The organism is Pedomonas sp. (assembly GCF_036515995.1).
GTDB lineage: Bacteria > Pseudomonadota > Alphaproteobacteria > Sphingomonadales > Sphingomonadaceae > Pedomonas.
The window spans coordinates 1-44,380 of sequence record NZ_DATBUP010000137.1; the positions used below are offsets into that span (position 1 = coordinate 1).

Annotated in this window: 38 protein-coding genes, 1 pseudogene and 2 riboswitches; of the genes and pseudogenes, 23 read left to right on the plus strand and 16 right to left on the minus strand. The window is 65.3% G+C overall.

The window, feature by feature from the left end:
- The 5 genes from VIG90_RS10435 to VIG90_RS10455 form a co-directional block, all read left to right on the plus strand.
- The coding region (locus tag VIG90_RS10435) for an SDR family oxidoreductase (RefSeq protein ID WP_331593450.1) at window positions 1-268 on the plus strand (268 nt) is incomplete at its 5' end.
- Between the two features lie 112 nt (window positions 269-380).
- Window positions 381-1,280, plus strand: a complete 900-nt coding sequence (locus VIG90_RS10440; RefSeq protein ID WP_331593451.1) for an SMP-30/gluconolactonase/LRE family protein — start codon at window positions 381-383, stop codon at window positions 1,278-1,280.
- Window positions 1,281-2,239: 959 nt separating this feature from the next.
- Window positions 2,240-2,743, plus strand: coding sequence for a hypothetical protein (locus VIG90_RS10445; RefSeq protein ID WP_331593452.1), 504 nt, complete (start codon window positions 2,240-2,242; stop codon window positions 2,741-2,743).
- A 240-nt stretch (window positions 2,744-2,983) separates the two neighbouring features.
- A complete protein-coding gene (locus VIG90_RS10450) occupies window positions 2,984-3,169 on the plus strand; it encodes a type II toxin-antitoxin system RelE/ParE family toxin (RefSeq protein WP_331593454.1) in 186 nt (61 codons plus the stop codon).
- A 107-nt stretch (window positions 3,170-3,276) separates the two neighbouring features.
- Window positions 3,277-3,570, plus strand: a complete 294-nt coding sequence (locus tag VIG90_RS10455; RefSeq protein ID WP_331593489.1) for an addiction module antidote protein — start codon at window positions 3,277-3,279, stop codon at window positions 3,568-3,570.
- A 9-nt stretch (window positions 3,571-3,579) separates the two neighbouring features.
- On the opposite strand, the pseudogene VIG90_RS10460 reads toward VIG90_RS10455, so the two are convergent.
- A pseudogene (locus tag VIG90_RS10460) lies at window positions 3,580-3,762 on the minus strand (transposase); the annotation flags it as partial.
- A 352-nt stretch (window positions 3,763-4,114) separates the two neighbouring features.
- On the opposite strand from VIG90_RS10460, the gene VIG90_RS10465 reads away from it, so the two are divergent.
- The 4 genes from VIG90_RS10465 to VIG90_RS10480 all read left to right on the plus strand — a co-directional run bounded on the left by VIG90_RS10465 (window position 4,115) and on the right by VIG90_RS10480 (window position 10,765).
- Window positions 4,115-5,521: an MFS transporter gene (locus VIG90_RS10465; RefSeq protein ID WP_331593455.1), complete on the plus strand. Its 1,407-nt coding sequence runs from the start codon at window positions 4,115-4,117 to the stop codon at window positions 5,519-5,521.
- 287 nt (window positions 5,522-5,808) lie between these two features.
- A riboswitch (cobalamin riboswitch) is annotated at window positions 5,809-6,053 on the plus strand.
- Window positions 6,054-6,219: 166 nt separating this feature from the next.
- A complete protein-coding gene (locus tag VIG90_RS10470; protein ID WP_331593456.1) occupies window positions 6,220-8,202 on the plus strand; it encodes a TonB-dependent receptor in 1,983 nt (660 codons plus the stop codon).
- Between the two features lie 14 nt (window positions 8,203-8,216).
- Window positions 8,217-9,713: a PepSY domain-containing protein gene (locus tag VIG90_RS10475; RefSeq protein ID WP_331593457.1), complete on the plus strand. Its 1,497-nt coding sequence runs from the start codon at window positions 8,217-8,219 to the stop codon at window positions 9,711-9,713.
- On the plus strand, window positions 9,710-10,765 hold the full coding sequence (locus VIG90_RS10480) for a HoxN/HupN/NixA family nickel/cobalt transporter (RefSeq protein ID WP_331593458.1): 1,056 nt from the start codon (window positions 9,710-9,712) through the stop codon (window positions 10,763-10,765). Before VIG90_RS10475 ends, VIG90_RS10480 begins: the two co-directional genes overlap by 4 nt.
- 33 nt (window positions 10,766-10,798) lie before the next feature.
- Here the strand turns inward: VIG90_RS10480 and bluB are convergent, their stop codons facing one another.
- The 8 genes from bluB to cbiE are packed head-to-tail and all read right to left on the minus strand — an operon-like array spanning window position 10,799 to window position 17,235.
- Window positions 10,799-11,446: a 5,6-dimethylbenzimidazole synthase gene (gene bluB / locus VIG90_RS10485; RefSeq protein WP_331593459.1), complete on the minus strand. Its 648-nt coding sequence runs from the start codon at window positions 11,444-11,446 to the stop codon at window positions 10,799-10,801.
- Window positions 11,447-11,478: 32 nt separating this feature from the next.
- The gene (gene cobO / locus VIG90_RS10490) at window positions 11,479-12,099 is read right to left on the minus strand and encodes a cob(I)yrinic acid a,c-diamide adenosyltransferase (RefSeq protein WP_331593460.1); all 621 of its coding nucleotides are present in this window, start codon (window positions 12,097-12,099) and stop codon (window positions 11,479-11,481) included.
- Window positions 12,099-12,854: a precorrin-6A synthase (deacetylating) gene (gene cobF / locus VIG90_RS10495; protein WP_331593461.1), complete on the minus strand. Its 756-nt coding sequence runs from the start codon at window positions 12,852-12,854 to the stop codon at window positions 12,099-12,101. Before cobF ends, cobO begins: the two co-directional genes overlap by 1 nt.
- Window positions 12,851-13,573, minus strand: coding sequence for a uroporphyrinogen-III C-methyltransferase (gene cobA / locus VIG90_RS10500; RefSeq protein ID WP_331593462.1), 723 nt, complete (start codon window positions 13,571-13,573; stop codon window positions 12,851-12,853). The genes cobF and cobA overlap by 4 nt, the downstream gene beginning before the upstream one ends.
- The gene (locus tag VIG90_RS10505; protein WP_331593463.1) at window positions 13,570-14,886 is read right to left on the minus strand and encodes a cobyrinate a,c-diamide synthase; all 1,317 of its coding nucleotides are present in this window, start codon (window positions 14,884-14,886) and stop codon (window positions 13,570-13,572) included. Before VIG90_RS10505 ends, cobA begins: the two co-directional genes overlap by 4 nt.
- Window positions 14,883-15,668, minus strand: a complete 786-nt coding sequence (gene cobM / locus VIG90_RS10510; protein WP_331593464.1) for a precorrin-4 C(11)-methyltransferase — start codon at window positions 15,666-15,668, stop codon at window positions 14,883-14,885. The genes VIG90_RS10505 and cobM overlap by 4 nt, the downstream gene beginning before the upstream one ends.
- On the minus strand, window positions 15,665-16,030 hold the full coding sequence (locus VIG90_RS10515; protein WP_331593466.1) for a cobalamin biosynthesis protein: 366 nt from the start codon (window positions 16,028-16,030) through the stop codon (window positions 15,665-15,667). The genes cobM and VIG90_RS10515 overlap by 4 nt, the downstream gene beginning before the upstream one ends.
- Window positions 16,027-17,235, minus strand: coding sequence for a precorrin-6y C5,15-methyltransferase (decarboxylating) subunit CbiE (cbiE, locus tag VIG90_RS10520; RefSeq protein ID WP_331593467.1), 1,209 nt, complete (start codon window positions 17,233-17,235; stop codon window positions 16,027-16,029). Before cbiE ends, VIG90_RS10515 begins: the two co-directional genes overlap by 4 nt.
- Between cbiE and VIG90_RS10525 the strand changes: the two genes are divergently transcribed.
- A complete protein-coding gene (locus tag VIG90_RS10525) occupies window positions 17,234-17,995 on the plus strand; it encodes a cobalt-precorrin-6A reductase (RefSeq protein WP_331593468.1) in 762 nt (253 codons plus the stop codon). The genes cbiE and VIG90_RS10525 overlap by 2 nt on opposite strands.
- Here the strand turns inward: VIG90_RS10525 and cobJ are convergent.
- Genes cobJ through cobW form a run of 6 tightly spaced genes read right to left on the minus strand, consistent with a single transcriptional unit; the run spans window position 17,959 to window position 25,529 of the window.
- Window positions 17,959-18,735: a precorrin-3B C(17)-methyltransferase gene (gene cobJ / locus VIG90_RS10530; protein WP_331593469.1), complete on the minus strand. Its 777-nt coding sequence runs from the start codon at window positions 18,733-18,735 to the stop codon at window positions 17,959-17,961. The two genes, VIG90_RS10525 and cobJ, sit on opposite strands and share 37 nt — an antisense overlap.
- Complete coding sequence (gene cobI / locus VIG90_RS10535) at window positions 18,732-19,469, minus strand: precorrin-2 C(20)-methyltransferase (protein WP_331593470.1); 738 nt, start codon at window positions 19,467-19,469, stop codon at window positions 18,732-18,734. The genes cobJ and cobI overlap by 4 nt, the downstream gene beginning before the upstream one ends.
- Complete coding sequence (locus tag VIG90_RS10540; RefSeq protein ID WP_331593471.1) at window positions 19,466-20,095, minus strand: precorrin-8X methylmutase; 630 nt, start codon at window positions 20,093-20,095, stop codon at window positions 19,466-19,468. The genes cobI and VIG90_RS10540 overlap by 4 nt, the downstream gene beginning before the upstream one ends.
- On the minus strand, window positions 20,095-21,207 hold the full coding sequence (locus tag VIG90_RS10545; protein WP_331593472.1) for a cobalamin biosynthesis protein CobG: 1,113 nt from the start codon (window positions 21,205-21,207) through the stop codon (window positions 20,095-20,097). The genes VIG90_RS10540 and VIG90_RS10545 overlap by 1 nt, the downstream gene beginning before the upstream one ends.
- Window positions 21,204-24,485: a cobaltochelatase subunit CobN gene (gene cobN / locus VIG90_RS10550; RefSeq protein WP_331593473.1), complete on the minus strand. Its 3,282-nt coding sequence runs from the start codon at window positions 24,483-24,485 to the stop codon at window positions 21,204-21,206. Before cobN ends, VIG90_RS10545 begins: the two co-directional genes overlap by 4 nt.
- Before the next feature lie 6 nt (window positions 24,486-24,491).
- Complete coding sequence (cobW, locus tag VIG90_RS10555; RefSeq protein ID WP_331593474.1) at window positions 24,492-25,529, minus strand: cobalamin biosynthesis protein CobW; 1,038 nt, start codon at window positions 25,527-25,529, stop codon at window positions 24,492-24,494.
- 180 nt (window positions 25,530-25,709) lie between these two features.
- Window positions 25,710-25,936, minus strand: a riboswitch (cobalamin riboswitch).
- A gap of 245 nt (window positions 25,937-26,181) precedes the next feature.
- Between cobW and VIG90_RS10560 the strand changes: the two genes are divergently transcribed.
- The 9 genes from VIG90_RS10560 to VIG90_RS10600 all read left to right on the plus strand — a co-directional run bounded on the left by VIG90_RS10560 (window position 26,182) and on the right by VIG90_RS10600 (window position 33,998).
- A complete protein-coding gene (locus VIG90_RS10560) occupies window positions 26,182-26,556 on the plus strand; it encodes a winged helix-turn-helix domain-containing protein (protein ID WP_414695490.1) in 375 nt (124 codons plus the stop codon).
- 118 nt (window positions 26,557-26,674) lie between these two features.
- Window positions 26,675-27,442: a molybdate ABC transporter substrate-binding protein gene (modA, locus tag VIG90_RS10565; RefSeq protein ID WP_331593476.1), complete on the plus strand. Its 768-nt coding sequence runs from the start codon at window positions 26,675-26,677 to the stop codon at window positions 27,440-27,442.
- A 5-nt stretch (window positions 27,443-27,447) separates the two neighbouring features.
- Entirely contained in the window at window positions 27,448-28,146 is a 699-nt protein-coding gene (gene modB, locus VIG90_RS10570; RefSeq protein WP_331593477.1) for a molybdate ABC transporter permease subunit, read from the plus strand.
- Window positions 28,136-28,771 (plus strand): molybdenum ABC transporter ATP-binding protein, encoded by a 636-nt coding sequence (locus tag VIG90_RS10575; RefSeq protein WP_331593478.1) that lies wholly within the window; start codon window positions 28,136-28,138, stop codon window positions 28,769-28,771. The genes modB and VIG90_RS10575 overlap by 11 nt, the downstream gene beginning before the upstream one ends.
- Window positions 28,772-28,965: 194 nt before the next feature.
- On the plus strand, window positions 28,966-29,439 hold the full coding sequence (locus VIG90_RS10580; protein WP_331593479.1) for a MarR family transcriptional regulator: 474 nt from the start codon (window positions 28,966-28,968) through the stop codon (window positions 29,437-29,439).
- Window positions 29,436-31,460 carry an FUSC family protein gene (locus tag VIG90_RS10585; RefSeq protein WP_331593480.1) on the plus strand — a complete coding sequence of 675 codons (2,025 nt, stop codon included), beginning with the start codon at window positions 29,436-29,438 and terminating at the stop codon, window positions 31,458-31,460. Before VIG90_RS10580 ends, VIG90_RS10585 begins: the two co-directional genes overlap by 4 nt.
- A complete protein-coding gene (locus VIG90_RS10590) occupies window positions 31,457-31,678 on the plus strand; it encodes a DUF1656 domain-containing protein (RefSeq protein WP_331593481.1) in 222 nt (73 codons plus the stop codon). The genes VIG90_RS10585 and VIG90_RS10590 overlap by 4 nt, the downstream gene beginning before the upstream one ends.
- A complete protein-coding gene (locus tag VIG90_RS10595; protein WP_331593482.1) occupies window positions 31,675-32,586 on the plus strand; it encodes an HlyD family secretion protein in 912 nt (303 codons plus the stop codon). Before VIG90_RS10590 ends, VIG90_RS10595 begins: the two co-directional genes overlap by 4 nt.
- Complete coding sequence (locus VIG90_RS10600) at window positions 32,583-33,998, plus strand: TolC family protein (RefSeq protein WP_331593483.1); 1,416 nt, start codon at window positions 32,583-32,585, stop codon at window positions 33,996-33,998. The genes VIG90_RS10595 and VIG90_RS10600 overlap by 4 nt, the downstream gene beginning before the upstream one ends.
- A gap of 404 nt (window positions 33,999-34,402) precedes the next feature.
- Here VIG90_RS10600 and VIG90_RS10605 read toward each other — a convergent pair whose 3' ends face one another.
- The gene (locus VIG90_RS10605; protein WP_331593484.1) at window positions 34,403-35,464 is read right to left on the minus strand and encodes an SDR family oxidoreductase; all 1,062 of its coding nucleotides are present in this window, start codon (window positions 35,462-35,464) and stop codon (window positions 34,403-34,405) included.
- 156 nt (window positions 35,465-35,620) lie between these two features.
- Here VIG90_RS10605 and VIG90_RS10610 point away from each other — a divergent pair, with 156 nt between their 5' ends.
- The 4 genes from VIG90_RS10610 to VIG90_RS10625 all read left to right on the plus strand — a co-directional run.
- Window positions 35,621-36,499 carry a TetR/AcrR family transcriptional regulator gene (locus VIG90_RS10610; protein ID WP_331593485.1) on the plus strand — a complete coding sequence of 293 codons (879 nt, stop codon included), beginning with the start codon at window positions 35,621-35,623 and terminating at the stop codon, window positions 36,497-36,499.
- The gene (locus VIG90_RS10615; RefSeq protein ID WP_331593486.1) at window positions 36,492-37,586 is read left to right on the plus strand and encodes a Gfo/Idh/MocA family oxidoreductase; all 1,095 of its coding nucleotides are present in this window, start codon (window positions 36,492-36,494) and stop codon (window positions 37,584-37,586) included. The genes VIG90_RS10610 and VIG90_RS10615 overlap by 8 nt, the downstream gene beginning before the upstream one ends.
- On the plus strand, window positions 37,583-38,566 hold the full coding sequence (locus VIG90_RS10620; RefSeq protein WP_331593487.1) for an LLM class flavin-dependent oxidoreductase: 984 nt from the start codon (window positions 37,583-37,585) through the stop codon (window positions 38,564-38,566). Before VIG90_RS10615 ends, VIG90_RS10620 begins: the two co-directional genes overlap by 4 nt.
- 898 nt (window positions 38,567-39,464) lie before the next feature.
- Window positions 39,465-44,380: beta strand repeat-containing protein (locus VIG90_RS10625; RefSeq protein WP_331593488.1), on the plus strand; the 4,916-nt coding region annotated here is incomplete at its 3' end.

The following is a 44,380-nucleotide window of genomic DNA, read 5'->3' on the forward strand; positions in this document are numbered from 1 at the left end:
CGGACCAAAGCGCATCCGCGTGAACTCCGTGCATCCGGGGCTGACCATTACCCCCCTGCTGCGCGAGGCGTTCGAAGATTATGCGGACAAGGGCCTGTGGGCCTCTCCGGAGGCAGCCGAGGATGCAATCGTGGCCATGGCTCCCCTTGGGATCAAGAGCTACCCGGAAGACACGGCACATGCCTTTGTCTACCTGGCCTCTGATGAATCACGCTTCGTCACCGGCGCGTCGCTTTATCACGATGGCGGCATCGGTCAGCGCTTCTGATGATCTGAGCCTCACGTCCGGCATCAGGCGCTGGACAGCGGACCAGGGTGCAGTCGCGTCACAGCCAAGTGTCCGGCTGCACTCGCAGAGCACAGCTTCAAAGGATTAATCAATGCTCATTCTGCCGCAACCCGAGGTCGTCGTTAAGGGCCTAACCCTGCCAGAGTGTCCGCGCTGGCATGATGGCAACCTTTATTTTTCGGATATTGCGGCCGGACGTATTTACCGTCTGAAAGCGGGTGATGATACAGAGTTGCTGTACGAAAGCCCGGACGATTTCATCGGCGGGCTCGGCTTTCTGGACAACGGCGATCTCATCGCTGTGTCATCAAAGCAGCGCAAGTTGCTTCGTATCGACCGAAACGGGGCTGAGGTGCATGCGGACCTGAGTGCGCTCTGCAACTTCGTACTCAACGATATGGTCGTTGTGGCAGACCATGCCTTTGTCAGCCAGCCTGGATTTGATATCTGGTCAGGATCGGCGCCGGAAATGCCCTCCCCCACGGATGTAGTCCTTGTGCCTGTTGCAGGGCCTGCTAACGTCGCAGCCTCCGAGATGATGTCGCCGAACGGCATGGCGGTCAGTCCGGATGGCCGCACGCTCTACGTCGCCGAATGCATGGGGATGCGCATTACCTGCTTCACCATCGATCCGGAGACAGGTGCCCTATCAGACCGGCGCGTATTCGGTGTATTGCCCGACGGCGGCATTCCTGATGGAATTTGCCTTGATCACACAGGCGCCGTGTGGGCGGCTGTTCCTGTTGCCGTCGACGGCACCTCGTTTGGCGCCGGACCAGGCGTCGTACGCATGGTCGAAGGCGGTGAGGTCACTCACATTGTTCCAGTCGACAAGGGACGCCGTGCATTGGCCTGTGCTTTCGGCGGCACTGACCGCTCCACGCTCTATATCTGCACTGTTCCTGACTTCGATGGCACCGCTGCCCATACAGCGGATCAGGGCCGACTTGAACGTGTGCCATTGAATTTTAAAGGCGCGGGCATACCATGACTGAGGCTGTCCAGACGCGGGCCCACATGCGGATCATCGGCTCAATCCTAACGGCCACGGGCAGAGATAACGGAGCAGGCCAGCGCTGACGACACCGATGAATACCGTCGGCAGAAACGACAAACGGGTGGCGACCAATTCGGTCAGGCCAACCGCCGCGAGATTGACGGGCTGCCCGGACATGAAATACGACCCGATCACCGAGATGAGAATGTAGTCCGGGGCGTCAGCGCCTGTTTGCCTATAAAAAATTAGCCTCAAACACGGGTGCGGTAGCTGATGACCACTACCGGAACGATGGCTGGCGACCTCGCGATCTCGAAGCGCTGCCGCGTATCGGCGAGACCCATCGGCGAGCTTTAGCATGTAGCGTAATCCGGCTGACGAAGATGAATAAGGGTGAGCGCGACGGCGGCGCGCCGGGTACGGTGACTGCGAAGTTCCGGTAATGCCCCCTTGCCGCTGCTTCTTAAGCAGCCCTCGCCGGTTTATATAATGAATGGCGGCTAATCGGCTTGGCAACCGAGAAGCTGCCGGCCCGCTGCCGGCCCGTACCCGGCCAATTGACGCCGCAGATAGCCCTACTCTTCAATCCGGACCTTCGCCGCTACGCCGCAGCGGCTGACAGTTTGGGATCGATCCGATCAGGCAACAGTGCCGCAGCAGCGGCGACAACCGAATCGCCGCCTGCAGCCAATGCTAGATCCGGAATTCGATCGGATAGCGTTGTCATTGATTGCTGTTCGTGTCGAAGCGCGCGTGTTGTCCCGCATTGGCGAATGCCGCCATGGCCGCGCCGTCAACGGCCCGGTCAAGGCCCGCGTCGGCAAACTGGACGTTGGTCATATCGGGGAGCCTCTACAGGCTTTCGATAAATATTGGTGAAACCCTTCTGGCTGCGTTGAAAATCTGTAAGCTTCCTGCTGCAAATTGTCGAGATATGAAGCGCGAAGGTTACAATGCCCGCACTTCATACCTCCCCCGCCGTCGTACGGCGCGTCCTGCGCAAGCTCGGCGCGGATATCTATGATGCGCATCGACGCCATCGACTGCTGATGGCGGTCGTTGCGGAGCGCGCATTTACCTCCCGGTCGACCCTGCAGAAGGTCGATGCAGGGGACACGGGCATCGGCATCGGCATCGGCATCTATGCAAGCGTCCTGCATGCTCTAGGCCTGCTCGACGGCCTTGCCCAGGTCGCCGACAACGCCAGCGGTAGCATCGGACAGGCATTGGCCAACGTCAGTCTGCCAAAGTACATCCAACTAGAGCGACCGAGCGGATCGTTCCGCGATGGCCGACTTCGAAGTACATATCGATCAGGAAGGTCGCACACCTGGTCGGCCTGGCGCGAGGCAACCGTGTCCGGGGCACAGAAACTTTTTTTCACGTACAATGATGCGTGGCTAAAAGATCCGGACCGCTCCTCTCTCGAGCCGGCTCTCACACGGACACGCGCCTGACCGACTGTCAGTCTTCGGATCAATCGGCGCTTCGGCTCCAGACACATGGGGCTAGCGCCTGATGCAGCGCGGAGAGCGCCGCCTCGCCGAGCGTGAGGCACGCTGGCCGAGAGCAACTATCTCTTCAGGGTCGCCGACGAGACAAGGCTTGGGGCGCTTCGCGCGGAGCTGAATTCAGAATGTCACCCCCGGGCGGACTAGCCGATTGAATTTTATTGTATCCTATGGGATACATTCAACATGATCGAAGTCCGCCAAACCAGGGTCTTTTACGATTGGCACCGCAGCCTGAGGGATCCAGTTGCACAGAAGAGGATCGCAGCCCGCATCGATCAGCTGGTCTATGGCCTACTCAGCGACGCGAAACCGATCGGCGAAGGCGTCAGCGAGCTTCGGTTGCATTTCGGCGCTGGTTACCGGCTCTAATGCGTGCAACGGCGCAAGCAATTGGTTGTTCTGCTCTGCGGAGGCGACAAGTCTTCCCAGAGCCGCGATATTGCAACGGCGCGTGCCATGGCAAAGGAGTTGAAGTAATGCCTCTCGAAACGGTTCCGTTTGATGTCTCGGAGCACCTCGACAGTGAGGAGGCCATTGCCATCTATCTGTCAGAGGCACTCGCGGCAGGTGATGCCGCCTACTTCGCCCACGCCCTTGGTCAAGTTGCTAAGGCTCGTGGCATGTCCCAGATCGCCAGGGAAGCCGGCCTCGGCCGAGAAAGCCTGTACAAGGCTCTCAGCGAGAATGGGAACCCTCGTCTCGACACAATCTTCAAGGTTCTCCACGCTATTGGCGTCAAGCTGGAGGTTCGGCCGGAGCTTGCGCACTGACCCCAGCGCACAGGTTGGGTGCGGACCATAACGCTCAGGCACATCCGCCCAGGGACTGCCCATGCGGAAGCGCCAGAGGATGCTATTGATCACGCGTTGATCGTCCACCCGCGGCACGCCCCGGCTCTTGTTGGGTAACAGCGGCTCTATCACAGACCACTCGAAATCCGTCAAATCAAAGCGGCGACGCATGGCAAGGCTCCCTCGACAACCGGGAGTCCTGAATCAAAACCCAAGCGAAAGCTCAACAATTAATGGGTTTATGGCCTAGGTACCAAGAACGGCACCGGCGGCGGAGGGACAACCCAAATCAGCATCGGCGCCATCAATATCACCGACAAAGCCCCCCCAATCACGCAGCTCAATCTGGGCTTTGATCCGATTGCGCACGACCCACGCGGCCGGGCAATCACAGTTGGCTTGAAACATCCGTTCGGATCGCGGCGCCGCCGGAGAAATGCGAGCTCTCCGGCGGCATTCCGACAGAGGCGCAAACTTCCCCGAGGCGCGGTCCGCCTGTGGTACAGAAAAAAGGCTGATTCCTATGGCCGACAAACAGTCCGGCACGACTCTGACCTCCAGGCCGGTGTCTCAACCGACATCCGGTCCAACCTCCAGCCCAACGTCCGTCCCAGCCTCAGGGGTCACCCCCGCACAGGCGAACTACGCCCTGGTCATCTTCCTCCTGGCCTATATTCTCTCCTTCGTCGACCGGCAGATCCTCAGCCTCATGGTCGACCCCATCCGCCGCGATCTGGATATCAGCGACCTGCAGATGGGATTGCTGCAGGGCATGGCCTTCGCGCTCCTCTATGCGGTGGCGGGCGTTCCCATCGGGCTTCTCGCCGATCGACTGCAACGCAAGCGCATCATCGCCGCCGGCGTCCTGTTCTGGAGCGCAGCGACCGCCCTTTGCGGCCTGGCCGGTAACTATGCGCTGCTGTTTGCCGCGCGCATGGGCGTCGGGCTCGGCGAAGCGGCCCTTTCCCCCGCCGCGCATTCTTACTTGAGCGATGCCTACCCGCGTCCGAAACTGGCGCGGGCGATGGCGGTCTATGCGCTCGGTATCACCATTGGCGCAGGGGCGGCGCTGATGATCGGCGGCAAAGTCGTCGACCTGATCGCCTTCAGCGGCGATGTCACCCTGCCGCTTCTGGGCACGCTGAGGCCCTGGCAGGCCACCTTCCTGCTGGTTGCCAGCCCTGGCATCGTGGTGGCACTGCTGGTCGCCATGATCCGCGAACCGCGCCGCGCCAGCCTGAACAGCACAGGCAGCGCGCCGGAGGCATCCGGCATCTTGCCACTGCTTGCCCACCTGCGCCGCCACGCGCGCGTGTTTATCAGCATTTACCTGAGTTCCTGCGCTCTTGGGATCATGGGCTATGGCATGAGCGCCTGGTATCCAACGCTGCTGATCCGCAGCTTTGGACTGACGCCGGGCGAGGCCGGCTGGCATCTTGGCCTGGTGTTCCTGGTCCTCGGCAGCGCAGGCTCGATCGGCGGGGGCCTGCTCGCCGAGCGCATGGCTCTGCGGGGCCGCTTTGACGCCAATCTACGGGTTGTGGCGCTGACGACGCTGGCGGTTGCAGTGCCGGCCATCTGCGCGCCATTGATGCCCAGCGCTCTTCTGGTCGTACTGATGTTCGCCCCGGCGTGCTTCTTCTTTCACGCCTATTTCGGCTGTTCGGTGGCAGCGCTTCAGCTTGCCACGCCCAACCGGATGCGGGCGACCAACGCCGCACTCTTTCTTCTGGCCAACAGCCTTGTCGGACTGTCGATCGGCACGGCTGTCGTGCCGCTGATCAACGCTGTCCTGTTTGACGGCATGAGCGACCTTGGTCCCTCGCTTGCCGTCGTTGCGGCCTTTTCAACGGTCACGGGCGCCATGTTCGCCTTCAGCGGCCTCAAGGCATACGGCAAGCTGGTTTTGGATAACGCTGAAGCGGCCTGACCTCCTGTCGCGCGGCAGAGGGCGAGCAGCGGGCTTGCTTTCTCTGAGCGCCTGCCGCTCGCTGCGCCAAGGGCACAGCGGCGCTCGCGCGTGTCCGGCCGGTTTGTTTTGCTTTTGCGCGATCTGACGCAAACGCGGGCCAACTCCTTCAGGCCGATTTTAAATTCAGCGTTTAATCTCAGCAAGGACGCGCGACGTCCGCGTTCTTTACAGGACGACGCCGAGTATGAAAGTGGCTTGGATTGTTCGTTGCGATTGCGTATACCCGCTGTCGAAGCGGCTTTTGGCTGCTTCGTGATCGCGCCGGTGCCCTGAGAAGGGCTTAATAGGGAATACGGTGCGGGTGATGCGATCACCCAAATCCGTGGCTGTCCCTGCAACTGTAAGCGGCGAGCGCGATGCATATCGCTGGCGACCCAAGAAGGGCGCCGGCAGCCACTGGGCCGGACGCTAAATCATGCGAGGCCTGGGAAGGCTTTGCATCAAGCTATGACCCGTGAGCCAGGAGACCTGCCTGCGTCTGGTCGCTCTTGCCTTGGCCCAGGGGATGGCCGCGGCACGGAACTCCGTCTGAGCGACGCACGTGCGGTGGAGCCGCACTGACAAGGGCTTCCGGGCGCTGCAGGCGTCCGCCTGGAGGCGTGCGTCAGCCGTTCGCGCGGAGGCTCCCCGTCAGGTCTCGCTGACGCCGACGGGGTATGAGTGACATGCACTCCCGCGATCTTTTTCAAGCGGCGTTTGCCGCAACCCTTCTCTTTGCCTTTAAGGCCGCTCGAGCAGACAACAGCCCGGATATTATCGTCACGGGCGTCGGCGTCGAGGAAACGCTCCCGCAGGAGCTGGCCCGCTACGGACACGACCTCGAGACGATCAGCGAGGAGGCTCTCCAGAGGAGCGGTGCGGTCGATGTTGCCGCCGCCCTCCAGTCGGTGCCCGGCCTTTACGTGAAGCCGGGAAGCGGTCCGTTCAGCTATGTGGACCTGTCCCTTCAGGGGTCACGGACACAGGACGTGCTGTGGACGGTTGATGGCGTGCGCATCAACAACCGGCTTTATGGCAGCACGTCGCCCAATGACACGCTCCCGGCCAGCATGGTCGAGCGTATCGAAGTGCTGAAAGGCGGCGAGAGCCTGTTCTATGGCACGCAGGCTGCCGCCGGTGTCATCAACGTCGTCACCCGCTCGTTCAGCGATACATTCGGCGGACAGGTGAACGGCACTCTCGACAGCCGTGCGGGCACCGGTGTGGACGGCTTTGTCCGTGGCGGCATGAACGGCCACCGCTTCGTCGCCTGGGCCTCGCGCAACCAGTCGGATGGATATCGCCCCTACAGCGTGATGGAACCAAGTGCGACCGACCGCAAACGCGGCTATGAGCTTTGGTCGGTCGGCGGGAAGTATCGGTATGATTTCGGGTCGGATGTATTGCTGAGCCTGCAGTATCAGCACACCGAGGCAAAACTCGATAACCTCTCACCGACACGCGTGCGCGAGAGCCGGAACGACCGCAACGAGGAAATCGCGAGCCTTCGCCTGGATTATGTGGGCAGCGATACCGTCCAGTTTTACCTGAAGGCCTATTATCACGACTGGAACACCGCCTACGTCCAGATCCGCAACGATGTGGCAACCGGCGCACCCGTCGTCCTCTATCCGGCGGGTACCTACTGGGGCTTCAAGGACTATGGCGGCAGCGCGCTCGCCCGGCTGCGGCTACACCCCGGCTTCGAGTATCTGATCGGCTACGATAACCAGAGTTTCAAGGGACGTGACGACGTCCTGCTTACGGCCACGACCAAGGAGGAGGTCCATGCCGGCATTTTCCAGATCCGCACCACCGACGACCTCATTGAGCGCGCCCGCCTTGCCGCCGGTCTGCGTTACAACGACGGCAGCGGCGCTAAAAAAACGGTCTGGAACGCCTCGGGCCGCTTTGATGTGAGCAAATATCTTTATCTCGAGGCGAGCGGCGGCTCGTCGTTCCTCCTGCCCTCTGCCTCGCAGCTCTATCAGATCGACCCCTGCTGCGAGAAGGGCAACCCGAACCTTGCCCCCGAGGAGAGCCTCGGCGTTAACTTGAGTGCGGGCGGCGTGATCGCGCAGACGGCCCTCAACTGGCAGGCAACGCTGTTCGCGCGCCGGATCGATAACCTGATCGACATCAGCTACACCGACCCCGCATTTCCGGACGGCATCTACGTCAATGTCGACAAGCGCGTGAACGTGCGGGGGGCAGAGTTGCAGCTGACCGCACGCCTTAATGGCGGCTGGCAGCTGGCTGCGAGCTACACCTACACCCGGTCGCGCAACTCCGGGTCCGACCTGCAGCGTGACCGCACGCCAAGGCACCTGGCGCGCGGCAGTATCGCCTACACCCCGGTTGACATTCCCTTCGGGGCCAATCTTTCCCTTAACTGGGTGGGCGATGCCTGGAGTACCGTCTCTGGCTTTGGCCGGCGCAACTACGGCAATTATGTCGTCGTCGACGCCGGTTTTCAGCTCTACCCGGACGGCGCTGCGCGGCGTCATCGCGTCGGCGTCAACGTCGAGAACGTCTTTAATAAGGATTATGCCACGCGCGGCTACGGCTCGGCGCTGCGCGACGACGGCAGCGGCCGCTTCCTCTATTTCACGCGCGGCGTGCCGCGCACGCTTCGGGTCAGCTATGGCGCAAGCATCTGAGGAGAAGCGCCCAGATGCTGCACCCTCTCCTCTTTTTACACCGCTGGCTCGGCATTCTTGTCGGGCTCGTCATGACGATCTGGTGCCTTTCAGGCTTCGTCATGATGTATTCGCCCTATCCCCGGCTCGAGCCTCAAGAACAGTTGCGGGGGCTCGCGCCCCTGCAGCTTTCACTCGACATCAGCTGGGACCAAACAGAGCTTGCCGACGACATGTTGCTCTCCTCGGTTAGGGTCGAGCAGATGGGCACTAGGGCGGTGCTGCGGGCAACGCCGGCCGCCGAGCCAGGTCCTGCCTCCCCGCAGATGCGCGCAAAGCCGATCACGATCGATCTTGCAACGGGCCGCATCCTTGAAAATCTTGCAGCTCAAGATGCGCTCGAGTTGGGGCGCGGCTTTGGCGAGCGGTTCGGCATCAAAGGCGACGCGCTTCGCGCCGCCAGAATTCAAATCGACCAGTGGACCGTCCAGACCGCGCGCCGCCACCAGCCGCTCTACCGCGTCGACTATGCGGACGGTGCAAGCGTCTATATCGCAGGATCGGGCGAGGTCGTGCAACAGACGACCCGGTCCGAGCGCTTCTGGGGCTGGCTCGGCGCGGTGCCGCACTGGCTCTACCCGACCCTGCTGCGTCAGGACGCTGCGCTCTGGTCGCAGGTCGTCATCTGGACTTCGCTTCTCGGCTGTTTCCTGAGCGCAACCGGCCTCTGGCTCGGCATCGCGCGGCTGCGCCGCCACAAGAAGGGCAGGCTCGGCTCGCCCTATCGCGGCCTGTGGTGGTGGCACCACATGACGGGATTGCTCTTCGGGGTGCTGACCCTGACCTGGGTTGCAAGCGGTCTTCTCTCGATGAACCCCTGGGGTCTCTTCGAGAGCAATGACAAACCTGCCGAGCGCGTGCGGCTCGCCGGGCCGCAGCGTTGGGGCGATCTGCGCACAGCGCTTGGCACTATCGATGCGCTGCCCGCCGGAACCGTACGGCTCGAGACGGCGCCGCTTGGCGACACTCTATTTCTGGCGGCGGTCAACGCCAGTGGCACGCGCATCCGTATCAATGCGGATGGAGCGCCGTCTCCCCTCACGCAGGATGAATTGTCCGCAGCACTTGCCAACGGCCCCGGCATCACGGCGCTCGATCTGCTGCACGGGCATGACGCCTACTACTATGCCCACAGGGACCCTGCGCCGCTGCCGGTGTGGCGTGCGGTGCTCGCCGATGCGCAGCAAACGCGGCTTTATATCGACCCGCAGACCGGACGGGTCCTCCGCGCCTTTGATGGTAAGGCCCGCGCCTATCGCTGGCTGATGAACGGGCTTCACAGCCTCGACTTCCCTGGCCTGCACGCACGCCCGGCCTGGGATCTGGTCGTCCTGCCCTTGCTTGCCATGGTCACGCTCGTGTGCGCGACAGGCACCTGGATGGGCATCAGTGGGGCCCGCCGTGATCTGAGGCGCCTCAACACCCGTCGCCGGCATTTGCCACAGGCTCGCCTTCAAGGAGTAAAACCATGACCCTTGCCTTTGCACAATCGCCGCTCAGGCGGCGCATTATCACGCTGCTTGCAGCCCTGATCGCCGTCAACATCGCCGCCTGGATCTGGGCGTTCAGCGTCTTTGCCGATAATCCCGTGATGCTCGGCACCGCACTGCTCGCCTGGAGCCTTGGCCTGCGTCACGCAGTCGATGCGGACCACATCGCGGCCATCGACAATGTCACCCGCAAGCTGATGCAGGACGGGCAGCGCCCGATTGCAGTCGGCCTCTGGTTTGCGCTCGGCCACTCGGCAATCGTGCTGATTGCCGCCACCGTCATTGCCATCGCTGCAAGCACGCTCGCCGATTTCGAGGCTCTGGGCGAGACCGGCGGCGTCATCGCCACGATCATCTCGGCGAGCTTCCTCTTTGCCATCGCGATCATGAATCTCGTGATCCTGAAGGGCGTCTGGGAGCGCTTCCAGCATGTGCGCCGGGGCGGCCAATATGTCGAGGAAGACCTGGACATGCTCCTTGCCGGGCGCGGAGTGCTGGCCAGGCTCTTCCGCCCGCTGTTCAAACTGGTGCGCAAGAGCTGGCACATGGCGCCGCTCGGGTTTCTGTTCGGGCTCGGCTTTGATACTGCAACCGAGGTTGCGATCCTGGGGCTATCCGGCGCGCACGCCGCCGACGGCGTCTCGCTCGGCGCTGTTCTGGTCTTCCCGGTGCTGTTCGCCGCCGGCATGGCGCTGATTGACACCGCCGATGGCATCCTCATGCTCGGCGCCTATGAGTGGGCGTTCGTCAAGCCGATCCGCAAGCTCTACTACAACATCACGATCACGCTGGTCTCGGCGCTGGTGGCGCTTGTGATCGGCGGCATCCAGACCATTGCACTCCTCTCCGAAAAATTCGGCCTGACGGGCTGGCCCTGGGCGGACGTCATGATGCTTTCCGAGCATTTCAATGCGCTCGGATTTTTTATCATTGGAATATTCGTCCTCTGCTGGGGCCTGAGCTACGCCATTTATCGCCTCAAGGGCTTTGATGCGATCAACGCCGTGCCCGCACCCGGCAGGATCGAAGGATAAGCCAGGCCGCTGCCGTCGTTGCCGACCGGGGCTTCAGCGCTCGAACACCCGGTCGGCCCACGGCTCGCGCGCCTGCCAGCCGCGCCGTTCCAGCTCAGGCACGGCGGTCTCCTCCAGAGGATAGCCGAGGCACAGAAGCGCGATCAAAGACCAGTGGGCGGGCACGTCCAGCATGGCATGAATAGCCTCAGGATCAACGATCGACACCCACCCGAGACCGATGCCACGCAGGCGCGCTGCCAGCCACAGGGTGTGGATCGCCATGACGCAGGAGTAGCGCAGCATCTCGGGCATGGTCGCAATGCCCAGGCCATGCCCTGCCTTCGGCTGCTCATCGCAGAAGACCGCCAGCAACTCCGGCGCCTCAGCAAGGCCGTGGAGCTTGAGCGAGAGATAGTGCTCACGGCGCGCTTGTCCCGCATACCTCCCGGCCGCCTCAGCGTTCTGTTCGTTGACATGTTCGATGAGCGCCTGCCGCAGCGCAGGCGAGCGCAGGCACACGAAACGCCAGGGCTGGGCGTTTCCAACCGACGGCGCGAGCGCGGCACAGGCGAGCAGCTCGCGCATGTCCGCCTCGGCGATGGGGCGGCGGTCGAAATGCCGGACATCGCGGCGCCAGCGCAGCAATTCGGCAAAACGCGCGGCAAAGTCCGCATCGAACGAGGGAGAAATCCCGCTCACACCTGCCACCCGGCCAGGAATATTCGCCGCATTTAAAACTCGATGCCCGCCTGCGCCTTCACTCCGCTGCGGAACGGGTGTTTGACCATGGTCATCTCGGTCACGAGGTCAGCTGCCTCGATGAGCGCCTCGGGCGCGTTGCGCCCCGTGATGATGACGTGCTTCATTTCGGCGCGGGCGGTGACGACTTCGAGCACTTCGGCAAGCGGCAGATAGTCATAGCGCAGGGCGATGTTGAGCTCGTCGGCCAGCACCATGTGATAGGCCGGGTCCTCGATCATGCGCCGGGTCTCCTCCCAGGCGGCGCGCGCTGCGGCAATGTCGCGCGCGCGATCCTGCGTGTCCCAGGTGAAGCCCTCGCCCATCGGCCTGAACTCCACATTTTCGGAGAAAGCGTCGAACACCTTTCTCTCGCCGGTCGACATCGCGCCTTTGACGAACTGGACCACACCCACTTTCATGCCGTGGCCGATGGCGCGCACCACCATGCCCAGCGCCGCGCTGGTCTTGCCCTTGCCCTTGCCGGTGTGGACGATGAGCAAACCCTTCTCATGGGTCTTGCTCGCCATGATCTTGTCGCGCGCCGCCTTTTTCTTGCGCATCTTCTCGGCGTGGCGGGCATCGATGTTTTCATGGGTTATTTCATGTTCCATCAACCCTCTCCTTGTCTCATCAGATAGACGTCCATGATCCAGCCATGGCGCGCACGCAGCGCCGCGCGCTGCCGGGCGATCCTGGGGCCCGCCTCGCACAGCTGCCCCGCTTCCAGCGCTTCGTGCGGCATGCCAAGATAGGCGCCCCACCAGATGGTAATCCCTGTCGGCTCCAGCACCTCGAAGGCAAGGCCCTGGTCGAGCATGACAACTAGCGTGTCGGCGCCCTCGGGCCAGCCGTGCGCGCGCAGCATCCTCCCGGTCGTGATCGTGACCGGACCCGCCAGTCGGTTGAGCGGAATAGTGTGGGCGGCGGTCAGCGCCTGAATGCTGGTGATGCCGGGGACGACGTAGGTGTTGATTGCCATGCCCGCCGCCTGGAGGTGCCCTGCGATCCGCAGCGAGCTGTCGTAAAGCGCCGGGTCGCCCCAGACGAGAAGCGCCAGCCGGCCGCCGTTCGGCAGGTGCGCCATGATCTGCGCGCGCCAGGCGCCAGCAATGGCCTCGTGCCAGTTGCTGACCGCGCGGGCGTAATCGGCGCTTGCCTCGCGCACAGGCATGTCGAATTCAACGATCCGAACCGGGCGCTCCAGCACCTGCGCGCAGATGCTGCGGCGCAGGTCGATGAGATCGGATTTGGCGCTGCCCTTGCGCGGCAGGAGGATGAGATCGGCCTCCTGCATCGCCCGCACCGCCTGCAGGGTCAGGTGATCCGGATTGCCCGTGCCGATGCCGATCAGATGAAGCTCGATCATGGGGCCTCCAGGAGCGGGCCATAAAGGATGAGGGCGGGCGTGCTTGAGGTGCCGCCCGCCAGCATCTCCGCAATCTTTGCCATCGTCCCTCGCGTCAGACACTGGTCCTCATGGCTGACGTTCTCGGCCAGAAGCGCCGGCGTTTCGGCGGGCAGCCCCTCGGTCATGAGCCGGGTGGCAAGCGCGGGAAAGGTTTTCTTTGGCATGTAAACCACCGTCGTTGCACCAGGGTCGGCCAGCGCTGCCATGTTCAGATTGTCCGGCAGCTCTCCTGTCACGTCATGACCGGTGATGAACTGGACCCGCCGGGCGCGCAGGCGCCGGGTCAGGGGAATGCGGGCCGCAGCGGCTGCAGCGCTTGCCGCGCTGACGCCGGGGATGATCTCGAAGTCTGCGCCTGCGGCGACCAGGGCTTCGATCTCCTCCTCGAGCCGCCCGAAAATACCAGCGTCGCCCGACTTCAGCCGCACGATGCGCCTGCCGGAGGCAGCATGCTCCACCAGCAGCCGGTTGATTTCCGCCTGGCTCGGAGACGGGCGCCCCGCCCGCTTGCCAACCGCCACCCGCTCCGCACCCTTGCGGACACAATCCAGAATGGGGCCCGAGGCCAGATCGTCGAACAGCACAACGTCCGCCGCCTGGAGGCGCGAGACGGCCTTCAGCGTCAGCAAGTCCGGGTCGCCCGGCCCGGCCCCGACGAAGGAGACAAAGCCGGTCATGGCACCATCCCGATCATATGAAAGAAGGTGCCGGTCACATGGCCGCGATGGGATCCGGTCTCGGGCACTGGCGCGCCGTCGGCGTCTGTCACCCGCGCCAGCGGCGCGTCGGTCTGCTCGAGAATGGTCGAATAATGGAATTCGTGGCCGCGCAGCCGTGTCCCGGCAGCAAGGCGAGCGAGCGGCACCTGCAGTTCCGCATGCCGGTAGCCCAGGTGCATCCGGCGCTGGGCAAAGCTCGTCACAAGCCCGAGGAGGCCGGCCATTAAATGCCGCTCCCCGCTTTTGTCGACCAGCGCCTCGCCCAGCACCATATAGCCGCCACACTCCCCGTGCACGGGGCGCGTCTCGGCATGACGGCGCAGGCCGGCAAGAAACGTCGCAGCAGCGGCGATGACCCCGGCGTAGAGCTCAGGATAGCCGCCCGGCAGCCAGACCAGATCGGCCTCTTTGGCAGGCGCCTCATTCGCCAAGGGCGAGAACGGCAGGATCTCGGCGCCGGCGCGCCGCCAGCCTTCCAGCAGATGGGGGTAGAGAAATGAAAAAACCGCATCCCGGGCAACGGCAATGCGCTGGGCCGGGGGCGCGGGCAGCATTGGTCTTGAGCCATGCCTCGCCACGCTACTTGCTCCTGCAGCAGCGCGGATGGCGTCAAGATCGGCATGGGCGCGCAGGAACGCGGCACACTCGGCGATCCTTTGCTCCAGGTCAGGGTGTTCCTCTGCCTGCACCAGCCCCAAGTGACGCTCGGGCAGGGTCAGATCGTCCCGCCGCGGCAGCGCGCCTAAGACCGGAATGCCGGCCGCGTCCAGTCCTTTGCGCACCAGCCGCTCATGGCGCGGGCTGGCCACACGGTTGAGGATGACCCCTGCGAAGGGCAATTGCGGATTGAACTGCCGGAACCCCAGCGCGCCGGCCGCCGCCGACTGGGCCTGCCCGGAGACGTCCAGCACCAGGACGACAGGCCAGCCGAAGCGACAGGCAATGTCGGCGCTGGCGCCATTGCCTGCGGCACCAAAACTTGCAACCCCGTCGTAGAGTCCCATCGAGCCTTCGGCGAGCACCAGGTCCGCGCCCCTTGCTTCTACCGCCAGGACATCAAGCAAGCCGCCCGCCATTGCCCAGCTGTCCAGGTTGAACGAGGCACGACCGCAGGCGGCGCGATGAAAGGCCGGATCGATATAATCCGGTCCGTTCTTGAAGGGCTGCACTGAGAGCCCATCCTCATGAAAGGCCCGAAGGAGGCCCAGCATCACCGTAGTCTTGCCTGTTCCCGAGGCCGGAGCGGCAATCATCAGACCCGGCACGCTCATTCAGCCCCTCCGGCGAAACGCGAGGTGGCGTCTTGCGGGCGGAAACGGCGATCATAGCCGGGGGCATAAAGGCGGCTTTCGGCAAAGTCTTGTCGACCCAGCACCCGGCCAACAAGGATCAGGGCCGTGCGCTCCATCGTGCCGATAACAGCATCCTCGATGGTTGCAAGCGTCGCGCGAACGATCCGCTGATCGGGCCAGCTTGCCCGCCATACGACCGCAACGGGGCAGTCCGCGCCATAGAGGGGCGCAAGGTCCGCCACCACCTGCGCCAGGTTGTGGATCGACAGGTGAATGGCAAGCGTTGCCCCGGTTGCTGCAAAATTGGTGAGGCTCTCGGCAGGCGGCATGGCGCTTGCCCGGCCCGGCGTGCGGGTCAGCACCAGCGACTGCGCCACCTCGGGCAGGGTCAGCTCCGCCTCAAGCGCGGCGCTCGCTGCGGCAAAGGCCGGAACGCCAGGCGTGATGGTGAAGGGAATATCCATCTGTTGCAGTCGGCGCAGCTGCTCTCCCATCGCCGACCAGATCGACAGGTCACCCGAATGCAGCCGCGCCACATCCTGGCCCGCGGCATGGGCGGCCGCGATCTCGGCCATGATCTCGTCCAGCGCTAAGGGCGCCGTGTTGATGATCCGCGCGCCCGGGGGGCAGTGGTCGAGAACGGCTGTCGGGACCAGCGATCCGGCATAAAGGCAGACCGGGCAGGCCGCGATCAGGTCGCGCCCGCGTAAGGTAAGGAGATCCGGCGCGCCGGGGCCGGCGCCGATGAAGTGAACGGTCATGGCAAGGCTCCTTGAGCAATGGCGCAGGTCGCCATGCGGTCGGCAGAAATGCAGCGCTGACGCAGCAGCCGTGCACCCGCACCGGCGCCGGCCAGCGCGGATGCCTCCGCAACGCTGCCGGTGCCACGGGCGTGTACGCTGGCGCGAGAGCGGGTGGGTGTCGTCACCAACGCCAGTGCTTCGGTCGCGATGCCGATCACGGGCAGCTCCAGAATTTCTGCCAACGGGGCAAGGGCCGCGGCCTTATCGGCGGCAGTGGCAAGATGGGTGATGGCAGGCACGCCTTCCTGCGCCTGCGCCAGCGCTGCGCGCAGCGAGTCCGGGCTTGCTGCGGACCTAAAACCAAATCCTGCAACGATCATAGCGCGACGCTCCACTGCACGACCGGATACCGGGCGCGCCAGCCGCGCCGGCTCCCGAGCGCGACCGCATCGGCGAGCTCGATGCGAAGCAAGCTGCCGCCCTTCAGCGCCTGCCAGCGGGCCAGCAGCGCCTCGGATTCCAAGGTCACGGCGTTGGCGATGAGGCGCGTGGCCGCCGGCAGGCGGGCCCAGAGCGCTTCCAGAAGATTGTCCGAAAGCCCGCCGCCGACAAAGACGGCATCCGGCAATGGTCCCGCCGGCAGCATAGCCGGGGCGGCGCCGACGACGACCTTCAGCCGGTCGACCCCGAGAGCCGCGGCATTGGCGCATGCCCGCTCGGCCCGAACGGGATCGGCTTCAAAGGCAACGGCCTGGTTTTCCGGATGGGCCAGCAGCCATTCGATCCCGATCGACCCAGACCCCGCACCGATGTCCCAGAGCAGCTCGCCCGGGCGCGGCGCCAGCGCCGAGAGGGTCAGGGCCCGCACCGGCCGCTTGGTGATTTGTCCGTCGGAGGCAAAGAGGTCATCGGGCAGGCCGCACGTCAACGGCAGGGAGGCACCCTCGCCTTTGACCTCGATCCCGACCGACACCGGATGATGGATGTCGTCAAAGGCCAGAGCCTCAGCGCTCGTGCGGCGGATCCGCTCGCGCGGGCCGCCGAGTGCTTCCATCACATGCAGCAGCGAGGCCCCGAAGCGGTGTTCGATCAGGTAATTCGCCAAGGTCGCTACTGCCGCGCCATCGCGCACGAGCACAAGGATATTCCGGTTTGGCGCCAGGTGCGGCCGCAGCCGGGCCAGTGGCGCTGCGTGCAGGCCAAGACAGAGCGTCTCCTGGAGCGGCCATCCCAGCCGCGCCGCGGCAAGAGAGAAGGTCGAGGGTGCCGGATGGGCGACCCACTCATCCGGATCCAAATAGCGCGTCACGCTTGCGCCGGCGCCGAACCAGAAAGGATCGCCGGACGCCAGCATCACGACGCGCCGTCCGCGATGAGCGAGCAGGGGCTCAAGTCCGTCCGCAAAGGGAACTGGCCATTTCATCACCGGGCAGTTAAGGACGGGCAACAGCGCCAGGTGCCGCGCCGAGCCCATGACCACCTCGGCCTGCCTGAGCGCCGCTTGGCTCGCGATGGAGAGACCCTCCAGGCCGTCCTCGCCGATGCCAACGATCGTCAACCATGGATTGGGGGTGCTGTCAGCCATGCCGAATGTTCTCCTCCTGGGCGGCACGACGGAGGCAAGCGCGCTGGCGCGCCTGCTCGCAGAAAAAGGCGTTCAAGCCACGCTCAGCTATGCCGGCAGAACGGAGGCGCCGAAGGCCCAGCCGATCAAGACCCGTGTCGGTGGCTTCGGCGGGGTTCGAGGCTTGGTCGATTACCTGCGGGACCACAACGTCACGCACCTCGTGGATGCGACCCACCCCTTTGCCGCCCAGATGAGTGCCCATGCGATCAAAGCCGCCTGGATTGCAGGCATTCCTCATATCGTGCTGACCCGGCCCGCCTGGGTGCCTGTTGCCGGCGATCGCTGGCTTTGCGCCCGCGACATTGACGCGGCAGTCGATATGCTTGCTGGCCCAGCCCGGCGCATCATGCTGGCGCTGGGGCGGATGCATGTGGAGGCCTTCGCCGCGCAGCCGCAGCACCATTACCTCCTGCGGTTCGTCGATGCGCCGGCTGAGCCGCCGGCCCTGCCGCATCACAGCCTGGTGGTCGACCGCGGCCCCTTCACCATCGAGGGAGATTGCCGCCTGATGCAGGACCACGCCGTTGATCTCATCGTATGCAAGAATGCGGGCGGCGCGGGCGCTGCAGCCAAGCTGACGGCAGCCCGCCAGCTCGGCCTGCCGGTGCTGATGATCGAGCGCCCCGCCATGCCTGACCGGATGGAAGTCTACCTTCCTGAAGATGTGATGGCCTGGCTCGGTCATGACGATGCGCCCAATGCCGAGCGCGGCGTATAAAGGATCGGCTGGCCGGTTCGCTCAATCACCCGGGTCCGGCTCGACCCGACAATGACGAGGGTGCGCATGTCGGCCATGTCCGCCCGCGCCTCGCTGAGACGCACGATCCGCAGCTCCTCGTTCGGACACGAGACCGCGCGAGCAAACAGCACCAGGCGATCAGGGCCGCACGCCTCCTGTAATATTTCAAGGATACGAGCAAAGCCGGCAGGCCTCGCCTTTGAGCGCGGATTATAAAAGGCGATGGCAAAATCCGCCTCCGCCGCCAGCCGCACCCGTTTTTCAATGACCGGCCACGGCTTTAAATTGTCAGACAGGTTGATCGCGCAAAAATCATGCCCCAATGGCGCGCCGGCCCGCGCGCTGGCGGCCAGCATGGCGGTAATGCCCGGCAGCACACGGATGTCTAAAGTGCGCCAATGATCGGGTCCTGACTCCAGCGCCTCGAAGACGGCCGCTGCCATGGCAAAGACGCCCGGATCGCCCGACGAGACAACGACGACCTTTCGCCCTTGCGCCGCCAGCCCCAGCGCCAGCATTGCGCGCTCCAGCTCCACCCGATTGTCGGAGGCATGCACGGTGAGGCCCTCGCGCGGCGCAACGCGGGCCGCGTAAGGGAAATAGCCGACCACATCTGTCGCCTCGGCCAGCGCGGCCGTGACTTCGGGCGTGACGAGGGCCTCGTCCCCCGGGCCCAGCCCGGCGATTGCGATCGAACCAAGGTCTTGCACAAAGCTCATGGTCGGCGTCCCTGACCGTGGATCAGCAAGATCGAAAAATAGGGCGTCACGCTCTCTGCCTCGGCAAGGCGGGTGACGCGCTGGCCGGGCATGGCGGCATATTCGACCAGCCAGGCCGCGTCCTCACGCCCCGCGGCGACGACCGCCCGGCGGAGCTTGGGCAGGTTGCGCCCGATCTTCATGACGACCAGCGCGTCGGTATCGCGAATGCGCCTCGCCAGCTCTTCCTCGGGCAGGGTCGCCATCGCCACCGTCAGCACGTCATCGCCCCAGGTGATGGGCATGCTGGTTGCGTTCCAAGCCCCGGCCATGCCGGTAATGCCGGGCACGACCTCGACCGGCACGACGCCCGACAGCCGGGCATGAAGGTGCATGAAGGAGCCGTAGAAGAAGGGGTCCCCCTCGCACAGGACGACCACATCCTCCCCTGCCCTTGCAAGCGTCGCCAATTTCTGCGTGCAGTCCGCATAGAAGGCGGAAAGGCAGGCATTGTAGCGCGGGTCGGACACGGGAATTTCCGTCGTCACCGGATATTCCATCGGAATTTCGATGACGTCGGGGCGGAGCATGTCCTCAACGATGCGCCGTGCCTGGCCGGGTCTTCCCGCCTTGCGAAAATAGGCGACATACAGCGCGCCGCGCACCAGGCGGTCCGCACGCACGCTCAGCAGATCGGGCGCGCCGGGGCCAAGCCCGACGCCGCGGATGATGCCACAAGGTACAGGCGCGCTCATTCGGCAGCACTCGCAAGCGCGTTGATGGCAGCAACCGTGATGGCGCTGCCCCCCAGACGCCCCTCGACAATGCAGCACGGCACAGGCTGCGCCGCCCAGAGCGCTGCCTTGGACTCAACCGCGCCGACAAAACCGACCGGGCAGCCGATGATGGCGGCAGGGCGCGGACAGTCTGGGTCCTCCAGCATGTTGAGCAGATGAAACAGCGCCGTTGGCGCGTTGCCGATGGCAACCAGCGCGCCTGCCAGATGGGGCCGCCACAATTCCAGCGCCGCGGCAGACCGGGTGTTTTCCATCGCCTGGGCCAGAGCGGGGACCTGCGGGGCGTTTAAGGTGCAAATAATCTGATTCTGAGCAGGAAGGCGTGCCCGTGTAATCCCCTCCGACACCATTCGGGCGTCGCACAAAATCGGGGCGCCGCTTTTGAGCGCCGTGCGCGCGGCCGCCGCAAAGCCTGCTGAGAAGTGGATATGCCCGGCCAGTTCGACCAGCCCGGCGGCATGGATCATGCGCACCGCAACCGGCTCCTCATCGGACGCAAAGCGCTCGAGGGACGCCTCGGCGCGGATTGTGGCGAACGACTGGCGATAGATCGCCGCGCCATCGGTTTCGTAAAGGTAGGGCATCAGGCAGCTCCGAAGGAGGCAAGAATTTCCAGCCGGCTGAGGGCCGGGCGCGTGCAGCCGTCACGCAGCAGATCATACCGGCCATCGCGGCCGGTGATGGTGCAGGCGGCGGGCCGGGTGGCGGCACAGTGTTTGGCGCAGCCCGAGACATGGAGCCGCCCGCGCGCATGCGGGGCCAAGCGTCTGGCAAGCTCGCGGACCTCGACCGTCGCCTGCGGACAATAGGGCGCGCCGGGGCAGGCATCGACGCCGAGCAGCGGGTCGCTAGGCTCGCTGAGCAGGTCCGGGATACTCTCAACCGGCGCGCCTTCGGCCAGAAGCACGCGCCAGGGCGTGAGCCGCACGGCGCTGACCGCCCCGTCTTCGACCAGCCGGGTGAGCGTCTCCGCCTCGACCCGCCCGAACGCAAGTCCGAAGGCCGCGCCAAGCCAGTGGGGCCCCGGCGCGATGGCAGCGACAGGCGGCATTGGCGCAAGCTTGCCCACCGCCCAATCCGGCAGGCAGGCCTTGTGACGGGCCATGCGGCCCGCAGCCAGGCCGCCGCTCTCTGCGAACCAGCGTGCAAGGGCGATCAGCGCATCCACCTCCCGGCCCACGTCGACCGGAGCGCCGAGAGGACGGCCATCGGCCCGCAGGATCAGGCCGCCCTTGCCCCGCTCGATGCGAAAATCGCCGGCAACGCCGAGCAAAGCTGGTGCCGGTCCGGCGTCAATCGCAAACCCGACCTTGCCCGGCAGATTGGGCAGTTCCTCAAGGCGCCCCAAAAGCTCGGCTGCAATGCGGTGCGTGTCATCGCCTGCCCGCCAGTCTGGTGGGACGAGAACATTGCAGCGCGTCTCGGCCGTGGCATTGCCATCGACCAGTCCCAATTCGACCAGCCGATCAACGAGTGCCGGCCAGCTATTCTGGCTGACGCCGCGCAGCTGGAGATTGGCGCGGCGGGTCATGTCCATAAGGCCATTGCCGAAAGCGCGGGCGGCATCGCACAGGCCGAGCAGCTGCGTGCGCGTCAGGCGCCCGAGCCTTGGCTTGACCCGCAGCAGGAGCCCGTCGCCTGCCGCCATCGGGCGCCACGCATCGGGGCACCAGCCCTTGACGAGAAATTCGCTCATGCCTCGTCCCTCAAGGCGCCGGCAACCGGCAGGCTGGCAAGGATGGAATTGCGCCGCGTTTGCCAGAGGCCAGCAGCATGAAGCGCCGCAAAACGCGCCTCCATCGCCGCAAGCGCACCGGGATTTTCCCGCTCGAGAAATTCCCGCACCTCGGGCTCGCCAAGCGTAGCGTCAAAATAAAGATCAAAGAGGTGCGAGGGTACGCTGGCTGCAAGGTGCGCGAACGCTCCTAAGTGGTCGAGCGTTGCAGCCAGCTCCGCGCCCCCGCGAAAGCCGTGACGCATCATGCCTGCGATCCAGCCCGGATGTGCGGCGCGCGCGCGCACGACGCGCGCGATCTCCTCGCGCAGCGTGCGCGCGGCCGGGCGGGCAGGATCGCGAGTGTCGAGATGATAGAGCGCTGCAGCGCCGCCGGTCACGGCCTTGGCAGCCGCAAAGCCCGCCTCGTGCGCGGCATAGTCTGCCGCCAGCAGGAGATCGGTCTCGGGCAGGTCCTGGAGGTGGACAAAGGCATCGGCACTCTCGACGCGCCGACGCAGCCCTTCGGGATCGGCTGCGGCTTCGGGCCCGTCCAGCGCATGGCTTGAGGCTGCCAGCCATGCTTCTCCCGCCGCGCGTCTGGCCGTCTCGGTATAAACCTCTGCCGCATCTTCAAGGCCAAGGCCGTAGCACCCGGGGCGCGGACCATAGACGCGGGGAGCCGAAGGGCGTCCCGCAAAGGGGTTCCAGTCCGCACTCTCGTCCCGCGCGCACAGCGCCCGCACGGCCTGCCCGAAAAGCAAGGGGAGCGTCGGGAAGGCATCGCGGAAGAGGCCCGAGACGCGCAGGGTCACATCGATGCGCGGCCGGTCGAGCAAGGCGAGCGGCAGGATTTCAACGCCCGTGACCCGCCCCGAGGCCACGTCCCAGAGCGGGCGGGCCCCAAGCAAGTGGAGCGCCATGGCGAACTCCTCGCCCGCCGTGCGCATGGTCGCTGATCCCCAAAGATCAACGACGAGCCCGCGCGGATAGTCCCCATGATCCTGGAGATGACGCCGGATCAATTCCTCGGCCAGACGAATGCCCTGCTCATAGGCCGTCGGGGTCGGCACGGCGCGCGGGTCGAGCGTATAGAGATTGCGTCCCGTCGGCAGCACATCCATGCGCCCGCGCCAGGGTGAGCCGGCAGGCCCGGGTGCCACGCGCCGTCCGTTGAGCGCCGCCAGCAGACCGGCGCGCTCGGCCACGCCTTGCTCTCCGCGCCCGAAGACATGCAGCCCATCGCCGAACTGGCTCTCCTTCACGTCGCAGACGAACCGGTCGATCCGCGTGATCGCCTCCATGAGGGTGGTTGCCGCGTCAAGGCCCAGTTCGGCCTCCAGCCCTTGGAGGCGTGCTTCCTCGCGGATCGCCAGTTGCAGGCGATCGCGGCGGGCCGGATCTAGCCCATCGGCATTGGAGAATTCATCCAAGAGTGCCTCGATCCGGGCGAGCCCCGCGCCGCTGCCGGTCGGCGTCAGCGGCGGGGGCGCATGACCGAGTGCAACAGCGCCGATGCGGCGCTTGGCCTGCGCTGCCTCACCCGGATCGTTGACGATGAAGGGGTAGATAACCGGCATGGCTCCGGTCAGCGCCTCGGGCCAGCAGTCCTGTGACAGCGCCACCGACTTGCCCGGCAGCCATTCAAGGGTGCCATGCGCACCCACATGCACCAGCGCGTCCATGTGCTGCTGCCGCAGCCAGAGGTAGAAGGCGACATAACCATGGCGCGGGCAGCGCGAGAGATCGTGGTAGTCCCCGTCGCGGCTCCCCGGATTTCCCCTCTCGGGCTGAAGGGCAACGAGCAGGTTGCCGAGCAGGACGGCTGCAAAGCGGAAGGCGCCCTTCACGACGGCCGTATCCGCCTCCGGCTCGCCCCAGGCTGCACCAAGTGCTGCCTGCAGACTGTCCGGCAATGCGGCCAGCGCCTTGCGATATTCAGATACCGGCCAGTCCAGATGTTCGCTGGCCAAGGCCATTGCCAGCCCTGGCCGCTCGCGCGTTGCATAACCCGCCCCGGCCAGATCCGCGAGCATCGCCTCGGCGGAGGCAAGGGCATCCAGTCCGACGGCATGGGCCAACTGGTGCGGCTTTCCAGGGTAGGTGGAGAGCACAAGCGCCACGCGCCGCTCTCCAGCCGGCTTGCGCGCAAGCGCGATCCAGCCCGTCACACGCGCCGCAATCGCCTCGATCCGGTCCGGATCGGGCCTGTGAGCATTGCGGGCAAATTCAAGAGACGGATCGCGCGCGCCCGGCTCCTTGAAACTGGCAACCCCGGTGAAGATCCGCCCGTCAACCTCGGGCAGCACGACATGCATGGCAAGGTCTGCCGGAGACAGGCCGCGCGACGCCGTCGCCCAGACCGCACGCGAGGAGGTGGCAAGCGCCAGCTGGAACACCGGCACGCCTGCACCGTCGAGCGGGGTGTCTCCGCCCTCACCACGCGCGGAAAAAGCCGTGGCGTTCAGGATTGCCGCTGGCAAAAGGCGCCGCACCCACCGGTCCACCTGCTGGCGCGCGGCGTCCGCCTTCAGCGAAGGCACGAAGATCGAGAGCGTCTCGAAACCTTTCCGCTCGAAGGCGGCATGGAGCGCGGCAAAGGGCTCGATATCGTGGGCGGCAAGATAAGAGCGATAAAAGACGATGAGGACGAGCGGCCGGGCCGGATCACGCACGACAGAGTCCGGGCAGAGGACACCGCGCTCGGGATGCCACCCTCCCGCCATCGGCAGCAGATGGCAGTCGGGTATGGGCGCACCCTTCAGCCCTGCGGCCCGTGCGAGCAGGCCCAAGGCTGCCTGCGCCGCGCCTGCCCCGCCCGCATCGCACAGCCGGGCAAGCGCGCGCAGCATGGGCCTGGGCACCGTCGATATTTGATCCAGGCGGCTGTCCGGGCGGCCGTCGCCCGGCAGTACGGCGAGCACCAGACCGCGCGCTCTTGCCAAAGCCTCCACCTGCTGCAGGCCATAGCTCCAGTACGGCATGCCGCCAATGAGCCGGATCAGGATCGCCCTGGCGCCGGACAGTGTCCGCTCGACATAGGTATCCACCGACAAGGGATGCATCAGCGCGGTCAGATTGGCGAGCCGGAGGGAGGGAAAATTCCCGTCCGCCTCGCGGGCCTGATGCCATCCGGTTGCAAAGGCCCCGAGGTCGCTGTCGGAAAAAGACAGCACGACCAGATCCGCCGGCTCCTGCAGCAGATCCTGCGGGACGGCGGTCTCCTCCAGCCCGTGGGTTTCCCGGAAGATGACGTGCATTGCGCGTCAGCCCTGCAGCACCGTGCGGATGGCCTCGGGCACGATCCGATCATGCTCGGCAATGACAACGAGCATGGTGCGGCGCGGCTCGTCCGGACGCCAGGGACGGTCATACTGGTAGCGCACCCGCGCGCCTACCGCCTGCACCAGGAGGCGCATGGGCTTGCCGGCAACGGCGGCATAGCCCTTTACTCGCAAAATGCGCTGCTCATGCGCCAGGGTCTCGATCCGTGCCGCCAGTTCGGCCGGATCCTTGATCTCGCCGAATTGGATGATGGCGCTGTTGAAATCCTCGTGCTCATGGTCGTCCTCGCCATCATGATGCGATGGCCGCGCGGCAAGATCGTCTTCAGCTGCGGCCCCCAACCCCAAGATCACGCGCGGGTCGACACGTCCGTCTACGAGCTCGATGACGGGCACCGGGCGCGGCGCCTCGGCTGCAATGACGGCGCGGGCGGCGGCCACGCCGTCGGGCCCGGCCAGATCCCCCTTGGTCAGCAGGACCATGTCAGCGCAGGCGAGCTGATCTTCAAAAACTTCCGAAAGCGGCGTTTCGTGATCGATGCTTGGGTCAGAGGCGCGCTGCGCGTTGAGCGCCGCCACATCCGGTGCGAACCGTCCGGCGGCAATGGCATCGGCATCCGCCAGCGCCAGCACGCCATCGACCGTGATCCGGCTGCGGATCGCAGGCCAGTCGAATGCCTTGAGCAAAGGCTTGGGCAGAGCCAGGCCCGACGTTTCGATGAGAATGTGGTCGGGGCGCGGATCAAGCGCGAGCAGCGTTTCAACCGTCGGGATGAAATCGTCCGCAACGGTGCAGCAGATGCAGCCGTTGGCAAGCTCAATGATGTTCTCTGCCGGGCAATCAGGAATGGCACAGGTCTGGAGAATATCGCCATCCACACCCAGCGTTCCGAACTCATTGACCACCACGGCCAGCCTGCGGCCGCCCGCATTGCGGATCAGGTGGCTGATCAGCGTGGTCTTCCCTGCACCCAGAAAGCCGGTCACGATCGTGACAGGGACCTTGGCAAGATCCGGCATGGTAACTCCCCACGCGCCGAGGCGATGAATGCGGGGGCTTGCCGGACAAGTCCGGTCGGCGCGCGAAGACGGGCGGGCGCGTTGAGGCACCCGTTACCGCGCATCCGTGCAGCCCCAGCTGCACAGCTTCGTCGCCCAGACGGAAAGTTACCGTGCCATGGCCATTCCCTGGACCGCGGCAAGAGCGACCAAACGCCGGCAGGTCTCCTGGCTCGCGGGTCACAGCTTGATGCACGCCTTCCCAGGTCTGCGCTTACGCGCTCTCCAGTGGCTGCCCCCGGTTACGAGGGCCTGTGCATCGCGCTCACCGCTTACAGTTGCAGGGACAGCTGCGGACTTGGGAGCAAGCTCCCGCACCGCATTCCCCTTTAAGCCCCTCTCGGGGCACCGGCGCGATCTGGTGTCAGCAGAGCTGATCTGCCAACGAAGCGTTTGTACGGCAGCCTTTTTAAAAAGCCAATGGCTTCGTGAGCCAGATCGCAACCCTTCCATTGCCCGGGGGCAACGGCCCTGCCGCGCCCTTCTTCCCGCGGCAGGCCCGTCGCCGCGGGAAGAAGGGCGCCGCGCGATTGAAGTCACAGCCAGGACGCGGCAAAAGGCTCCGAGGTGATGCGGGCATGATAATGACGGGGAGGCGTTGCTGGCCATGGCCATGGTGGGACCGCTCAAGCTGAAAGCGCAGCTCTTCTGTGGCGACGAGATCGCCATGGGCCCCGGCAAGGCCGATCTGCTCGATGCCATCGACACGCACGGCTCGATCTCGGCTGCCGGGCGCGCGCTCGGCATGAGCTATCGGCGTACCTGGCTGCTCGTCGACACGATGAACCGGTGCTGGCGCGAACCACTCGTGGACACGGCCGCAGGCGGCCCGCATGGCGGCGGCGCCCGGCTGTCGCCGCTCGGTCGGCAGGTGCTGCAGCGCTTCCGCACAATCGAGCGGAAAATGGCCGAGGCCGTCGAAGGCGATCCGCTTCTCATGCTGCTCGAGCCGATGCGCGCTGCTCCCAAGACCTCCCGGCAGGACTGACGGCCAAAAGGCCGATGAGCGAGAGGACCGATGACCAGCCTTCCCGACAGAACGCCTGCTGACAACATGCCATCAACGCTATATACCGCGGTGCATAGCGTCGAACGGAGATGCCCACATGCGATTGCTTTGCCGCCTGCTGCTGGTTCTGGCGCTTGTCGGGGCCGGCCTCGGCCCTGCGGCGGCGCGGCAGAAGGCTCCGCTTGTGCTTGCCGCCGCCAGCCTCCAGGAGTCGCTGACAGCTGCAGCGCAGGCCTGGGCGGCGATGGGCCATCTCGAGCCGACGCTTTCGTTTGCCGCCTCCTCGGCGCTTGCCCGGCAGATCATCGCCGGCGCGCCCGCTGATCTCTTCATTTCGGCTGATGAACCCTGGATGGATCATGTCGCGGGCAAGGGTCTGATCCGCCCCGGGACGCGCGCATCCTTTCTTGCCAACAGCCTTGTTCTGGTCGCGCCTGCGACAAGCAAGGCCAGGCTCACCATCGGGCCGGGCTTTCCGCTCGGCCGGGCTCTGGGGACCGGCCGGCTGGCGATGGCCGATCCCGACGCGGTTCCGGCCGGCAAGTACGGCAAGGCCGCGCTCTCAAGTCTTGGCGTCTGGCATGGCATCGAGGCCCGGATTGCCCGGGCGGAAAACGTTCGGGCCGCGCTTGCGCTGGTCGAGCGCGGCGAGGCCCCGTTCGGGATCGTCTATATGACCGATGCCAGGGCGGCCAAGGCCGTCCGGATTGTCGGCACGTTCCCCGAGGACACCCACCCCCCGATTACCTATCCGGTTGCAGCGCTCAAGACGTCAACCAGCGCCGATGCTGAGGCCTTCCGGCGCTTCCTCGTCTCGCCCGAGGGCAAGGCGATCTTTCAGCGCTACGGCTTCACTCCGCGGTAATTCCAATGCTGCTGACGCCTGACGAATGGAACATCATCCGGCTCTCGCTCAAGGTGAGCGCCGTGGCCGTGGCCGGCACGCTGCCGATCGCCTTCGCTCTTGCCTGGCTGCTGGCCCGTGGCCGGTTTCCGGGCAAGGTTGTGCTCGATGCTGTGATCCACTTGCCCCTTGTGCTGCCGCCCGTCGTGACAGGCTGGCTGCTGCTGCTTGCCTTTGGAACCAACGGCCCGGCCGGTCGCCTCCTGGAGGACTGGTTCGGCATCACCTTCATGTTCCGCTGGACCGGGGCAGCGCTGGCAGCGGCTGTGATGGCGCTGCCGCTGATCGTGCGGGCGATCCGCTTGTCCCTTGAAGCGGTGGATCGTCGCCTCGAGGGTGCGGCAAGGACGCTTGGAGCAAGCCCGGCCTACACGTTCCTGACGATCACCGTGCCCCTGTCGCTGCCGGGCGTGCTTGCCGGCGCCGTCCTTGGATTTGCGCGCTCGATTGGAGAGTTCGGGGCAACGATCACCTTCGTCTCCAATATTCCAGGGGAGACCCGGACCTTGCCCATCGCCATCTATTCAGCCCTTCAGGTGCCAGGTTCAGATGCGATCATCGCGCGCCTGGCGCTCATCTCGGTGCTGCTGTCATTGGCGGCACTGGTCGCCTCAGAGGCGCTCTCACGGCGTGCCGGTGCGGGACGGCAGAACCATGTCCTTTGAGATCGATGTTCGCTGCCGGCTGGGCAGTGCCAGGATCGCGTTGTCCCTGCGGGCCGGCGCGGGGATCACCGCCCTGTTCGGACCATCAGGCGCGGGCAAGACCAGCATCCTGAACATGGTTGCCGGGCTGCTCAGGCCCGATGAGGGGCGGATCGTTGTTGCGGGCGAGCTCCTCTTCGACAGCCGCGCCGGGGTCGATCTGCCGCCCGAGCGCCGGCGCTCGGGCTACATCTTCCAGGATGGCCGCCTGTTCCCGCACAAGCGGGTGCGCGCCAACCTGCTCTATGGCCAGCGCCTTGCGCCGCCTGAGGCCAGGTGGATCGACTTGGATGAGGTCGTCGCCTTCCTGGGGATCAAGCACCTTCTTGACCGCTGGCCGCGCACGCTGTCCGGCGGCGAGGCGCAGCGGGTGGCAATCGGCCGGGCGCTTCTGTCGGGGCCGCGTTTTCTCCTCATGGATGAGCCCCTTTCCTCGCTCGATGCCTCGCGTCGGGAAGAGATCCTGCGGGTCATCGAGCGCATACGGGACGATCTGGGGCTGCCGATCCTCTATGTCAGTCATGATCGGACCGAGGTCGAGCGCCTGGCAACCCAGGTGGTCCACCTGACGCCGGGACAAGCGTAGCCCTGCCCGTGCCTGGGCCGCAGACACGGGCCCCAGCCTGCATCCATGCAGCACGGATCCTCGCCGGCAACCAGGCTCGCAGGGCTGAGAACAAAAGCGTCCCGCAGCCCCTCTTTGACCCTCTCTAAGCTGTAACCATTGCAAAATGGCCTACCATCTGCCATATCATTCGTTAGCGAACGAATGGATACACTGTGACTGCAGACGAGACGCGCTTCACCTCCTCTCTGGCTCCCCTCTCGCGCTTGTGGAAGCGCGCGATCGGCATTGTCGTGACGCCCTTTGGCCTGACCGAGCCGATGACAGCGCCGCTCATCCGCATCCATCGCACCGGCGGGATGACACAGGCCGCCTTGGCTGAGTGCCTTGGCATCGGCGGGCCCTCGCTGGTGCCGGTCCTCAACCGCCTTGAGGCGCTTGGCCTGATCGAGCGCCGTCTGGATACGGATGACAAGCGGGTGAACCGGATCCACCTGACAGCCGCCGGGGTCGACCTTGCCATGCGGATCGAAACGGCGATCGAGGCGCTTCGTAAGATGGCGCTGGCCGACGTCAGCGACGAACAGGTTTCCGCCTGCCTTGAGGTTTTTGCTCACATGGAACGTGCGCTGGACCAGTTCATCGCCTCTCCTTCGCCGGTGACCGGGTCGGGACCGGCCCGGGGATGAGCCCGCGGGCCCTGCGGGGAGTTTTTTCCCTCAACACGTTTCTGGCCGGCATGCTGGCGCTTTACGTCGCGCTGGCACTTGGACTGGAAAACCCGTTCTGGGCGCTGATGTCGGTTTACATCGTCAGCAATCCACTGGCGGGTACCGTGCGCTCCAAGGCGGCCTACCGCCTTGCCGGAACGGTCGTGGGCGCTGCCGTGGCGGTCGTTCTGGTGCCCGCCTTTTCCAATTCGCCCCCGCTCCTCAGTCTGGCTCTGGCGCTGTGGGTGGGCTTTTGCGGCGGCAGCGCGGTGCTCGATCGCACACCGCGCAGCTATGCCTTCGTCCTGTGCGGCTATACGGCAGCGCTGGTGGGCTTCCCCAGCGTCGACAATCCCGGACAGGTGTTCTGGACTGCCGTTGCCCGCGTCGAGGAAACCGGCATCGGCATTCTTTGCGCGACCATCCTGCACAGTCTGGTCCTGCCCAAGGGTATCGGACCCTCGCTGTCCAGCCTGATCCGACGTTTCGAGGCCGACGCGCAGGACTTGGTCACCCAGATGCTGAACAGCCGGGGCGAGCCGCCGGCCTCCCTTGCCTACAAGCTCGCCGGCGACGTGACCGCCCTTTACCTGATGGCGACCCACCTGCCCTTTGATGTCTCGGACTACCAGACCAAGAGCCGGGAGACCCGGGCCCTGGCAGAGCGCATGTCCGCACTGCTGCCGCTGGTGCGCACGGTGGGCGACCGCCTGCAGGCCCTGCGGCGGTCCGGCGCAACCTTGCCGACAGACTCCGAGGCGCTGATCCGGGACGTCTCCGACTGGGTCGCATCGGGGCCGGTCGCACCCGATCAGAGGGCGGACGCCCTCCTTGCCCGGGCCCGCGCGCTGGAGCCCAGCCTCGGACAATCGCCCCGGTGGGATGAGCTTCTTGCCGCAAACTTCCATGCAAGGCTCGGCGAGCTGATCTCCACCTATCGGGAGTGCCGTGCGCTCGGAGGCCATCTGGCCGATGGCACGCCGATCCCTTTGGCCGCGCAGCCCCGGCCTGCCAGCACCGCCTTTGGCGCATTGCACCTGGATTACGGCATGGCATTCTGGTCGGGCCTGACCTCGGTGGTTGCCATCGCGCTCGTCTGCGCTTTTTGGATCATGACGGGCTGGTCCAACGGCAGCAGCGCGGCCATGCTCACCGCGGTCTTCACGACCCTGTTCGCAGCGATGGACGATCCTGCCCAGCAGATCCAGCGCGATGCGATCATGTCCATAGCGGCGGCAATGCTGGCGGGGATCTACCTGTTTGTCATCCTGCCGCCCCTTGACAGTTTTGCCATGCTGGCGCTGGCGTTGTTTCCCTTTCTGTTCACGACAGGGCTTGTCATCGCCCTGCCCCAGTTTGCCCGCTGGGGCTATCCGGTCCTGATGGCAACGCTTGGCGCCATGGCGCTGCAGGGAACCTTTCGGCCGGATTTCGCCCATTTCGCCAACAACGTCATCGCGTTGGTCGCAGCGCCCATCGCCGCCCTGGTGGTCACGCGGCTGGTGCGATCGGTCGGCACGGAATTTGCCGCGCGGCGGATCATCCGTCTCGCATGGGCCGATATCGCCCGGATGACGGCAACGCGGCGCATGCCCACACGCGAGGCGTGGACCACCCGCATGGTCGACCGTGTCGGTCTGATCGGCCCGAGGCTTGGCCCGGAGAGCGCCCGCGCCGACATGATGGGCGGCACCCTGCAGGAATTGCGGATCGGCCTGAGTGTGCTCGACCTGCGTCAGTTGGAGACCGCCAGCGACCCGTCGCTGCGCCGGGCTCTGGCCATCCTGTTCGCGCACCTCAATCGCCATTTTCAGGCCCTGTCGCGCGGGCGGCGGATCGAGCCGTCTTCCGCCCTGCTGCGCCGGCTTGACACGGCCATCCGCGTCGCAGGCAGGTCTGAGGCCGGTCCGGCCCGGAGAATGGGCCTGCTTGCCCTGACAGGCCTGCGGCGCAATCTCTTCCCTCAGGCCGCAGCGCCCGCAAGAAAGGTGCAAGCATGATCGGCGAGATCAGTGTTCTTGGCATCTACATGTCGCCCCTGCTCGTCTGGGCGCTGCTGGCGCTGTGCCTTTACCTGCCGGCTCGCTGGCTGCTGCGCCGCTCGGGCTTCTACCGCCTCGTGTGGCACCGCGCCCTGTTCGATATGGCGCTCTATGTCATCTTGTGGTCAGGCCTTGCCGCTTTCTCCCCCTCCCTGATTGCATTGGCCAATCCATGACACCTGTATTGCGTACCCTCTCCCGTGTCGGCGTGACCCTTGCCGCGGTCGCGCTCGCAGCTGCCGGAATTTTCTGGATGTGGCACCACTACGAGGTGGAGCCATGGACCCGCGATGGGCGCGTGCGTGCCGACGTGGTTCGCGTCGCGCCCGACGTCTCGGGGCTGGTGACCGATGTCTTGGTCGATGACAACCAGGGCGTTGAACGCGGCCAGCCTCTGTTCAAGGTCGACCCGCCCCGTTACCGCCTGGGCGTTGCCGAGGCCGAGGCAGCCCTTGCCAGCGCGCGCGCAACGCTGGCTCAGGCCCGGCGCGAGGCCGAGCGCAACAACGCGCTTGGCGACCTCGTCTCCCGGGAGGAACGCGAGCAGGGTGAGGCCCGCGTCCTGACCGCAGCCGCCGGCCTGAGGCGGGCCGAGACCGCGCTGGATGTGGCCCGGCTGGATCTGGAGCGCACCGTTGTGCGTGCCTCCGTCAACGGCATCGTCACCAACCTTCAACTGCGGCCCGGCGACTATGTGACGGCCGGAGCACAGGCCCTGGCCCTGGTCGATACGGACTCGCTGCGCGTTGAAGGCTACTTCGAGGAGGATAAGCTGCCGCGCATCCATGTGGGCGACCGGGTGACTGTCCGGTTGATGGGCGAGGAGGAAACCCTCACCGGCCGGGTCGAGAGCATCGCGGCGGGCATTGCGGATCAGGACCGGGGCGCATCGCCCAATCTCCTGCCGGCCGTCAATCCGACCTTTGCCTGGGTGCGACTGCCCCAGCGAATACCGGTGCGGGTGGCGCTGGACGAGGTGCCCGACCACATCAACCTCATTCCAGGCCGCACCGCCACGGTCGCCATCATTGAGGAGCAGAACAAGGAAGGCCGCCAGCGCCAAGGCGAAGGGGCACCCCGGTGAAGCGCCCGGCTCTCTGGCTCCTGCTGCTGACCACCGCCTGCTCCCATGTCGGGCCGGATTATGCCGGCCCGCGCTCCAGGATCGCCGCCGCGCCTTCAGCGACCGGCGAATTCTCGGCGGCAACTCGTGCTGGCCCGTTCACGGACGATCCCGTCCCTGGCCAGTGGTGGCGGCTCTACCGCACTTCAGAGCTCGACCAGCTGGTGAGCGAGGCTCTGGCCGCCAATACCGACCTGGCCGTAGCGCTTGCCAACATCGAGGAATCACGGGCTTTACTGGCTGAAGCACTGGCGCAACGCCAGGTCCGCGGCGAGACCACAGGCGGCGTCACGCTCGACAGGGAGCGACGCATCAACGGTGCCGCCCCGGTTGAGCTCGGCTTTGAGGCCGGCATAACCCTGCGCTACGACCTCGACGTTGCCGGACGCCTGAAGCGGCTGATCGAGGCTGCCAATGCCGATGTGGAAGCGGCACAAGCAGCCTACGACCTGATGCGCCTGACCGTCGCTGCCGACACGGCCGCCGCCTATGTGGACGCCTGCGCCGCCGGCTATCGCCACAATGCCGCACAGCGCAGCGTCGCGCTTCAGGAGGAAACCCTGGCGCTGACCGAGCGGCTCATTCAGGGCGGACGCGGCGGCGCGCTGGATCGCTCGCGCGCCGCCGCCGAACTGGCACGCCTGCGTGCGCCCCTGCCCGCATTCCAGGCCGCACGGCAGAATGCGCTCTTTCGTCTCGCCGTGCTGCTTGGCCGTCCGCCGGCGCAGTTTCCGCAGGACCTTGCCGCCTGCCGCACGCTCCCCAGCCTTAATGCCCCCATTCCGGTGGGCGATGGCGCCGGGCTGCTGCGACGGCGCCCGGATGTCCGGCAGGCCGAGCGCCAGATTGCCGCGGCCACTGCCCGCATCGGCCTTGCCATGGCCGACCTTTACCCCCGCATCGAGTTCGGCGCGGGCGCCGGGATCGGCACGCCGTTTGAGGATCTTGGCGACGACAATAGTTTTCGCTTCGGGCTCGGGCCGCTCGTCACCTGGACCTTTCCCAACCGCAGCGCGGTAGAGGCCCGCATCCGGCGCGCAGAAGCCTCGGAGCAGGCGGCCTTGGCACGGTTCGACGCCGCAGTGCTGAGGGCCCTGTCTGATGTCGAGACTGCGCTTTCTGCCTATGCGCGCGAGCTCGACGCCAACGATGCCCTGAAGGCGAGCCGCGACAGCGCTGCAAAAGTCGTCGAGCAGACGCACCAGCTGTTCCGCCTTGGCCGGGCGGACTCCCTGGCTGTCTTGGATGCCCAGCGCATGCTGGCCGATGCCGAGGCCCAGCTGGCGGCCTCCGATGCGCAACTGGCCGCCTATCAAATCAACCTGTTCCGGGCGCTGGGTGGCGGCTGGGAAGTTGCCCCGTCAGCGTCCTGATTGCAGGCCATCCACAGGCACAGCCGGATTTATTGTCTGCAACTCCCTTCCAGCCTGCCCTGGTGTGTCGACCGCCATCATAAACGACTGGCCTGCCGCCTTCGGCCCGCCGGAACTTTGCAGCGAACAGCGTTTCAGGCGTGTCAATCTGCAGGACACGTGCATTGCCTCGGCTGATGTGCTCCCGGCATCCAGGTCGTTGCCTCTTTTTGCCTGCCCGTTGATGGGTCATTATCCATCAGCGGCTGGTTGCTCCCTACCCTTGAAGCCTGTGTCACCGGCACTTGCCTTGAGTTTAGTCTTGTGTGCAGCCGCGTCTGGATGCGCGAGTTTGAATTCTTGGCGGCGCGACTATATCGCGGCCTTCGCACAGCCGAAGACCGCGCAGCAGCCTGCGCGCTTGGTCAGGGGATCAACCGGTCGACCCTCAGCTGTTCAAACAGTGCAAAGAAGGCATCGTCCGTTGGCTGGTAGGCCGTAAAGCCGAGACGCCGGCTTTTCGACATGTCGGTTACCACCTCGATCGGGCGACCAAGATCAGCATCGGTGTGCCAGGGCGAGGCCAGGCGCGCAAGGTCCGGCTCGATCAAGCCATAGCGCTCCACAATGCCGCGCCACACGCCTGCGTCATCAATCATCTGTGCCTCGAGTGGCCGCACGACGCCATCGAACGGCTCTGCTTTGATCCCGAACCAGTCGGCAATCCGCGACCACATCCATTGCCAGCGAAAAACGTCCCCATTGACCACGTTGAACGCCTCGTTGGCCGCTGCCGGCGTCGTTGCCGCCCACAGCAGGTGACGTGCGAGCAGACGAGCATCGGTCATATCCGTGAGCCCTTGCCACTGGACCGCAGAACCCGGAAAGTAAAAGGGTCGGCCCGTCTCCCGGCAGATCGTGGCGTAGACCGCAAGCGTCGTCCCCATGTTCATCGCATTGCCCACCGCCTTGCCGATGATCGTGTGCGGCCGGTGGACGCTCCAGGTGAAGCCGTCGCGCTCGGCAGCAGCGAACAGTTCGTCCTCCTGGGCATAGTAGAAGTTCTCGACATCGAGCCGGCCCTGGTCCTCCCGGAACGGAGTCTGTGGCAGCGTGCCTTTGCCGTAGGCCTCGAAGGGCCCCAGGTAATGCTTCAGCCCGGTCACCAGAGCAGCGTGGCGAAGGGATCCCATCGGACGCAACGCATCGAACAGGTTGCGGACCATCGCGGCATTGACGCGAATGTTCTCAGCCTCGGTTGCCTGGCGCGACCAGGTCGTGATGAACAGGTAAGCAGGCTGTACGTCGGCCAAGGCAGCCGCCAGCGACGCCGGGTCCTGCAGGTTGGCTGCAATGGGGGTAACCCCCGGCTGGGCGGCTGGCTGGCGCGCGAGGCCCGCCACCTGCCAGCCTTCCTCGACCAGGAGCGACGCGGTCGCACTACCGACGATGCCGCTGGCGCCGACGATCAATGCCAAGTTGGTCATAGGGGCTCTCCGATTGGTGACCCGAACGTTGGAGGCCTTCAGGGGTTTCCGATCACGCCGAGCAAGGGCTGCTCCGCACCCCTAGATCATCTGCGGCCCTGCCGGACGGCCTGAAGCGTATCCCTGCGTTGAGAAGGCAGTTATCGCCCCGCGCGCATGGCGAACAAAAACAGCAACAAGGGGCAGGTGACCTTTTGGCCTGGCGCGGCAGAACCGTGCTCTGCCGCCGATCTCCTGGCGCAGATCGCCTGGCGCATCCTCGGTCAGGAGGAACACATCGAAACCGGGCAGCTGCAGCTTTTCAAGGGGCTGATAACCTCAGGGCCCCTTGAAACGGAGAGTGGCTCCGTTTACTTGTGCCTTACCAGGCTGAAAGGTCAAACAGCACTGCCAGGCGAGGCGTTGATGCAGGCAGAGACAGCAAAACGGGCAGATGCGAGGCGTAATCGCGGGCGGATCCTGGATGCGGCAAAGGCGGCCTTTGCCAGCCATGGCATCGATGCATCCCTCGACGAGATCGCCCGGTCCGCAGGCGTTGGACCTGGCACGCTCTATCGCCATTTCCCGACGCGTGAGCATCTTTTGTGCGAGGTGCTGCATGAGAAACAGGCGGCTCTTCTCGCCCGGCGTGACGAAGCCTTGGCGATGGCGGGCGCAGGGGATGCGCTTCATGCGTGGATGGCAGCGCTTCGCGACTATCTGAGCGCCTTTGCCGGCCTGCCCCGGCCGTTCATCGATGCGTTTGAAGCAAAGGTGTCTCCGCTGGCCGTCAGTTGCCAAACGCTCGCCGCCATAACCGGCGAGTTTCTCACGCGCGCCCAGGCCGAAGGCACAGCGAGGCTGTCGGTCTCTGCGCCGGCGCTGTTCCTGAGCGCGCTCGGCGCGGCCTTTGTTCAGGACAAGGCCGGCGATTTTGGGACCAGCGCTGATCGGATCGAGGACATCCTGACCTTTGGCTACCTGACCGGCAATGCTGGCGCACACATGCCCGCCCAACCAATGCAATCCGACACCTCTGGAGCAGCTCATGAGTGATACCCCTGTCCGCGTCGGCTTCATCGGCCTCAATCCGGGCATTCACTGGGCCGCCACCGCCCATATTCCGGCACTCAAAGCCTTGCCGCACGCGTTTGATGTCGTCGGCGTTGCCAACACCAGCCTCGCCAGCGCAAAGAAGGCGGCCGATGCATTCAAGCTGCCACACGCATTTGAAAATGCGCAGGCCCTCGTCAGCTCGCCCGAGGTTGACCTCGTCGTCATCACCGTCAAGGTGCCTCACCATCATGAGCTGGTGACAAAAGCCCTCGACGCCGGCAAGCACGTCTTCTGCGAATGGCCGCTCGGCAACGGTCTGGCTGAAGCAAAGGAGTTGGCAGACCTCGCCGAGGCAAGAGGCCGGGTTGCGGCCGTCGGCACCCAGATGCGCGTTGCCCCGGAGGTCGAGTATCTCCGCCAGCTGATCAGCGAGGGCTATGTCGGCGAGGTGCTCTCGACGACCCTCGTGGGGAGTGGCGGCCAGTGGGGCGGCGAGACCGACGCGGCCCATGCCTATCTCTATGAGCGGTCCAATGGTGCCACGCTCCTCGGCATTCCCTTGGGGCACACGCTTGCCGGCATGCATGAGGTTCTGGGCGGCATCAAGGATCTGTCCGCGCGCATGATCAATCGCCGCAGGACCGCCCATGTCACCGACACCGGAGAGATGATTTCCTCGACCTCCCACGACCAGATCCTCGTCCATGGCGCGCTTGAAAGCGGCGCCGCGTTCTCGATCCATTATCGCGGGGGCGTGTCCCGGGGGACCAACCTGCTCTGGGAGATCAACGGCACGGAGGGCGACATCCAGGTGACGGGCGCGACCGGCCATGCCCAGATCGTGCAATTGTCGATCCGGGGCGCTCGCGGCGATGCGAGGGAGCTGGCCCCCTTGGTACCGCCCGCATCAGCTTACCAAGGCTGGCCGGAGAGTTCGGTCGCCCGCAACGTTGCACGCCTTTATGCCCTGATCGCCCAGGACATCCGCTCGGGCACACGCTCGGCGCCCAGCTTCAGAGATGCTGTGGCGCTGCATGAAACCATCGATGCGATCGAAAACTCCGCTGCAAGGAACGAACCGAAATGACGGCGCTTTCACTGCTTGAACTTGTCCGTGTGACGCAGGACACCGACGCCGGGACGGCGCTCAACAATGCGCGAGACCTTGCGGCTCACGCGGAGAAATGCGGCTACAAACGTGTCTGGGTGGCCGAGCATCATAACATGGAAGGTATTGCCAGCGCGGCCACCTCGATCGTCATTGCCCACATCGCCAGCGGCACCAAGACGATCCGGGTCGGGGCCGGCGGCATCATGCTGCCGAACCATGCGCCCTATATCATCGCCGAGCAGTTCGGCACGCTGGCGCGCCTTTACCCCGGGCGCATCGATCTGGGGCTGGGCCGCGCACCGGGCACCGACCAGATCGCGATCCGGGCCATGCGGCGGTCCCCTGCCGCGGCCGAGCAGTTTCCGCAGGACGTGCTCGAACTCCAGGCGTTCTTTGCGCCGGCAGGGCCGGACCAGCGCATCATCGCCGTGCCGGCGGCCGGCACCGACGTTCCCTTGTGGATCCTGGGATCGAGCAATTTCGGGGCGATGCTGGCGGCAGAATTCGGGCTGCCCTATGCCTTTGCGTCCCATTTTGCACCTGAGCTCCTGCTGCCCGCCCTTGAGATCTACCGCAGCCGTTTCAAGCCATCCGAGCAGCTCGACCGGCCTTACGCAATGGCCGGTATCAATGTCATCGCCGCCCATACAGACGCTGAAGCCAAGCGGCTCGCGACCACCCAGCAAATGTCCTTTGCGGATCTCTTCAGCGGACGGCGCGGGCTGAGCAAGCCGCCGATCGACGATATCGAAACCTACTGGTCAGCCCATGAAAAGGCGCAAGCCATGCACATGCTGGCGCGCTCGGTGGTTGGCTCCCCAGAGACTGTGCGCAAAGGGCTCGAGGCTTTCATTGACGAGACCGGCGTTGACGAGGTGATGATCGTCTCTGACGTCTACGAGCACCAAGCGCGACTGCGTTCGGTCGAGCTGATTGCCGAGGCGATGAAGCAATAGGGCGCCTGGAGGCTCGCAGCTGAACGGGCTGCGCGCTAGTCTGGCGTCAGCGAACGGCGATCGGCTTTCGCTATGACGGCGATTGGCGTCGAGCGCGCGGCGGCTGTCCCCTCTTGCTCGCCATGCCCCGCGCTATGACGTGGCGAGCGCCCTACCCTGTGACGCGTTGGATACGTAGCGACTGAAGCTGTCGATGAACAATCTGCGGCGAGTACCCCGTCCGGGATAACGGTCCGCGCCAGCGGTACAAACCGACCAACGATCTGCGCCTCGATCCTGATGCGCTGATCAACCGGGCACGGCCCTCTGCAGAGAAGGCTACCCGATCACTGGGCTGATGTCGGCCGCTCTGCCAAGGCAGATGGATTGGACCATCCGCTTGTTGCAAGGCTGGAGAAGGCTATCGCCTCAGAGCCGAACATTGCGCTCAGACGCTCTCACTCGCCCTTTTTGAGGACGATCAAGGCTCCTCTCACGCATACCATTCGGCATCGCACGCAGCCTCCCAAAGCTGCTTTGAACAGCGGCCGTACGTTTGGCTCTGTTGTGATTTGCGCTTTGCATATGAACAGCGGAGTGCCGTGGCCATCGCCAATGCCGGCTGTTCCCTGCAACCTGTAGGGACTGCGCCTTGATATCAAGGCGACCTCGTTTTTGCGCCGGCTGGCGGCTCGACAGACCACCGGCACCCAATCTCGAAGCGGTTGGATCAGGGGGCCCAAGCACCGCGCTTGCGTCGTTCGCTGCCGACAGCGCAAAGCCCAGCAGCTGCAGCACAAAAAATGTTAACATTTTTTAAAACACTTGCTACGCATTATAAGTTCGCATTCCTGCTCCTGGCCCTTGTTCTGCAAGCGGCCGGGCGGCCTCCTTCCTGCCTTTACCGGACCACTCCATCATGAATAAGTTGCCCCGCGTCGCCGCCCCATACTCCTTGCGTGCCTTTCGCACGGCTGTGCTGACCAGCACTTCGCTTCTCAGCCTGGTCATGGCTGTGCCGCCAACGGCGCGGGCTGCCGACGAGGTCATTGATGGCGGGGCCAGCGTGACGGTGAAGGGTGACGGATCAGGTGGCGTGGCCTCGCCGTGGAACATCGACGGTTTCCTGTCTGTGGGCCGGGACAGTGCTGGAACACTCACCATATCCGATGGCGCAGCGGTAAACAGTACGGGTGGGTATGTCGGGCGCTATGCGGGCAGCTCCGGCACAGTCGTGGTGACCGGCGCGGGCTCCAACTGGACCACCAGCTCTTCACTTTATGTGGGTATGTCTGGTTCCGGCATTCTGACCATTTCCGATAGTGCCACGGTGAGCGGCACTAGCGGAGACATTGGATACAGCGCGAACAGTTCCGGCACGGCCTCGGTGACTGGCGCGGGCTCCAAATGGACCACCAGCACGACACTGAATGTCGCCACCTTTGGTTCCGGCCTCCTAACCATCGCCGATGGAGGCACTGTCACCAGCGATAGGGGCGTTAATATCGGCTCGGGCGGCGGAAGCTCCGGTACGATCACCGTCGCCGGCGCGGGCTCGAACCTGGCTGGCGGCACTGAACTTCGCATTGGCGAGTTGGGCACTGGCACGCTGACCGTCACTGGCGGGGCCACGGTCAGCAGCAAAATTGCATACGTAGGAGGCACTTCCGGCGGAACCGGCCTGGCCGAGATCCGTGGCGCCGGCTCCAGCTGGGTCAATGATACCCAGTTGTTTGTTGGCGCGGGAGGCACGGGCACTGTAAGGGTTTCAGACGGGGCCACCGCCCGCAGTAACATAGGGTTTCTCGCACTGAATGCCGGTTCCAGTGGCACTTTTGAGGTAACAGATGCCGGGTCGAGCTGGACAACCGGCATCCTGCAGGTCGGCATCGGTGGAACAGGCACGCTGACCATTGCTGATGGCGGTGTGGTAACCAGCAGTGCCGGAACGATCGGGTCGCAAGCGGGAAGCATCGGCACGGCTACGGTGACCGGTGCCGGGTCCCGCTGGTCGGCCAGTACTTTGTCTGTCGGTCCTGCAGGGCAGGGCGCGCTCACGATCGCACAGGTCGCACTGGTCACGGCATCGAGCGTTAGCCTCGCTCAGAACTCAGGAGGCGTTGGCGCCCTTACGCTCCAAACCGGCGGCGTGCTGCAGACGGGACAGGTCAGCGCGGGTGCGGGCATGGCCACGGTCAACTTCGATGGCGGCATATTGCGGCTGACCGGAACGCAGGCCAATCTTTTCTCCGGAGCCAACGTCTCCGTTCTTGGCGGCGGGGGATGGATCGACACGCAGGCGTTCAACGTCACCGCCAATGCTCTGCTGACTGGCAGCGGCGCCCTGACCAAGCAGGGCAGCGGCACGCTGACGCTGACGGGCACGAGCAGCCATACCGGCAGCACCGTTGTTGCGGCAGGCGTGCTGCGCGCAGGTTCGGCAACGGCCTTCAGCGCGGGCAGCACTTATGACATTGCCAGCGGCACCACACTTGACCTGAACGGGTTCAACGCCATGATCGGCGGCCTGTCGGGCAGCGGCGCCGTCACACTGGGCGGGGGCACGCTGACCGTCGCACAAGGGACCGATGTTGTTTTTGGCGGAACCATTTCCGGCAACGGCAATCTCGTCAAGCAGGATGCCGGCGTCCTGACGCTGACCGGCGCGACCAGCCATACCGGCGGTACGGTGGTCGCAGGCGGCACGCTGCGGGCTGGTTCCGCCACCGCCTTCGCCCAGACCGGCAGTTACACCGTCAACAGCGGCACGCTCGATCTGAGCGGCTATGCACTTACCATGGGCTCCCTCTCTGGCACCGGCGGCACCATTGCGCTGGGCGGAGCTAGCCTCACGCTCGCGCAAACTGCCGATACCATTTACGCAGGATCCATTACCGGCGCGGGCAACTTCACCAAACAGGGCAGCGGCACCCTGACACTGACGGGCGCGAACAGCTACACCGGCGACGCGCGGGTTGGAGACGGCGTGCTGGAGGTTTCTGGCGGGTCGACCACCCAGTTTTCAGGTCTTTTCGTGGAATCCAACACCATAAACGCGCCGGTCCTGCGCATTTCTGGCGGGGCCAGGGTCAGCAATGACATTGCACAAATTGGGTACGTTTCCAGCGGATCCGGCTTGGTAGAGGTCAGCGGCGCGGGGTCCAGCTGGGTCAATAATAGGGAACTGTACGTTGGCATGCTGGGCACGGCTGCAGTCAGCGTTTCAGACGGTGCCGTCGTCAGCAGTGACTGGGCAGCTATTGGATTTGGATCTGGCTCTGCGGGCACCTTTGAGCTGACGGACGCCGGATCCCAGTGGCAGGCAACCGGCGGACTGAATGTCGCCATGTATGGAACAGGCACGCTGACCGTCGCCAATGGCGCTGCGGTTACGAGTGACAGCGCAACTATCGGGACGTTTACGAGTGGCGTTGGCGCGGTCCAGATAACCGGCGCAGGGTCGCACTGGGTAAATAGCGGCAATCTCCCTGTCGGCCTCCAAGGGCAGGGCTCGCTCACGATCGAACAGGACGCTCGGGTCACCGCTAAGAGCGTTATCGTCGGCGATGCTTCTACTGCAACCGGTTACGTCACGCTGAAAACTGGCGGCGTCCTGGAAACAGGCCAGCTCCGCGCCGGCGATGGCAATGCCACGGTCGACTTCGATGGAGGCGCACTGAGGCTGACCGGGGCGCTGCCCTATCTCTTCTACGGGTTGAGCGTCTCCGTTCTCGCTGGCGGAGCAATGATCGACACGCAAGCGTTCGACGTTGCCACCTATGCACCGCTGACCGGAGCCGGCGGCCTCACCAAGCAGGGCAGCGGAACACTCACCCTCTTCGGCACAAGCCATTACACCGGCGGCACGGTGGTGGCGGGCGGCGTCCTTCGCGCGGGCTCGGCCACTGGCTTCGTCCAGAACGGCCGCTATACCGTCAACGGCGGCACGCTCGACCTGAACGGCCATGCGCTCACGATGAACTCCCTCTCCGGCTCCGGCGGCGCCATCATGCTGAGCACAGGGAGCCTCACGCTCGCGCAAGACAGCCATACCACCTACGCAGGCACCCTGACCGGCGCAGGTTATCTCATGAAGAAGGGCAGCGGCACCCTCACTCTCACCGGCGCCAGCGCCCTCACCGGCGGCACGGACATCGAGAACGGCATACTGGAGATTGTGGGCGGTTCCCTTGCCCTTTCGACCGCGCTCAACCTGCGGGGCGATGCGGTGCAAACGTCTGCCCTGCGTATTGTCGGCGGAGGAACGCTCAGCAGCGCGGACGGATATATCGGCAGTGCCGTGAGCGCCATGACGTGGGCCGAAATCAGCGGCGCGGGATCCAGCTGGTCCTACGAAAATGAGGTGATCATCGGCAGGCTGGGCAGCGGCGGCCTGAGCGTATTCGGCGGGGCGACGGTCGGCGGTCGAAGCGCAATTATCGGCCAGCTGGCGGGCGCATCCGGCGAGGCGGTGGTGGCGACCGCTGGTTCCCGTTGGGACAACAGCGACTTCATCGTGGTTGGCGAGGAAGGAACAGGGAGCCTGCTCATTGCCACCGGGGCCACGGCCTCGGCGCCCACCGTTATTCTTGGACGGTCCGCGGGCGGCAGCGGCAACCTCGCCGTGACGCTGGGCGGCGTGCTGGAGACGTCACAGGTCAGCCAGGGCGCAGGGAGCGGGAGTTTCGAGCTCGGCGGCGGTGTGCTCCGGCTAACAGGCGTTCAGAATAATTTATTTGATGGTCTGGCAAGCGTCTCCGTCTCCAATGCGGGAACCGACAATACGATCGACACGCAGGCGTTCGCGGTTGCCACCGGCACCGCCTTCACCGGCGCGGGCGCCCTCATCAAACAGGGCAGCGGCACGCTGACGCTGACCGGCGACAGCCGCGGCTTTGCCGGATCCACCTGGGTCTCCGGCGGCACGCTGGTGGTGGGCGTGGGCGGCGCGGGTACGCTCGGCGGCACGGTCACGGTCGAGAACGGCGGCCGCCTTGGCGGCTCCGGCCTCATCGGCGGCGACGTGACGGTGGCAAACGGCGGCGTGCTGGCGCCGGGCAACAGCCCCGGCACCCTGACCATCGGCGGCGACCTGACGCTGGCGGGCGGCTCGACCCTCGCCTTCGAGCTGGGCGAAGCCAATACGATCGGCGGCGCGCTGAACGACCATATTGTGGTAGGTGGCGATCTGGTGCTGGACGGCACGCTCGACGTCTCGGTCTCGGCGGGCGGCACCTTTGGTGCAGGCGTCTATCGCCTGATCAGTTATGGCGGCGCCTTGACCGACAATGGCCTGAGCCTGGGCACCCTGCCGGCAGGGTCTGAGGTCAACCTGCAAACGGCGGTGCACGGTCAGGTCAACTTGGTTAACACGGCGGGCCTGACGCTGCGCTACTGGGACGGCACGACCGGCCTCAACAATGGTGTGATCGAGGGCGGCAGCGGTGTCTGGCGTGCCGGCCCCTCGGTGGGCTGGACCGAGGCCGACGGCATGGTCAACGGCGGCTACAGCAACGGCTCCTTTGCCGTGTTCGGCGGCAGCGGCGGCACGGTGACGCTGGATGCCAGCCAGGGCCCGCTGCGGGCCTCCGGCCTGCAGTTCCTCAGCGATGGCTATGTGCTCGCCGGCGATGCCCTCATCCTGGGCGGGCCGGTCACCACCCTTCGGGTCGGCGACGGCACGGCGGCCGGGGCCGGGTTCGCGGCGACCATCGAGGCGGCGCTGACCGGCTCCTCTCAGCTGGTCAAGACGGACCTGGGCACGCTCGTCCTTACCGGCGCCAACAGCTACACCGGAGGCACAATGGTCGAGGCCGGCACGCTGCGGGCCGGCAC

What these genes read in the sequence shown, in the direction of transcription:
- VIG90_RS10440 (WP_331593451.1), top strand. Translation starts at nt 381, where the DNA reads ATGCTCATTCTGCCGCAACCCGAGGTCGTCGTTAAGGGCCTAACCCTG.
- VIG90_RS10445 (WP_331593452.1), top strand. Translation starts at nt 2,240, where the DNA reads ATGCCCGCACTTCATACCTCCCCCGCCGTCGTACGGCGCGTCCTGCGC.
- VIG90_RS10450 (WP_331593454.1), top strand. Translation starts at nt 2,984, where the DNA reads ATGATCGAAGTCCGCCAAACCAGGGTCTTTTACGATTGGCACCGCAGC.
- VIG90_RS10455 (WP_331593489.1), top strand. Translation starts at nt 3,277, where the DNA reads ATGCCTCTCGAAACGGTTCCGTTTGATGTCTCGGAGCACCTCGACAGT.
- VIG90_RS10465 (WP_331593455.1), top strand. Translation starts at nt 4,115, where the DNA reads ATGGCCGACAAACAGTCCGGCACGACTCTGACCTCCAGGCCGGTGTCT.
- VIG90_RS10470 (WP_331593456.1), top strand. Translation starts at nt 6,220, where the DNA reads ATGAGTGACATGCACTCCCGCGATCTTTTTCAAGCGGCGTTTGCCGCA.
- VIG90_RS10475 (WP_331593457.1), top strand. Translation starts at nt 8,217, where the DNA reads ATGCTGCACCCTCTCCTCTTTTTACACCGCTGGCTCGGCATTCTTGTC.
- VIG90_RS10480 (WP_331593458.1), top strand. Translation starts at nt 9,710, where the DNA reads ATGACCCTTGCCTTTGCACAATCGCCGCTCAGGCGGCGCATTATCACG.
- cobO (WP_331593460.1), bottom strand. Translation starts at nt 12,099, where the DNA reads ATGGAACATGAAATAACCCATGAAAACATCGATGCCCGCCACGCCGAG.
- cobF (WP_331593461.1), bottom strand. Translation starts at nt 12,854, where the DNA reads ATGATCGAGCTTCATCTGATCGGCATCGGCACGGGCAATCCGGATCAC.
- cobA (WP_331593462.1), bottom strand. Translation starts at nt 13,573, where the DNA reads ATGACCGGCTTTGTCTCCTTCGTCGGGGCCGGGCCGGGCGACCCGGAC.
- VIG90_RS10505 (WP_331593463.1), bottom strand. Translation starts at nt 14,886, where the DNA reads ATGAGCGTGCCGGGTCTGATGATTGCCGCTCCGGCCTCGGGAACAGGC.
- cobM (WP_331593464.1), bottom strand. Translation starts at nt 15,668, where the DNA reads ATGACCGTTCACTTCATCGGCGCCGGCCCCGGCGCGCCGGATCTCCTT.
- VIG90_RS10515 (WP_331593466.1), bottom strand. Translation starts at nt 16,030, where the DNA reads ATGATCGTTGCAGGATTTGGTTTTAGGTCCGCAGCAAGCCCGGACTCG.
- VIG90_RS10525 (WP_331593468.1), top strand. Translation starts at nt 17,234, where the DNA reads ATGCCGAATGTTCTCCTCCTGGGCGGCACGACGGAGGCAAGCGCGCTG.
- cbiE (WP_331593467.1), bottom strand. Translation starts at nt 17,235, where the DNA reads ATGGCTGACAGCACCCCCAATCCATGGTTGACGATCGTTGGCATCGGC.
- cobJ (WP_331593469.1), bottom strand. Translation starts at nt 18,735, where the DNA reads ATGAGCTTTGTGCAAGACCTTGGTTCGATCGCAATCGCCGGGCTGGGC.
- cobI (WP_331593470.1), bottom strand. Translation starts at nt 19,469, where the DNA reads ATGAGCGCGCCTGTACCTTGTGGCATCATCCGCGGCGTCGGGCTTGGC.
- VIG90_RS10540 (WP_331593471.1), bottom strand. Translation starts at nt 20,095, where the DNA reads ATGCCCTACCTTTACGAAACCGATGGCGCGGCGATCTATCGCCAGTCG.
- VIG90_RS10545 (WP_331593472.1), bottom strand. Translation starts at nt 21,207, where the DNA reads ATGAGCGAATTTCTCGTCAAGGGCTGGTGCCCCGATGCGTGGCGCCCG.
- cobN (WP_331593473.1), bottom strand. Translation starts at nt 24,485, where the DNA reads ATGCACGTCATCTTCCGGGAAACCCACGGGCTGGAGGAGACCGCCGTC.
- cobW (WP_331593474.1), bottom strand. Translation starts at nt 25,529, where the DNA reads ATGCCGGATCTTGCCAAGGTCCCTGTCACGATCGTGACCGGCTTTCTG.
- VIG90_RS10560 (WP_414695490.1), top strand. Translation starts at nt 26,182, where the DNA reads ATGGTGGGACCGCTCAAGCTGAAAGCGCAGCTCTTCTGTGGCGACGAG.
- modA (WP_331593476.1), top strand. Translation starts at nt 26,675, where the DNA reads ATGCGATTGCTTTGCCGCCTGCTGCTGGTTCTGGCGCTTGTCGGGGCC.
- modB (WP_331593477.1), top strand. Translation starts at nt 27,448, where the DNA reads ATGCTGCTGACGCCTGACGAATGGAACATCATCCGGCTCTCGCTCAAG.
- VIG90_RS10575 (WP_331593478.1), top strand. Translation starts at nt 28,136, where the DNA reads ATGTCCTTTGAGATCGATGTTCGCTGCCGGCTGGGCAGTGCCAGGATC.
- VIG90_RS10585 (WP_331593480.1), top strand. Translation starts at nt 29,436, where the DNA reads ATGAGCCCGCGGGCCCTGCGGGGAGTTTTTTCCCTCAACACGTTTCTG.
- VIG90_RS10590 (WP_331593481.1), top strand. Translation starts at nt 31,457, where the DNA reads ATGATCGGCGAGATCAGTGTTCTTGGCATCTACATGTCGCCCCTGCTC.
- VIG90_RS10595 (WP_331593482.1), top strand. Translation starts at nt 31,675, where the DNA reads ATGACACCTGTATTGCGTACCCTCTCCCGTGTCGGCGTGACCCTTGCC.
- VIG90_RS10605 (WP_331593484.1), bottom strand. Translation starts at nt 35,464, where the DNA reads ATGACCAACTTGGCATTGATCGTCGGCGCCAGCGGCATCGTCGGTAGT.
- VIG90_RS10610 (WP_331593485.1), top strand. Translation starts at nt 35,621, where the DNA reads ATGGCGAACAAAAACAGCAACAAGGGGCAGGTGACCTTTTGGCCTGGC.
- VIG90_RS10615 (WP_331593486.1), top strand. Translation starts at nt 36,492, where the DNA reads ATGAGTGATACCCCTGTCCGCGTCGGCTTCATCGGCCTCAATCCGGGC.
- VIG90_RS10620 (WP_331593487.1), top strand. Translation starts at nt 37,583, where the DNA reads ATGACGGCGCTTTCACTGCTTGAACTTGTCCGTGTGACGCAGGACACC.